The 54,941-nt window shown below is 73.4% G+C and carries 54 protein-coding genes and 1 tRNA gene (1 of these 55 running past the window's edge); 27 read left to right on the top strand and 28 right to left on the bottom strand.

Going from position 1 to position 54,941, the window contains the following annotated elements; genetic code table 11:
• On the bottom strand, positions 1–972 hold the 5' portion of the coding sequence (locus tag DN069_RS19575; RefSeq protein ID WP_111502531.1) for an MFS transporter. The gene continues 318 nt to the left of window position 1, outside the view; only the first 972 of its 1,290 coding nucleotides appear in the window; it begins with the start codon at positions 970–972; its stop codon lies beyond the left edge, outside the window.
• 144 nt (positions 973–1,116) lie between these two features.
• Between DN069_RS19575 and DN069_RS19570 the strand changes: the two genes are divergently transcribed.
• Both DN069_RS19570 and DN069_RS19565 read left to right on the top strand, forming a co-directional pair.
• Positions 1,117–1,947, top strand: coding sequence for a site-specific integrase (locus DN069_RS19570; protein WP_111502529.1), 831 nt, complete (start codon positions 1,117–1,119; stop codon positions 1,945–1,947).
• Between the two features lie 20 nt (positions 1,948–1,967).
• Complete coding sequence (locus DN069_RS19565; protein ID WP_243639449.1) at positions 1,968–2,483, top strand: PTS sugar transporter subunit IIA; 516 nt, start codon at positions 1,968–1,970, stop codon at positions 2,481–2,483.
• Between the two features lie 35 nt (positions 2,484–2,518).
• Here DN069_RS19565 and DN069_RS19560 read toward each other — a convergent pair whose 3' ends face one another.
• On the bottom strand, positions 2,519–2,980 hold the full coding sequence (locus tag DN069_RS19560; RefSeq protein WP_111502527.1) for a MarR family winged helix-turn-helix transcriptional regulator: 462 nt from the start codon (positions 2,978–2,980) through the stop codon (positions 2,519–2,521).
• 113 nt (positions 2,981–3,093) lie between these two features.
• On the opposite strand from DN069_RS19560, the gene DN069_RS19555 reads away from it, so the two are divergent.
• Positions 3,094–4,017, top strand: a complete 924-nt coding sequence (locus tag DN069_RS19555; RefSeq protein ID WP_111502605.1) for a quinone oxidoreductase family protein — start codon at positions 3,094–3,096, stop codon at positions 4,015–4,017.
• Positions 4,018–4,027: 10 nt separating this feature from the next.
• On the opposite strand, the gene DN069_RS19550 is transcribed toward DN069_RS19555, so the two are convergent.
• A complete protein-coding gene (locus DN069_RS19550; RefSeq protein WP_111502525.1) occupies positions 4,028–4,561 on the bottom strand; it encodes an NUDIX hydrolase in 534 nt (177 codons plus the stop codon).
• A 155-nt stretch (positions 4,562–4,716) separates the two neighbouring features.
• On the opposite strand from DN069_RS19550, the gene DN069_RS19540 reads away from it, so the two are divergent.
• The gene (locus DN069_RS19540) at positions 4,717–5,676 is read left to right on the top strand and encodes an O-antigen ligase family protein (RefSeq protein WP_133259977.1); all 960 of its coding nucleotides are present in this window, start codon (positions 4,717–4,719) and stop codon (positions 5,674–5,676) included.
• 88 nt (positions 5,677–5,764) lie between these two features.
• On the opposite strand, the gene DN069_RS19535 is transcribed toward DN069_RS19540, so the two are convergent.
• Positions 5,765–6,460: a TetR/AcrR family transcriptional regulator gene (locus DN069_RS19535; RefSeq protein ID WP_111502519.1), complete on the bottom strand. Its 696-nt coding sequence runs from the start codon at positions 6,458–6,460 to the stop codon at positions 5,765–5,767.
• 176 nt (positions 6,461–6,636) lie between these two features.
• Between DN069_RS19535 and DN069_RS19530 the strand changes: the two genes are divergently transcribed.
• Entirely contained in the window at positions 6,637–7,119 is a 483-nt protein-coding gene (locus DN069_RS19530; RefSeq protein WP_111502517.1) for a nitroreductase family deazaflavin-dependent oxidoreductase, read from the top strand.
• A 7-nt stretch (positions 7,120–7,126) separates the two neighbouring features.
• Here the strand turns inward: DN069_RS19530 and DN069_RS19525 are convergent, their stop codons facing one another.
• Positions 7,127–7,699: a nucleosidase gene (locus DN069_RS19525; protein WP_243639447.1), complete on the bottom strand. Its 573-nt coding sequence runs from the start codon at positions 7,697–7,699 to the stop codon at positions 7,127–7,129.
• Positions 7,700–7,765: 66 nt separating this feature from the next.
• On the opposite strand from DN069_RS19525, the gene DN069_RS19520 reads away from it, so the two are divergent.
• Positions 7,766–8,434 carry an O-methyltransferase gene (locus DN069_RS19520; RefSeq protein WP_111502513.1) on the top strand — a complete coding sequence of 223 codons (669 nt, stop codon included), beginning with the start codon at positions 7,766–7,768 and terminating at the stop codon, positions 8,432–8,434.
• 152 nt (positions 8,435–8,586) lie between these two features.
• On the opposite strand, the gene DN069_RS19515 is transcribed toward DN069_RS19520, so the two are convergent.
• Positions 8,587–9,384: a spermidine synthase gene (locus DN069_RS19515; protein ID WP_111502603.1), complete on the bottom strand. Its 798-nt coding sequence runs from the start codon at positions 9,382–9,384 to the stop codon at positions 8,587–8,589.
• A 334-nt stretch (positions 9,385–9,718) separates the two neighbouring features.
• Between DN069_RS19515 and DN069_RS19510 the strand changes: the two genes are divergently transcribed.
• Complete coding sequence (locus tag DN069_RS19510) at positions 9,719–10,627, top strand: polysaccharide deacetylase family protein (protein WP_165845550.1); 909 nt, start codon at positions 9,719–9,721, stop codon at positions 10,625–10,627.
• 171 nt (positions 10,628–10,798) lie between these two features.
• Here DN069_RS19510 and DN069_RS19505 read toward each other — a convergent pair whose 3' ends face one another.
• Positions 10,799–11,425 (bottom strand): TetR/AcrR family transcriptional regulator, encoded by a 627-nt coding sequence (locus tag DN069_RS19505; protein WP_111502509.1) that lies wholly within the window; start codon positions 11,423–11,425, stop codon positions 10,799–10,801.
• A gap of 98 nt (positions 11,426–11,523) precedes the next feature.
• On the opposite strand from DN069_RS19505, the gene DN069_RS19500 reads away from it, so the two are divergent.
• Positions 11,524–11,967 carry a DUF4345 domain-containing protein gene (locus DN069_RS19500; RefSeq protein ID WP_111502601.1) on the top strand — a complete coding sequence of 148 codons (444 nt, stop codon included), beginning with the start codon at positions 11,524–11,526 and terminating at the stop codon, positions 11,965–11,967.
• A gap of 25 nt (positions 11,968–11,992) precedes the next feature.
• On the opposite strand, the gene DN069_RS19495 is transcribed toward DN069_RS19500, so the two are convergent.
• Both DN069_RS19495 and DN069_RS19490 read right to left on the bottom strand, forming a co-directional pair.
• Positions 11,993–12,751 (bottom strand): glutamate racemase, encoded by a 759-nt coding sequence (locus DN069_RS19495; protein ID WP_165845549.1) that lies wholly within the window; start codon positions 12,749–12,751, stop codon positions 11,993–11,995.
• An 83-nt stretch (positions 12,752–12,834) separates the two neighbouring features.
• Entirely contained in the window at positions 12,835–13,701 is an 867-nt protein-coding gene (locus DN069_RS19490) for a GNAT family N-acetyltransferase (protein ID WP_111502507.1), read from the bottom strand.
• 117 nt (positions 13,702–13,818) lie between these two features.
• On the opposite strand from DN069_RS19490, the gene DN069_RS19485 reads away from it, so the two are divergent.
• Positions 13,819–15,009 (top strand): glycosyltransferase, encoded by a 1,191-nt coding sequence (locus DN069_RS19485; protein ID WP_111502505.1) that lies wholly within the window; start codon positions 13,819–13,821, stop codon positions 15,007–15,009.
• A 131-nt stretch (positions 15,010–15,140) separates the two neighbouring features.
• Here the strand turns inward: DN069_RS19485 and mshC are convergent, their stop codons facing one another.
• The gene (mshC, locus tag DN069_RS19480; RefSeq protein WP_111502503.1) at positions 15,141–16,367 is read right to left on the bottom strand and encodes a cysteine--1-D-myo-inosityl 2-amino-2-deoxy-alpha-D-glucopyranoside ligase; all 1,227 of its coding nucleotides are present in this window, start codon (positions 16,365–16,367) and stop codon (positions 15,141–15,143) included.
• A 142-nt stretch (positions 16,368–16,509) separates the two neighbouring features.
• Here mshC and DN069_RS19475 point away from each other — a divergent pair, with 142 nt between their 5' ends.
• Positions 16,510–17,502, top strand: coding sequence for an alpha/beta fold hydrolase (locus DN069_RS19475; protein ID WP_165845548.1), 993 nt, complete (start codon positions 16,510–16,512; stop codon positions 17,500–17,502).
• Positions 17,503–17,525: 23 nt separating this feature from the next.
• Here DN069_RS19475 and DN069_RS19470 read toward each other — a convergent pair whose 3' ends face one another.
• From DN069_RS19470 to DN069_RS19455, 4 genes are all read right to left on the bottom strand, one after another.
• Positions 17,526–18,269 carry a DUF6585 family protein gene (locus DN069_RS19470; protein ID WP_111502499.1) on the bottom strand — a complete coding sequence of 248 codons (744 nt, stop codon included), beginning with the start codon at positions 18,267–18,269 and terminating at the stop codon, positions 17,526–17,528.
• A gap of 136 nt (positions 18,270–18,405) precedes the next feature.
• Positions 18,406–19,185, bottom strand: a complete 780-nt coding sequence (locus DN069_RS19465) for an SCO1664 family protein (RefSeq protein ID WP_243639461.1) — start codon at positions 19,183–19,185, stop codon at positions 18,406–18,408.
• Positions 19,186–19,292: 107 nt separating this feature from the next.
• Entirely contained in the window at positions 19,293–19,859 is a 567-nt protein-coding gene (locus tag DN069_RS19460; protein ID WP_111502495.1) for a DUF3090 domain-containing protein, read from the bottom strand.
• 140 nt (positions 19,860–19,999) lie between these two features.
• Entirely contained in the window at positions 20,000–20,713 is a 714-nt protein-coding gene (locus tag DN069_RS19455) for a histidine phosphatase family protein (RefSeq protein ID WP_111502493.1), read from the bottom strand.
• Positions 20,714–20,769: 56 nt separating this feature from the next.
• Between DN069_RS19455 and DN069_RS19450 the strand changes: the two genes are divergently transcribed.
• Complete coding sequence (locus tag DN069_RS19450; protein WP_111502491.1) at positions 20,770–21,288, top strand: DinB family protein; 519 nt, start codon at positions 20,770–20,772, stop codon at positions 21,286–21,288.
• Between the two features lie 50 nt (positions 21,289–21,338).
• Here DN069_RS19450 and DN069_RS19445 read toward each other — a convergent pair whose 3' ends face one another.
• Positions 21,339–22,004 (bottom strand): TetR/AcrR family transcriptional regulator, encoded by a 666-nt coding sequence (locus tag DN069_RS19445; protein WP_111502489.1) that lies wholly within the window; start codon positions 22,002–22,004, stop codon positions 21,339–21,341.
• A 49-nt stretch (positions 22,005–22,053) separates the two neighbouring features.
• Between DN069_RS19445 and DN069_RS19440 the strand changes: the two genes are divergently transcribed.
• On the top strand, positions 22,054–23,580 hold the full coding sequence (locus DN069_RS19440) for an FAD-dependent monooxygenase (RefSeq protein WP_111502487.1): 1,527 nt from the start codon (positions 22,054–22,056) through the stop codon (positions 23,578–23,580).
• Positions 23,581–23,608: 28 nt separating this feature from the next.
• Here DN069_RS19440 and DN069_RS19435 read toward each other — a convergent pair whose 3' ends face one another.
• Entirely contained in the window at positions 23,609–23,944 is a 336-nt protein-coding gene (locus tag DN069_RS19435; protein WP_111502485.1) for a winged helix-turn-helix domain-containing protein, read from the bottom strand.
• 824 nt (positions 23,945–24,768) lie between these two features.
• Between DN069_RS19435 and DN069_RS40105 the strand changes: the two genes are divergently transcribed.
• On the top strand, positions 24,769–24,915 hold the full coding sequence (locus DN069_RS40105) for a hypothetical protein (protein ID WP_165845547.1): 147 nt from the start codon (positions 24,769–24,771) through the stop codon (positions 24,913–24,915).
• A gap of 11 nt (positions 24,916–24,926) precedes the next feature.
• On the opposite strand, the gene DN069_RS19425 is transcribed toward DN069_RS40105, so the two are convergent.
• Positions 24,927–25,679, bottom strand: a complete 753-nt coding sequence (locus DN069_RS19425) for a RodZ family helix-turn-helix domain-containing protein (RefSeq protein ID WP_133259976.1) — start codon at positions 25,677–25,679, stop codon at positions 24,927–24,929.
• A 206-nt stretch (positions 25,680–25,885) separates the two neighbouring features.
• Between DN069_RS19425 and DN069_RS19420 the strand changes: the two genes are divergently transcribed.
• The 3 genes from DN069_RS19420 to DN069_RS19410 are packed head-to-tail and all read left to right on the top strand — an operon-like array spanning position 25,886 to position 31,673.
• Complete coding sequence (locus tag DN069_RS19420; RefSeq protein ID WP_111502479.1) at positions 25,886–26,377, top strand: hypothetical protein; 492 nt, start codon at positions 25,886–25,888, stop codon at positions 26,375–26,377.
• A gap of 2 nt (positions 26,378–26,379) precedes the next feature.
• Positions 26,380–30,696, top strand: a complete 4,317-nt coding sequence (locus tag DN069_RS19415; protein WP_111502477.1) for a P-loop NTPase family protein — start codon at positions 26,380–26,382, stop codon at positions 30,694–30,696.
• The gene (locus DN069_RS19410; RefSeq protein ID WP_111502475.1) at positions 30,693–31,673 is read left to right on the top strand and encodes a tetratricopeptide repeat protein; all 981 of its coding nucleotides are present in this window, start codon (positions 30,693–30,695) and stop codon (positions 31,671–31,673) included. The genes DN069_RS19415 and DN069_RS19410 overlap by 4 nt, the downstream gene beginning before the upstream one ends.
• A gap of 26 nt (positions 31,674–31,699) precedes the next feature.
• On the opposite strand, the gene DN069_RS19405 is transcribed toward DN069_RS19410, so the two are convergent.
• On the bottom strand, positions 31,700–32,068 hold the full coding sequence (locus tag DN069_RS19405; protein ID WP_111502473.1) for a hypothetical protein: 369 nt from the start codon (positions 32,066–32,068) through the stop codon (positions 31,700–31,702).
• A 189-nt stretch (positions 32,069–32,257) separates the two neighbouring features.
• On the opposite strand from DN069_RS19405, the gene DN069_RS19400 reads away from it, so the two are divergent.
• A complete protein-coding gene (locus DN069_RS19400) occupies positions 32,258–33,328 on the top strand; it encodes a hypothetical protein (protein WP_111502471.1) in 1,071 nt (356 codons plus the stop codon).
• A gap of 15 nt (positions 33,329–33,343) precedes the next feature.
• Here the strand turns inward: DN069_RS19400 and DN069_RS19395 are convergent, their stop codons facing one another.
• Entirely contained in the window at positions 33,344–34,405 is a 1,062-nt protein-coding gene (locus DN069_RS19395) for an LLM class F420-dependent oxidoreductase (RefSeq protein WP_111502469.1), read from the bottom strand.
• 241 nt (positions 34,406–34,646) lie between these two features.
• Between DN069_RS19395 and DN069_RS19390 the strand changes: the two genes are divergently transcribed.
• Both DN069_RS19390 and DN069_RS19385 read left to right on the top strand, forming a co-directional pair.
• The gene (locus DN069_RS19390) at positions 34,647–35,630 is read left to right on the top strand and encodes an aldo/keto reductase (protein ID WP_111502467.1); all 984 of its coding nucleotides are present in this window, start codon (positions 34,647–34,649) and stop codon (positions 35,628–35,630) included.
• A 93-nt stretch (positions 35,631–35,723) separates the two neighbouring features.
• Positions 35,724–37,778, top strand: a complete 2,055-nt coding sequence (locus tag DN069_RS19385) for an ATP-binding domain-containing protein (RefSeq protein WP_111502465.1) — start codon at positions 35,724–35,726, stop codon at positions 37,776–37,778.
• A 115-nt stretch (positions 37,779–37,893) separates the two neighbouring features.
• Here DN069_RS19385 and DN069_RS19380 read toward each other — a convergent pair whose 3' ends face one another.
• Positions 37,894–38,481, bottom strand: coding sequence for a hypothetical protein (locus DN069_RS19380; RefSeq protein ID WP_111502463.1), 588 nt, complete (start codon positions 38,479–38,481; stop codon positions 37,894–37,896).
• Between the two features lie 188 nt (positions 38,482–38,669).
• Here DN069_RS19380 and DN069_RS19375 point away from each other — a divergent pair, with 188 nt between their 5' ends.
• Positions 38,670–38,906, top strand: coding sequence for a DUF5703 family protein (locus tag DN069_RS19375; RefSeq protein ID WP_111502597.1), 237 nt, complete (start codon positions 38,670–38,672; stop codon positions 38,904–38,906).
• A 20-nt stretch (positions 38,907–38,926) separates the two neighbouring features.
• On the opposite strand, the gene DN069_RS19370 is transcribed toward DN069_RS19375, so the two are convergent.
• The 3 genes from DN069_RS19370 to DN069_RS19360 all read right to left on the bottom strand — a co-directional run bounded on the left by DN069_RS19370 (position 38,927) and on the right by DN069_RS19360 (position 41,691).
• Entirely contained in the window at positions 38,927–39,736 is an 810-nt protein-coding gene (locus DN069_RS19370) for a chaplin (protein ID WP_243639444.1), read from the bottom strand.
• 249 nt (positions 39,737–39,985) lie between these two features.
• The gene (locus DN069_RS19365; protein ID WP_111502459.1) at positions 39,986–40,225 is read right to left on the bottom strand and encodes a chaplin; all 240 of its coding nucleotides are present in this window, start codon (positions 40,223–40,225) and stop codon (positions 39,986–39,988) included.
• Between the two features lie 131 nt (positions 40,226–40,356).
• Positions 40,357–41,691 (bottom strand): M20/M25/M40 family metallo-hydrolase, encoded by a 1,335-nt coding sequence (locus tag DN069_RS19360; protein WP_243639443.1) that lies wholly within the window; start codon positions 41,689–41,691, stop codon positions 40,357–40,359.
• Positions 41,692–41,906: 215 nt separating this feature from the next.
• Here DN069_RS19360 and DN069_RS19355 point away from each other — a divergent pair.
• Positions 41,907–41,989, top strand: a tRNA-Leu gene (locus tag DN069_RS19355).
• Positions 41,990–42,147: 158 nt separating this feature from the next.
• Positions 42,148–43,821: a SpoIIE family protein phosphatase gene (locus tag DN069_RS19350; RefSeq protein ID WP_111502455.1), complete on the top strand. Its 1,674-nt coding sequence runs from the start codon at positions 42,148–42,150 to the stop codon at positions 43,819–43,821.
• Here the strand turns inward: DN069_RS19350 and DN069_RS19345 are convergent.
• Positions 43,754–44,200: a hypothetical protein gene (locus DN069_RS19345; protein ID WP_341538490.1), complete on the bottom strand. Its 447-nt coding sequence runs from the start codon at positions 44,198–44,200 to the stop codon at positions 43,754–43,756. The two genes, DN069_RS19350 and DN069_RS19345, sit on opposite strands and share 68 nt — an antisense overlap.
• A 167-nt stretch (positions 44,201–44,367) precedes the next feature.
• Between DN069_RS19345 and DN069_RS19340 the strand changes: the two genes are divergently transcribed.
• Positions 44,368–45,045 carry a PhzF family phenazine biosynthesis protein gene (locus DN069_RS19340; protein ID WP_111502451.1) on the top strand — a complete coding sequence of 226 codons (678 nt, stop codon included), beginning with the start codon at positions 44,368–44,370 and terminating at the stop codon, positions 45,043–45,045.
• A gap of 175 nt (positions 45,046–45,220) precedes the next feature.
• Here the strand turns inward: DN069_RS19340 and DN069_RS19335 are convergent, their stop codons facing one another.
• Positions 45,221–46,048 (bottom strand): TIGR02452 family protein, encoded by an 828-nt coding sequence (locus tag DN069_RS19335; protein WP_111502449.1) that lies wholly within the window; start codon positions 46,046–46,048, stop codon positions 45,221–45,223.
• A gap of 94 nt (positions 46,049–46,142) precedes the next feature.
• Here DN069_RS19335 and DN069_RS19330 point away from each other — a divergent pair, with 94 nt between their 5' ends.
• The 3 genes from DN069_RS19330 to DN069_RS19320 all read left to right on the top strand — a co-directional run bounded on the left by DN069_RS19330 (position 46,143) and on the right by DN069_RS19320 (position 50,308).
• Positions 46,143–46,745, top strand: coding sequence for a histidine phosphatase family protein (locus DN069_RS19330; RefSeq protein WP_111502447.1), 603 nt, complete (start codon positions 46,143–46,145; stop codon positions 46,743–46,745).
• Positions 46,746–46,881: 136 nt separating this feature from the next.
• Positions 46,882–48,174, top strand: a complete 1,293-nt coding sequence (locus DN069_RS19325; RefSeq protein WP_111502445.1) for a glycoside hydrolase family 3 N-terminal domain-containing protein — start codon at positions 46,882–46,884, stop codon at positions 48,172–48,174.
• 70 nt (positions 48,175–48,244) lie between these two features.
• Positions 48,245–50,308 carry an FUSC family protein gene (locus DN069_RS19320; RefSeq protein ID WP_111502443.1) on the top strand — a complete coding sequence of 688 codons (2,064 nt, stop codon included), beginning with the start codon at positions 48,245–48,247 and terminating at the stop codon, positions 50,306–50,308.
• 137 nt (positions 50,309–50,445) lie between these two features.
• Here the strand turns inward: DN069_RS19320 and DN069_RS19315 are convergent, their stop codons facing one another.
• Positions 50,446–51,960 (bottom strand): methionine--tRNA ligase, encoded by a 1,515-nt coding sequence (locus DN069_RS19315; protein ID WP_111502441.1) that lies wholly within the window; start codon positions 51,958–51,960, stop codon positions 50,446–50,448.
• Between the two features lie 213 nt (positions 51,961–52,173).
• A complete protein-coding gene (locus DN069_RS19310; protein WP_111502439.1) occupies positions 52,174–52,407 on the bottom strand; it encodes a hypothetical protein in 234 nt (77 codons plus the stop codon).
• A gap of 104 nt (positions 52,408–52,511) precedes the next feature.
• Here DN069_RS19310 and DN069_RS19305 point away from each other — a divergent pair, with 104 nt between their 5' ends.
• Positions 52,512–53,465, top strand: a complete 954-nt coding sequence (locus tag DN069_RS19305) for an asparaginase (protein WP_111502437.1) — start codon at positions 52,512–52,514, stop codon at positions 53,463–53,465.
• A 20-nt stretch (positions 53,466–53,485) separates the two neighbouring features.
• On the opposite strand, the gene DN069_RS19300 is transcribed toward DN069_RS19305, so the two are convergent.
• Positions 53,486–54,941 (bottom strand): multicopper oxidase family protein (locus DN069_RS19300; RefSeq protein WP_243639441.1); only part of this gene is annotated, 1,456 nt, incomplete at its 5' end.

Here is a 54,941-nt window from a genome sequence, read left to right as displayed (position 1 = left end):
ACCGAGGGCCAGCGTCGCCGGCGCGGCGGCGAACAGCGTCGTCGTGAGCACGGCCGTGGGCAGCGGTCGGGCCGGACGGCGGGCGTGCACCACGACCGCGCCGAGCAGCGCGCCCGCGCCGTAGCAGCCCATGATCGCGCCCCAGGCTCCGGCTCCGCCCAGGTCCCGTGCGGCCAGCAGCGGGCCCAGCACCAGATACGGCGCCCAGACCAGCAGGTTGAACAGGGCCATGTGCAGCGTCGTGGTCCACAGCCAGTTCCGGGTGCGGAACTCACCCCAGCCGGCCCGCAGTTCGGCGAGGAACGTCTCCGTGCTCCCGGCCCGGACGGGCTCCGGCAACACGAGACGCCGCAGGGCGAGCGCGCTGAGCGCGAACGTGACCGCGTCCGTCAGCAGCACCGCCGCCGGGCCCACCCGGTCCGACCGGCCCGCCCAGGCCAGCACACCGCCGGCCAGCACCGGCCCGAGGACGGTCGCGGCGCTGCGCAGCATCGCCAGCGTGGCGTTGGCCCGCACCAGCAGGTCCGCGCGGACCAGCCCGGGGACAAGCGCCGACTGCCCGGGACCGAAGCCCGCCTCGCCGACCCCGGCGAGCGCGGCCAGCACGAGCATGGGTGCCAGGGCTCGCGATCCGGAGAGCACCAGCAGCCCGAAGGCCGCCTGGGCGACACAGCGCAGCAGGTCCGCGCCGAGCATCACCCGGCGGCTGCCGAAGCGGTCGGCGGCGGTGCCGCCGACGAGCAGCATCAGGACGAGCGGCACCATGCGCGCGGCCAGGACCATTCCGAGCCCGGCGCCTCCGCGTCCGGTGGCGAGCACCGCGAATGCGAGCGCGACGCCCGCCATCGCGGTACCGGTGAGCGAGGCGGCCTGGGCGCAGGCGAACCGACGGAATTCCCGGCCGAGACCGTCCGCGCCACGCCGTGGTACGGCGGCCGGGCGGCCTCGGCGCGGGTGCGCGACGAGGTCCATGAGATCGAGACTGCAGGGCCGTCGGACCGCACGGCAAGACTTTCCGTGGGAATTCCGCCGAGAATTGCGATATTCTTTTCCAAGAAAGAGCCAGCCGCAGTAAATCGGCTTGTTTACTGCGACAGAAAAGGAGACGACGCCGCATTGTGCCCCCCACCGGTCGAGTTCGCCGTCGCCGTCGAGCGCTACCTCGCCGCCGCGTCGCTGAGCGAGGGATCACGGCGCGTCTACGGGATCGCGTTGACCGCCTGGGCGTGGACGCTCGTCGGCGAGGACCCGCCCGCCGGGCGCGCCCGGCGCGGGGCCCGTCCCCCGGTCGTACCGCTCGCCGCACTGGAGGACGCGACGGTCGCGGCCCGGGTGCGCGCCGCGTTGGACGCGCGCGCACCGCGCACCCGGGAGCGGGAGCTGTCCACCTTGCGCAGCGCGGTGCGGTGGTGGCGGGCGCAGGGGTGGCTGCACACCGATCCCTTGCCGGACCTCGGCAGCACACCGGCTCCCGTCTCCCCCGTCGACGCCCAGCCGCTGACGGGAGCTCAGCTGCGAGCGGTCCTCGGGTTGCGGGCGGGTCTGCGCGAGCAGACGCTGTGGCATCTGCTGTACGACACCGGCGCCTCGGCTGCCGAGGTGCTCGCGCTCGACCTCGCCGACCTGGACCGCCCCCGCCGGCGCACCCACGTGCGCGCCCACCGACGCGGACTGCCGCGGCTGCACTGGGGCGACGCCACCGCCCGGCTGCTGACCCTGCTGCTCCAGGGCCGCACCTCCGGCCCGGTCTTCCTGACCGACCGCCGGGCCCCGGAGGGGACACCCACCGCGGACCGCTGCCGGCTGACGGGTCGCGGGCGGCTCTCGTACCGCCGCGCCGCGGAGCTGTTCTCCCAGGCCACGCGCCCGCTGGACCCCGCGGGTCGGGGCTGGACGCTGCACCGTCTCCGCGTGTTGCCACCGGCCGAGGACAGGGAGGATGCCTAGGCTGGGCGCGGAGGTTGCACGTGACCGAGGACGGAAAGGCCGACGTCGTACCGCTGCGTCCGCCGAACCGCGAGGACGAGACGGCGCGGACGCCGCTGCGGGTGTTGACGCTGCCCGAACGGGACCGGGTCGGGATCGTCCTGGTCTGCCGCAGCCGCGCGCTGGCGCAGGCCACGTTGGACGAGTGCATCGGCCTGCTGCCCGGCGCCGACCCCGCGCCGGTCGCGGCGGTGGGCTCCACGCCGACGGGCGTCGTGGCCGCCGCCCGGGCGGTCGACCAGGGCGTCGGCGTCGCGGTGCTGTGCGACCTGCCGGAGACGGCGCGCGTCGTGCTGGCACTGCTCGACCGGGCCGAGGAGCTGGCGCTGCCGTTCCCCATCCGCTTCTGCGACGCACCGCTGGTCGAGGGTGCGGCTCCGGCCCTCGCCACGGCGACGGCGGGCGGCGACCTGGCCGCGGTGGCGGAGGCCGCCGAGGAGGCCTACCGCGTCCGCAAGACCCCGCCGCACCACCCGCCGCACCTTCTCGGCAACTGACACAGACCTGCCGAGACAGGGCTACTGAGGCGCGGTCAGCCCTGCTGGACCCGGGCCAGCAGGGCGAGCAGCGTCCGGCGCTCCTCCGGATCGAGCGGCGCGAGCAGCCGCTCGTTGGCCTCGTCGGCGAGGCGGGCGCAGCGCTCCAGCGTGCGGCGGCCCGGCGGGGTGGCCGTGACGGCGTTCTTTCGCCGGTCGCGCGGGTCCGGCTCGCGCACGAGCAGGCCCTGGCCCTCCAGGTGATTGAGCATCAGCACGACGTCCTTGGCGTCGAAGCCGAGGCGGCGCACCAGATCGGCCTGGGCCAACGGCCCGTCGTCGGCGACGGCGGCCAGCAGGGCGTGGTGCTGGAGCTTCAACCCCTCCCCCGCGATCGCCTCCGCGACCAGGCTCCGCCCCCGCGCGGCGACGCGCCCGACGAGCCAACTCGGCAGGGTCTGGATGTGCGCGAGGGCGCCGACGGGGACGGGCTGGGGATCGGGCTGCGTCTGTGCCATGGCGGCAGCGTATCCGAAACCATTGGACCTCCCAATGAATCCCCGACTAGGGTAGAACTCATTGGGACTCCCAACGAGTTCCGTCCCTGTCCCCTGCCATGCTGGAGGTGCACGTGCGCCGCGTCCGTTGTGCGAAGAACGGCGGTCCCGAGGTTCTCTTCGTCGAGGACGCACCCGCGCCGCAGCCCGGCCCGGGCGAGCTGCTGGTGCGCAGCGAGGCGATCGGGGTGACCCTGCCGGTCGTCCGCAAGGTCCGCGAGGGCACCGAACCCAGCCCGCTCGGCGGGGAGGTGGCGGGTCGGGTCGTCGCCCTCGGGCCCGACGTCACCGGCTTCGCCGTCGGCGACCGGGTCACCGGGCTCGCCTTCACCGACGGCTACGCCGAACTGACGGTGCTGCACCAGGCCATGGCCTCCCACGTGTCCGAGGAGGCCACCGCGCTCGACGCCGTCGCCCTGGTCCGCAGCGGACTGGTGGCACGCGGCGCATACCAGGCGGGACGTCCAGAGCCCGGCGAATCCGTGCTGGTCACGGCCGCGGCCAGCGCCGTCGGCTCGCTGGCCCTGCAGTACGCGAGGAACGGCGGCGCCTCCCGGGTCGTCGCGGCCGTGAGCGACCTGACCAAGGCGGACTTCGTCCGCGCCCTCGGCGCCGACGAGGTCGTCGGGTACGACGACGCCTCCTGGGGCGAGCCGGTCGACGTGGTCCTCGACGGAGTCGGCGGCGACCTGCTCGGTCCGGCGGTGCGCGCGCTCGCACCGGGCGGCCGGCTCGTCGCCTTCAGCTCCGGCGGCGGCACCGTCGAGGCCTACGAACTGCTGGTGCGCAGCGCCTCCGTCGTCGGCTTCCAGATGGCGGCTGTCGCACGCAACAAGCCCGAGCTGTACGCACGTTGGCGCGACGAGCAGTGGGCCGCATTCCGCGCCGGCGCGCTGCGTACCTCCGTCCACGCCACGATCCCGCTCGCCGAGGCCGCCCGCGCCCACGAGTTGATCGAGCGCCGGGCCAACCTCGGCAAGGTGGTGCTGGTGCCGTAGCCGGTCGCCGTCAGGGCCCTGCCGGCGCGGCCTCGGGCTCGGGCTCGATTCCGGACTCGGGCTCGGGCTTGGAGAGCGCGAACCAGGTGGTCTCCGTGTCGCGCAACGCCACCCGCACCTTCTCCCGCTGATGCGACGTCACGTCGGCAGGCAGGTCGTCGAGGGCGAACCAGCGCACCTCCAGCGACTCGTCGTCGTTGACCCGCGCCTCCCCGTCCAGGTAGCGGCAGCGGAAGACCAGCGACAGGTAGGTCGCCTGGTCGCCGTTGGGGTAGACCACGGGCGGGTCGACCATCACGGCGGCAAGCCGCTCCGGCAGCACGCGCACCCCGGCCTCCTCGAAGGCCTCGCGCACCACGGCGTCGCCGGGCTGCTCACCCGGCTCCAGGATGCCCGCGAGCAGCGCCCAACGGCCGTTGTCGGAACGGCGGGTGAGCAGCACCCGGTCATGGTCGTCGAAAATCACGCCGGTGACGCCGCTCAACCACAGCGGATCGTGGCCGACATGGGTGCGCAGCTCGCGCAGGAACTCCGGTACAGGCATGGCCCCCACCCTAGAGGGGAGTCCGGCGCAGCGGTGATCACCACGCGATCTTCACACGGACTTCGATCAGGACCTCCAGGCCGATGACATCCGGCCAACTCCAGGTCTACCGTTGGTCGGCCGGTGCAGGACGGGCGCGAGCGGGGGGAACGCCGATGCCGGACACCGCGGTGCCGCTCGGGCTCGACGCGCCCGCGCGGGGCGACGCGATCTGTGACGTCGTGGGATTCCTGCTGCTCGCGGCATGCGCCGCGTGGGCGGACTACTGCGCCTCCGGCCACGAGGCCCACCCGGAGGGCGTCCTGCTCGGGCTCCTCGCCGTCGCCGCCGGCTACGCGACCGGCCGGATCGCCGGAGCGCTCACGCCGGTCGGCGGTCTGGTCGTGCCGGCCCTGGGGGCCGCCGTGTTCGCGCCCGCCTTCGGCGGCCGCGTCGTCGGCGACGACGCCGTCGCCGCCCTGCTCACGCTCGCGATCGGCGCGGCGTGCTGCGCCGGCTACGCGGCCCGCGAGCGCGGCGCGCGCTGGACGGCGCGGGGCTGCACCCTGCTCGCCTTCGTGCTGGCGGCCGAGTCGCTGCTGACCAGCGCCACGCTGGGCGCGCTCGCCTGCGGGGGGACGCTGGTGGTGGCCGGATCCGTGTACCGGACCCGCCGGCGGAACCGCGCACTCGTCCTGCTCGGCGGCTGCGCGCTGCTCGCCGTCGGCGGCGTGCTGCTGCTCGCGCACAGCGGCGGCACCGACCCGGCCGCCAACGGTCCGGCGACCCAGGTGTCCGCGCAACGCCTCGCGCTGTGGCGGGACGCCTGGCAGGCCCTGGGGCAGCACCCGTGGCGCGGCGTGGGCCCCGGCGACTTCGCCGACGGGAGCGCGTCCTCGGCGGCGCTGCAACAGGGGGCGGAACAGGGCTGGCCGGGGCTGGCACTGCTCGGCGGGGCGTTCGCCTGGTGCCTCTGGTCCCTGGCCCGCTCCCCCCGGCCGACCCCGGCCGCGCTCAGCGCGGCGGGCGCGATGACGGCGCTCGCCGTCCAGGCCGCGGCGGGCCCGGTCCTCAGCGTCCCGGCGGTCGTCGTCTGCGGCGGCCTGCTCCTCGGCCTCGCCGCCGCACGGCCGTGAGACGGGCGGGGTGGACGCAGCCCAGCCTCCCGCCGCACTTCCCGCACGATCCCGAGTGTCAGGACTGGCGTCGTTGGAGGCCCGGACCTCAGGGCAGGCCGACGAAGTCGGCCATCTCCTCGACGGTGTGGTCGAAGAACTCGTCCGCCGGCTCGAAGGTGCCGACGAAGTGACCGAAGAGCTCGAAGCTCAGCATGCCGACCAACTGCGACCAGGCGACCACCCCGCGCGTGAGCACGCCCGCGCCGACCTCCGGCGCGATCTGCTCCGCCACCGCGCTCGCCTGCTCGGCGAGGACGCCGCGCAGCGGACGGACCGGAGCGGCCGGTTCGAGCCGGCCGGCGGCCCCGCGCACGACGGAGATCAGGGCGAGCGGCACGCGGGCGGCCGGCGCGACGGTCTCCTGCGGCGCGGCGTAGCCGGGCACGGGCGTACCGAAGAGCAGCGCGTACTCGTGCGGATGCTCCTTGGCCCAGGCGCGGACACCGTGGCAGAGGGCGCGCCACTGAGCGCGCGGGTCGTCGGCGGGGCACTCCGCGACGGCGGTCTCGGCGCGCTCGCCGACGGCGTTGTAGGCGTCGATGATCAGGGCCGTGAGCAGGTCGTCGCGGCTCGGGAAGTAGCGGTAGAGCGCGGACGAGGCCATGCCGAGCTCGCGGGCGACGGCTCTCAGGGAGAGCCGCTGGGCGCCCTCGACGGCCAGCTGCCGTCGGGCCTCTCGCTTGATCTCGAGGGTGAGCTCCTCACGGGCGCGCTCGCGGGCAGTTCGGATCACTGGTGCCATGTCGGACAGTTTGCCACATCCGAGAGCGGTGCACCCATACAGATGCACCGATCAGAAACGAGAGCACTGCTCTTGACACGGCGCGCGGCAAGGGGGATAGTCGTAGCACGGAAGCGAGAGCACCGCTCTCGAAACGGATCCCCGATCTCGAACGAGATCACCCGAAGGAGCCCAGCATGAACGCCAGCGCCACGAACCCCGAGGCCCCCCGCCTGGTCAAGCCCGAGGGCGGCTTCATGATCACCCTCGATCGGATCACCAACAAGATGATGAAGTGGCTCACCTACCGCGGCATCAGCATCCTCGGCTCCCGGATCCTCGCCGTCCGCGGCCGCAAGAGCGGCGAGTGGCGCACCACCCCGGTCAACCTGCTGGTCGTCGACGGCGAGCGCTACCTCGTCGCGCCGCGCGGCCACACCCAGTGGGTCCGCAACATGCGCGCCGCCCACGGCGGCGAGCTGCGCCTGGGCAAGAAGGTCGAGGCCTTCACCGCCACCGAGTTGGACGACGCCGACAAGCCGCCGGTGCTGCGCGCCTACATGAAGAAGTGGGCCTGGGAGGTCGGTTACTTCTTCGGCGACATCAAGGCCGACTCCCCGGAGGAGGAGCTGAACCGGATCGCCCCCGGATTCCCGGTCTTCCGCATCACCGCCGCCTGACCGCGGCTCAGAGGTTCTCGGCCGCCCAGCGCGCGAGCTCCTTCGCGCAGTCGTCGACGGACTCCCGCCAGCTCTTGGCGGCACCCTCGCCCGCGTCGTCGCTCACATGCTTCACCAGCCGCACCGGGAGCCCCGTCTGACGCACCGCCTGCGCGACCGCGTAACCCTCCATGTCCACCAGGTCCGCCTCTTCCGCCAGTCGGGCCCGTGCCGCCTCGTCGGCGACGAAGAGGTCGCCGGTCGCGAGCACCGGCCCACGGCCCGTCAACCCGATGGGCCCGCCGTAGGTCACCCCGGTGAGGGACGCCAGCATCGCGGAGTCGAGGTCGTGCTGGATCACCGAGCTCACCTCGTGGGTCACGCCGGCGAAGCCGGGCTTGAGCGCCCCCGCCGTCCCGAGGTTGACCACCGCGGTCGGCCGCGGTCCACGCGCCAGCACCGTCGCCACCGCCGTCGCGGCGTTGACCTTGCCCATGCCGGTGAGCAGCACGGGAAGGCCGGACGTCAGATGCGCCGCCTCCTCGGCGACGGCCAGGACGAGCAGCGGACGGGTGGGGTCGATCTCTCCGATGAGGCGCATGACGCCCATGCTAACGAGCTGCGAAAAGCCCGCGGACCAGCCCGTCAAGCGGTTAGCGTGGCCGGTATGAGCACCCACGAGACCTGGACCGCAGTCGACGCCTATCTCAGCTCCACCCTCGGCCTGCAGGACCCGGCCCTGGAGAACGCGCTGAAGGCCAGCGAGGCCGCCGGCCTCCCCCGCATCGAGGTGTCCGCGCCCGCGGGTCGCCTGTTGCGGCTCCTCGCCCAGATCCAGGGCGCGCGCCGCGTCCTGGAGATCGGCACGCTCGGCGGCTACTCCACGATCAACCTCGCCCGCGGCCTCGCCGAGGGCGGCCGCGTGGTCACCCTCGAGTACGACCCCCGCCACGCGGAGGTCGCCGCCGCGAACATCGCTGCGGCGGGCCTGGCCGACCAGGTCGAGATCCGCGTCGGCAAGGCCCTGGACACGCTGCCGCAGCTGGAGTTGGAGGGCCTGGAGCCCTTCGATCTCTCGTTCATCGACGCGGACAAGGCCAACAACCCCCACTACATCCGCTGGGCCCTCCGCCTGTCGCGCCCCGGGGCGCTCATCGTGGTCGACAACGTCATCCGCAACGGCGGCGTCCTCGACGCGGACGGCGGCGCCGACATCCAGGGCACGCGCGCCGCGCTGGCCCTGATCGCGGAGGAGCCCCGCCTCGACGGCACGGCGATCCAGACCGTCGGCGCCAAGGGCTGGGACGGCTTCGCCCTCGCGCGCGTCCTGAGCTGAGCCTTCGGCACCCGAGCCGGCTGCACCGGCCAGGGGCGCGGGGCGCTGCCGACGTGCGGCTCTCCCCCGGCCGAAGGCTGGGGGATGGTCGCGCCCACGCGGCGGAGCCGCACATCAGCAGAGCCCCGCGCCCCTTGGGTAGCGCGGCGTCCTCACAGCTCGAAGGCCCCCGTCGGGGGCGGTGGGGAGGGGACGGCGTCGGTGTCCGTGACGGGGCGGGCGCCTGACGCGAAGTCAGCGAGGCGGTCGCCCGAGACGACGCGGGCCGGGAAGGGGTCGCCCGCGGCCCGGCGGGTGAGGGCGTCGACGGGGAGGGGGCGTCGGGACGCCGCCAGGACGAGATTGCCGTAGCGGCGCCCGCGCAGCACCGAGGCCTCGGCGACGAGGGCGAGTTCAGGGAAGACGGAGGCCGCCGTAGCGACCTGGCCGCGGACGAAGTGGAGCGGCGCGCCGTCGGCGAGGTTCGCGACGTAGACGCCGTCGGTGCGGAGCGCGGCCGCGGCGAGGCGGAGGAACTCGACGGAGGTGAGCGCGGCGGGGACGGTGTGGGCGCCGGCGCCGCCGAAGACGTCGGTGACGACGAGGTCCGCCGCGGCGGGCGGGGCGGTGGCGAGCCAGGCACGGGCGTCCGCCGCCTCGACGGTGAGGTCCGCGGCGGGGTCCCACGGCAGCGCGTCCCGCACCAGCGCGATCAGGCCTGCGTCCAACTCGGCCACCCGCTGGCGCGAGCCGGGGCGCGTCGCGGCGAGGTAGCGGGGGAGGGTGAACGCACCGCCGCCCAGGTGGAGGGCGGTGAGCGGCGCGCCCGGGTCCGCGCACAGGTCGACGACGTGGGCGAGGCGCTGGACGTACTCGAACTCAAGGTGCCGCGGGTCGTCGAGATCGACATAGGACTGCGGGGTGTCGTCCATGGTCAGGAGCCACGCGCGGCGACGGTCGAGATCGGGCATCAGTCGCGCGGTGCCGAAGTCCACCTCCCGCACGACGGGCAGGTCGTCGGGCTCCTCCTGCTCCTGGTGACGCTCGTCGTGTCGGACGTCTTCCCTGCGGGCCTGGTCGTTCATACGCTCATTCTCCGTGCTCCCTGCGCGGCCCGGAAAACCGGCCCCGAAAGCATTCGTTCGTCCACAGTGAAAGGTCATGGACACGACCGCACACGTGTCGATCACTTGCCGCACACCGACCTGCAACGAAATCGGCACGAAAAGTCGTCTCACCGCGTACAACCTTCGTCGGCCGACGGGTGTCTTCCATGTGTCCGACGCACTACCGGAAGGAATGCCCGTGCGACAGCCGACCCTCGCCTCACCGGTACCGCTGCTGCGCGCGCGTACCAGCCGGCGGCTCGCCGTGCTGACCTTCCGGGAGGTGCGCGACCGCTCGGTGTTCGCCGCGCAGCTGGACCGGGTGCTGCGGTCGCTGACCCCGGTGTCGGTGGGTCAGGTGCAGCGTGCCATGTCCGGCGAGACGCCGCTGCCGCCGCACAGCGTCCTGATCACCTTCGAACACGGGCACCGGGACGTGGTGACGCAGGCGCTGCCGGTGCTCGCCGCGCGCGCCGTGCCCGCGCTGGTCTTCGCGGTCGCCGGGCTGGTCGACACCGACACCCCGTACTGGTGGGACGAGGCGGAGTTCCTGGTCGGCGAGGGCGGTTGGGCCCGCTCGCTGTCCGGGCGGGCCGGCGGCCCGGTCGCGGCGGCGCTGGCCGCCATGCCGGACCCGGACCGCCGCCGCAGCCTCGCCGAGCTGCGGGTGACGGCCGGGCACCGCGCTCCGTCCGCGCCCCAGCTGACCACGGCCGACCTGCACGAGCTGCTGGACGCGGGGATGTGCGTGGGCAGCCAGGGGCTGGACCACGCCCGCCTGGACCGCTGTGACGACTACGCCCTGCGCGAGGAGATCGTCGGCGGCCACCAGCGCCTCACCAAGCTGACGGGCACCGAGATCACCTCGTTCGCCTACCCGGACGACGTGCACGACCTGCGCGCGGTCTCGCTGCTGCGCGAGCTCGGCTACACCACGGCGTTCCGCAACGACGGCCGGCTGGTGGACCCGTACAGCGGCCTGCCGGACTCGCTCTGCATCAGCCGCGTCCGCGCGGAGGCGCGCACCGCGCGCTCACGCCTGGACGCCGCGCTCTCCTCCTGGGCCCCCTCGGCGTCCCGCCGCCTGCGGGGGGCGGAAGCCGTCTGAAGAGGTCGACGTCGCGACGGGTGACGGGCGACGGAAGCCGCGCACCCTCGCGCCGTTGACGATTCGGCGCGGACCACGATCTCTCCACGCCCCGGGCTTCCGCCGGCCTGCCGGTGAGCGGGAGCGGCGGCCCGGACCGGGTGATCCGGCTGCGCCGTACCGAAGCTCGCCTCAGACCCCGGGGCCGGCGCCCGGCGGGAACGCGGCGGCCGGGAGCAGCGGGCGGAGCGCTCCGAGCGCGGAGCCGACGCAGACGTCACGGAGCTGGTCGCGGGTGCAGCTCGGCTCGGTCAGCCAGTCCACGACGAGGACCTGGACGAACACCAGCCAGCTGCGCAGCACGCTGGAGACCGCGTCGCGGGTGTGCTCGTCGGCCAGCGGGAGGACGGCGAGCAGGCGGGTGCGCAGCGCGTCCAGCTCGCCGGTCATGATCGCCTGGATGACGGGGTCCCCCGCGAGCACGCGGTTGGCGGCCAGCACGGCGTTGCGGTTGGCCACGAAGTAGTCGAGGTGCACCTCCATGCCCTGCACGATCTGCTCCAGCAGGGAGTCGGCCGGGTCGATCCGGGTCGCGGCGAGCAGCCGGTCCGCCGCGTCCTGGTAGACGGCGGCGAAGAGCGCGTGCTTGCTGGGAAAGTGACGGTAGAGCAGCGCGCGGGAGACACCGGCCTGCTGGGCGACCTCCTCCATCAGCACGTCCTCGTAGGGGCGCTCGGCGAAGAGCCGCGCCCCCACCGAGAGGAGCTGCGCGCGGCGGTCGGCCGGGCTGAGGCGCTGACGGGTGGTGGCGGCTGACACAGGCCCCACGTTACTTGACACGCGTCTACTAAGCGGGCCTACCCTGGAAGCAGCGCTAGTAGACACATGTCAACTTAAGCGATCACGGGGTGATGGGCATGGCCAGAGCTCTCCGCTTCCTCGTCCGGCTCATGGGGTGGTCCTGCGTGGCCATCGGGCTGTTCCACGTCCTGCTCGGCAACGCGGCCATCCCGGGCGCCGCGCACGCGGGCACGACGGTCGACAGCTGGGGGCGCTTCATGGGCGCGAGCTTCACCGGCTACGGACTCGCCTGGATCTGGGCGGCGCGTCAACGGCCGATCCCGGCCACGGCGGTGCGCTGGCTCGCGGCCGTCTTCCTGCTCGGCGGCGTCGGCCGCGTCCTCTCGCTCGCGCTGCACGGCTGGCCGCAGTGGTTCCAGATCGCGCTCTCGGTGATCGAGCTCGGCCTGCCGCCGGTCTACTTCTGGCTGGCCGACGCGGACGAGCGCGCCACGCGCGCGGCGCACACCGCCAACGCCGCAGAGCCGGCCGCAGGGGCCGCGCACGACATCCCGGCCTGAGAGAACCGTCCCCGGGCCTGCCCGGCTACGCCAGCAGCGAGCGGCCCGCCGGGTAGGCGAGGGCGGCGGCCGGCAGGGCCTCCTCGCGGCCGCTGCGCAGCACGGTGAGCGTGCCGTCGCCGGACTCGCGGAGCGGACGGGCGCGGCGCAGGGCCTGCTCGACGACGGCACGGGCGGAACCGAAGAGCGTGATCCCCGGGCAGGTCTCGGCGAGCGCGGCGCTGATCTCGTCGGCGAGCAGCTCGTAGTGGGTGCAGCCGAGGACGAGGGCGCGGGTGCCGGCCGGGGTCTGCTGCGCCGCGACGGCGACGATCGACGCGATCTCGTCGAGGCGGGCGTACTCGACGGCGTCGGCGAGCCCGGGGCAGGGGATCTCGGCCACCTCCGCGCCGGAGGCGAAGTCGCGGATCAGACCGCGCTGGTAGGCGCTGCCGGTGGTGGCGGGGGTGGCCCAGATCGCGACGGGACCGCCGCCCGCCGCGGCGGGCTTGATCGCAGGCACGGTGCCGATCACCGGGATGTCCGGCTCCAGCTCGGCGCGGATCGCCTCCAACGCGTGCACGGACGCCGTGTTGCAGGCCACCACGAGCGCGTCCGGCTTCTGCTCGGCGGCGGCACGCGCGACGGCGAGCGCGTGCTCGGTCACACCCTGCGGCCCCCGCACGCCCCAGGGCATCCCGTCGGGGTCCTGTGACAGCACCAGGTCGACGTCGGGCCGCAGCGCGCGCAGCGCGGCAGCCGCGGGAAGCAGGCCGATTCCGGAGTCCATCAGTGCGATCTTCACAGCGTCCGACCTTAGCCGATCCGCGCCCGCGACGACCCCCGCGAACGCCCCCGACCCGCTCCACCAGCCTTGGGGCGTCGGTGTCAGGCCTTCCGGATCCGGTCGCCAATCTCCGGCCTCGCCTCGAAGCCGGCCGCCCTGTACGTGGCCACGCCACCGACGTTGGAGCTCAGCGTGCACACGCGCACGCTGGACGAGCCCATCTCCCGCAGTGCGGCCGCCCCCGCGAGGGTGATCGCCCGGCCGTAGCCGCGACCACGGTGGTCGGCGTGGACCCCCATCGGCTCGACCAGGCCGGGCTTGCCCGGGCCGGCCGACCACACCGTCACCACCGCCGCCACGTTGCCCTGGTCGTCGCAGGCGCCCAGACAGCGGGCGTCCGCGGAGAACGGTCCGGCGGTCATCGCGTGCCAGTAGTCGCGGGTGGGCCGCGAGGTGTTGAACGCCGACCGCAGGACGTCGGCGAAGTCCTGGGCCTGCTCGGCGCCCATCCTCTCGATCCTCGCTCCGGGGTCCTCCACCGCCTCCGCGAGGTCGCGGAAGAGCGGCGTCCACGGCTCGTCGAGGCCCCAGCCCTCCTCGGTCAGCAGATCGTGGAGCAGCAGGCCCAGCGGCGCCTCGACGGACACGGCTCCGGCCGGCAGCACGCCGCGCTCGGGCAGCGAGAGGTCCTCGACCAGCCGCCGCGCCAGGTCCTCGTCCCGGAAGGCGTCGGGAGCGACCGTGATCCGCAGCACCGTCGGCGAGTCCAGCATCCCGACGGCGAGGAGCCGTCCGTCCCGGCTCCAGGTCCGGACCACGGCGGCCGTCTCGGCCGTCCCGAACCGGTAGTTCCAGCCGATGTCCCCCGGATGCAGCTGCATCGGCGCTCCGTCGTACTGCCACTCCCGCAGCACGCCCCTTGCCTCGCGCATCCCGTCGGCATTCGGCGTACCCAGCACAATCGTCATGCCCGGGAGCTCACACCCCGTCACGGGATGTCTGCAACCGATTAATCGGCTCACCGGTGGCCCGCCGGCCGCGGTGTCGGGGCGCGGGCGGTGGGGATCTGCGGCATACTCGCGCGCGTGACGGTGCTGACCTTGATCGCGTGCCTGTCCCTGCTCGCCTGGCTCTGGCTGACGTTCTGCCAGGGCGGCTTCTGGCGCACCGACGTGCGCCTGCCGCCCCGCGCCGCGGACAGCCCCCGGCCCTCCGTGGCGATCGTGGTCCCGGCGCGGGACGAGGCGGAGGTGCTGCCGCTCAGCCTGCCGTCGCTGCTGGCGCAGCGGTACGGCGGCGAGGCGCGGGTGATCCTCGTCGACGACGGGAGCACCGACGGCACCGGCGAGCTGGCCCGCCGGCTCGGGTCCGCGCCGGGCGCCGCCCTGCCGTTGACGGTCACCTCGCCCGGCGAGCCGCCAGCCGGCTGGACCGGCAAGCTGTGGGCGCTGCGGCACGGCGTCGAGCTGGCCGGGGACGTCGAGTACCTGCTGCTGACCGACGCGGACATCGCACACGAGCCGGACTCGCTGGAGAACCTCGTCTCCTCGGCCGAGGGCGCGGAGGGCGCGGACGCCGGCCATGGCTACGACCTGGTCTCGCAGATGGCCCGGCTGAGCGTGCGCACCCGCTGGGAGCAGCTCATCGTGCCGGCCTTCGTCTACTTCTTCGCCCAGCTCTACCCGTTCCGCTGGAGCAACGAGCCCGGCTCGCGGACCGCCGCGGCGGCGGGCGGCTGCACGCTGGTGCGCCGCGAGGCGCTGGCCCGCGCGGGCGGGGTCGCCGCGATCCGCGGCGCGGTGATCGACGACGTGAACCTCGCCCGACTGGTCAAGCGCGGCGGCGGACGCACCTGGCTCGGCCTCGCCGACTCCGTCGACAGCGTCCGCCCCTACCCGGAGCTGGGCCAGCTGTGGCGGATGGTCTCCCGCAGCGCGTACGCGCAGCTGCGGCACAACGTCTTCCTGCTGGCCGGGACCGTGCTGGGGCTGACCCTGGTCTACCTGGTCCCGCCGGTGCTGACCCTCGTCGGGGCGGTGACGCTCGCGCCGCCGGTCGCGCTGCCGGCGCTGGCCGCGTGGGCGCTGATGACCTTCACCTACCGCCCGATGCTCGCCTACTACGGCCGCCCGGCACGCGAGGCGCTGCTGCTGCCGTTCACGGCGGGCCTGTACCTGCTGATGACCGTCGACTCGGCGATCCAGCACTGGCGCGGCCGAGGCGCCGCGTGGAAGGGCCGGACGTATCCGGCCCCCGAGAAGGAACCGGCCCGCTGAGGGACGTTGCAGAACGCCAGGGGCGCGGGGAACTGCGCGACAAGCCACCGTGTGTGGTGACTCGCCGAACGAGCAGCGCCATCCGCACAGGGTGGTTGCTCGCGCAGTTCCCCGCGCCCCTGATGGTGCAGCTACAGCGCGACGCCCAGCAGTGCGTCGACGAGGCGGGAGACGAGGCCCGGCGCGCCGGTGTTCTCGCCGCCGTCGGCGGACTGGCGGGCTGCCCAGGCGTCGACCGCCGCGAGGGCGCGGGGCGCGTCGAGGTCCTCGGCGAGGGCGGCGCGGACCTCCGTGAGGAGGGAGCTCGCGTCCGGGCCGTCCGGACGGGAGACCGCCGCGCGCCAGCGGGCCAGCCGCTCCTGCGCGCCGCTGAGGTCGGCGTCGGTCCACTCCCAGTCGCTGCGGTAGTGGTGGTTCAGCAGCGCGAGCCGGATCGCCGCCGGGTCGACGCCGTCACGCCGCAGCTTGGAGACGAAGACCAGGTTGCCGCGCGACTTCGACATCTTCTCGCCGTCGAGGGCGACCATGCCCGCGTGCACGTAGTGCCGGGCGTAGGGGTGGGTGTCGGTGTGCACCTGGGCGTGCGAGGCGCCCATCTCGTGGTGCGGGAAGACCAGGTCGCTCCCGCCGCCCTGGATGTCGAAGCCCATCCCGAGGTGCTGGAGTGCGATCGCCACGCACTCGATGTGCCAGCCAGGTCGGCCGTGGCCGAGCGAGGTGTCCCAGGCGGGCTCACCGGGGCGCTGGGAGAGCCACAGCAGCGGGTCGAGGCGGTGCTTCTTGCCCGGACGGTCCGGGTCGCCGCCGCGCTCGCCGAAGTAGCGCAGCATGGTCTCGGCGTCGTAGCCGGAGACCTCGCCGAAGCGCTTGTCGGAGGCGATGGAGAAGTAGATGTCGCCGTCGACCTCGTAGGCGGCGCCCTTGTCCAGCAGGTCCTGGATCAACGGCACTATCAGCGGGATCGACTCGACCGCGCCGACGTAGTGCGCGGGCGGCAGCATCCGAAGCGCCGTCATGTCCTCGCGGAAGAGCGCGGTCTCACGCTCCGCCAAGGCCACCCAGTCCTCGCCGGTGGCGACGGCCCGCTCCAGCAGCGGGTCGTCGATGTCGGTGACGTTCTGTACATAGACGACCTGGTGGCCCGCGTCCAACCAGATGCGCTGCACCAGGTCGAAAGCGTTGTAGGTGGCCGCGTGGCCAAGGTGGGTGGCGTCGTAGGGGGTGATGCCGCAGACGTAGAGCCGGGCGGTCTGCCCGGGCGTCGTCGTCTGCAGCTCGCCCGACGCGGTGTCGTGGATGCGCAGAGGCTGCCCCTTGCCTGGTAGCAGGGGCACCTCGGAAGCGGGCCAGGCATGCATAGCCTTGACTCTAACCGGCTGATCATTCGATCCGCTAACGACCTTCTCGGCCATTTGCCGAAACGGCAACGACACGAAGGGGTCGAACCGGACGGATCGGTCGACGGCAGTCGAAAGTCGAATGACACGGGAGGAGGACCCCATGTCACGCCACGCCGCCGAGGCCGCGCACCGGCTGATCACGAACGGAGCCGGCCGGATCCATCTGGTCGAACAGGGGCGCGGACCGATGGTCCTGCTGCTGCACGGCTTCCCGGAGTCCTGGTACGCGTGGCGCCGGCAGCTGCCCGCCCTGGCCTCGGCCGGCTACCGGGCCGTGGCGATCGACGTACGCGGCTACGGCCGCTCCGCCCACCCGGCGGACGTCTCCGCATACCGGATGCGGGAGCTGGTCGAGGACAACCTCGCCGTGGTGCGCGGGCTGGGCGAGCGGCACACGGTGGTGGTCGGGCACGACTGGGGCGCGGGGATCGCCGCGAACAGCGCGCTGCTCCATCCGGAGGTGTTCCGCGCCGTGGGCCTGCTGAGCGTCCCGTACGCGCCGCGCGGCGGCCCACGGCCGAGCGAGGTGTTCGCCGCGACGGGCGGGCCGGGGGAGGAGTTCTACGTCTCGTACTTCCAGCAGCCCGGCCGGGCGGAGGCGGAGATCGAGCCGGACGTGCGCGGCTGGCTGGCGGGCTTCTACGCGGCGCTGTCGGGCGACACGATGCCCGGCCCGGACGACCCCGACCCGCACTTCGTCGCACCCGGCGCCACCCTGCGCGAGCGCTTCCCGGCCCGTGCGGCCGACGCCCGGCCGCGCTGGCTGAGCGAGGACGACCTCGACGTCTACGCCGCCGAGTTCGAGCGGACCGGCCTGACCGGGGCGCTGAACCGGTACCGGAACATGGACCGCGACTGGGCGGACCTCGCCGACCTCGACGGCGCCCCGCTCACCCAGCCGTCCCTCTTCCTCGGCGGCGCGAGGGACCCGTCCACGACGTGGCTGGCGGACGCCGTCGCCGCCTTCCCGACCACGCTGCCGCGCCTGCTCTCGTTCCACCTGCTGAAGGGCTGCGGGCACTGGATCCAGCAGGAACGGCCGGCCGAGGTGAACCGGCTCCTGCTGGAGTGGCTCGCGCTGCTGCCGGGATGAACCGCGGGACCGCCGCCGGGCGCTCAGCTCTGCGCGCGCACGTTGCTGACCAGGGTCAGGAACAGCCCGTAGTTCGGGATCCTGAAGATGCCCTTCGCCGCCTGCGGCGTGCGTCGCCCGTGGACCATGATCCGGACCACGCCCTGGCGCACCACGATGCGGTCCAGCAGCGGCCAGGTGACCGTGGTCTTGGCGTCGCAGATCAGGCCCTGCTGGGTGACCGAGAAGGGCCCGAAGGGCACCGGGTAGCCGGCCTGGACGGTGGCCAGGGCGCGCGGCAGCTGGGCCTCGACGACGCCCTGCTGGACCGTCTGCATCAGGTGCGGGATGTTCTCGTAGAACTGGGTGAGCTTGGAGCTCCTGCCGTCCGGTCCGGTCAGCGTGAGCAGGTAGTGGGTGCCGGTCTTGACGCCGTTGTAGTAGTTCTCGGTGATCTTCTGGTGGACCGTCAGGTCGGTGAAGCGGTAGACGGCCACCGGGCCCTCGGCGCCGTGGACGACGACCCCGCGCTGGTGCAGGTCGACGCGCTTGGCGCGGGCCTTCTTCGAGTAGGTGGGGCTGCGCAGGGCCACCACCATGAACCAGATCCCGAACGGGCTCATGATCACCGTGCAGATGAAGAACACGATCGTGAACCAGAGGGCGATCTGCCGCCACTTGGGCCAGCGCGCGCCCCAGTAGCTGAAGACGCCGGGGCCGAGCTCGGCCTCGTCGACGACGAGCTCCTGCGGAGCGGTGGGCTGGGCGGCGGCGTACGGAGCGGTCATGGGCAGTCCTCGGGCAGAGCGCGGCCGTTGCGGGCGGCGACACTATGCCCGAGCCCACCCCGCGCCCGCCACCGGGTCGAGGGGTTTGCCCCCGATCCTCCCCTCACCGGTCTGCCGGGCGCCCCCCGTCGGGGCGTCAGATGGGCGGCCACGGGACGGACGGCCAGTCCCGGGACGGGTAGGGGTGGTGACCGTCCTTCAGCAGCGTGTCCACCCGGACGGCCGTCGCGGCGATCTCGTCCGGGGTCAGCAGCGGTGCCAGCGCGGCGCCCAGGGCACCCTCCAGCTCGGCGCGCAGCCGGCCCAGCGCCTCCGTCGCGTCAGCGGTCAGTGGCTCCCCCGCCCAACCCCACAGCAGCGTACGCAGCTTGCCGGGCACGGCGAAGGTGACCCCGTGGTCGATGCCGTAGAGCCGGCCGTCGGCCGCGGTCAACAGGTGGCCGCCCTTGCGGTCGCCGTTGTTGAGGACGGCGTCCAGAACCGCGAGCCGGCGCAGCCGCTCGTCGTCGGCGTGGACGAACAGCGCGGTGCGGCCGGGTTCGACCTCGGCGAGGCCGATGGCGTGCCAACCCGGCTGCGGTTCCTCGCCCGGCTGCAGGCTGAGCAGTTCCGGCGCCTGCGGGTCGGGCTCGATCCATATCTGGCACATGCCCTCGCCGAACGGCCCCTCCCGCAGCGCCGTCGGCGGCACCAGGCCCCAGCCGGTCGCCGCGGAGACGAGGTAGGCGGCGGTCTCCCGGCCGGCGAGCGTGCCGTCGGGGAAGTCCCACAGCGGGCGCTCGCCGCGCACCGGCTTGTAGACGCAGATCGCGCTGTCGCCGTCGTCCCCACCCTTGACGGTGCAGTAGAAGGCGGCGTTGGACGCGTCGGTGATCCGTCCGTGGACCGTCAGTTCGCCGTCGCGCAGCAGGGCCAGGGCGCGGTCCGGGTCGGCGGCGAGGGCCGCGCAGGCGGCCGGGTCCGCCTCCGGTACCGCGAGCGGCTGCGAACCGGGCTGGGAGCTGGGCGCGGGGCCCTGGGCGCTCAGCGCCGGTAACCGTTCTGACGCGGGCACACATGGCCCTCCGGGTCCAGCGGCAGGCTGCAGAAGGGGCACGGCGGCCGTCCGGCCGAGACCAGCTCCAGGGCCCGCTTGGCGAAGACGCGGGCCATCGCGCCGTTGAGGCGCACCCGCAGCAGCGAGGGGCCCTCCTCCTCGTCCTCGAAGAGGGTCGGCTCGTCGGCCTCCTCCTCGCCCTCGACGACCTCCTGCGCCTCGACAACCAGCAGCTGAACCGTGTCGTCCCAGGCCAGCGCCATGGTGCCGACCCGGAACTCCTCGTCGATGGGGCTGTCCAGCGGGGCGGAGTCCATCATCTCCGGCGGGGCGAGGGCGGGCACCGAGGTGCTGCCGCCCGCACGCCGGACGACCTCGTCGAGCAGCTCGTCGACGCGCTCGGCCAGCGCGGCGACCTGCCCCTTCTCCAGCAGCACGGTGGTGATCCGACCGCGGGCGCTGGCCTGCAGGTAGAAGGCGCGGTGGCCCGGCTCGCCGACCGTTCCGGCCACGAAGCGCTCGGGGGGGTCGTAGAAGAACACCTGGCGGGGCACGATGTCTGCTCCACGGAATCGGAGGGCGAGGGGACGGGCCGGGTCGGGTCGTGCGGAGGCCCTGACATGACCCGGGTGGGACGGGACGGATCTCGAGGGCGCCGAAACGATCTCGCGATCCATTCCACCCTACCCACTGGTCACCGGGTTCCGGTGTCGCCGCCGACCACGGCGTCGTCCCGCCCCTGCTCGCCGTCGCTCGAAGCCGGGCGCGGACGCGGCGCGAGGCCGCCGAGGTCTCCGGTGTCCCCGAGGCGGAGCAGGTACGGGCGGACCGAGGTGTAGCGGATCGCGGTGATCGAGGCGGGTTCGATCGAGATGCGCTGGAACAGGTCCAGGTGCAGGCCGAGGGCGTCCGCGACGATCGCCTTGATCACGTCGCCGTGGCTGCAGGCCAGCCAGACCGCGTCCGGTCCGTGCTCGCGCTCGACCTCGGCGTCCCACTCGCGCACGCTCTCCACCGCCCGGTGGCTCATCTCGCGCAGGGACTCGCCCTCCGGTCCGGGGAAGGTCGCGGCGGACGGCTGGGTCTGCACGGTGGCCCACAGCGGCTCCTTGGCCAGCTCGGCCAGGCCGCGGCCGGTCCAGTCGCCGTAGCGGCACTCCCCCAGGCGCTCGTCCAACCGCAGGGTGAGTTCCGGCCGGGTCGCGAGCAGCGGCCCGAGGGTCTGCCGGCAGCGGTCCAGCGGGCTGCTGACCACCGTCTGCAGCGGCAGCGCGGCGAGCCGCTCGGCCAGAGTCTTGGCCTGCTGCTCCCCGTGTTCGTCCAGCGCGACGCCGGGGCTCCACCCGGCCAGGATCCCTGAGGAGTTCGCGGTGGAACGGCCATGGCGGACCAGCAGCAACGTCGGCATGCTGCCCAGCCTAAATCAGCCGCGTGCTGTCAGTGCCCGCTGCTACGTTCGCGAGCATGACGACGATGAGGTCGCCCCACACGGGGACCGAGAAGGAGATCCTGCTCCACAGCATGGAGCGCCACCGCGCCGCCATCCGCTGGAAGCTGGAGGGCCTGGACGACGAGCAGCTGCGCACCTCCCCGGTGTCCTCGGGCACCACGCTCCTCGGCCTGGTCAAGCACCTGGGCGCGTGCGAGTACGGCTGGTTCTGCCAGACCTTCGGGGTCGCGACGGAGCCGCTCCCCTTCGACGAGGAGGACGAGGACGCCGACCTGCGCGTCGAGCCCGGCGAGAAGACGGCCGACCTCCTCGCCTTCTACGAGCGGGCCTGCGCGGCGGCCAACGCCGTCATCGAGGCGAGCGACCTGGACGCCACCGGCACCTCATGGGCCGGTGCGCAGGTCTCGATGCGCTGGGTGCTGGTCCACATGATCGAGGAGACCGCGCGCCACGCGGGCCACGTGGACATCCTCCGCGAGCTCCTCGACGGCACCACGGGCGACCACAACCGCGCCCCGGCCGCGGACGCCTAGGCGAGGGACTTCTGGGCCCGGGGCTCCTCGGCGGCTTCGCTGACGCGGGGTCACTCCCCCAGGCCGTGCGCCAGCAGTGCGAAGCCGTGCTGGGCGTCGGCCACCGCGCCCGGGTAGCGGCCGTCGGCCGTCTCCCCGGCCGCCATGCGGTGGGCGTTGTCCTGCGACAGCGCCCACTGGACCGCGACGATCTGGACCGCCCCCAACCGCGCCGTGAGCTCGGGCAGGTCCGCGGTCTCGTGCAGGGCGGCGGCGAGCGCCCGTTCCGCGCCGGATTTGAAGCCCTCCATCCGGGCCACCAGCGAGGGCGCGTCGAGGATCATCCGGGTCAGCCGCAGGACCTGGGGGTGGTCGTTCAGCCCCGTGATCGGGTCCCGCTCGCTCAGCCCCGCAAGGAAGTGCGCGCGCACCGCCGCGAGCGGTGACGCGTCGTTCCCGCGCGCCCTGACGACCCGCGCGAGCTCCGTCTCGTGGTCGGCCAGGCGGTGCACCACCAGGTCTTCCTTGGACGGGAAGTAGGCGAAGAGCGTCCGCTTGGACACCTCCGCCGCCTCGGCCACCTGGGCCACCGAGACCTGGCTGAATCCGTGCTCCAGGAAGAGCCCGATCGCCGCGTCGGAGATCGCCGCGCGGGTCCGCTGCTTCTTCCGCTCCCGCAGTCCCAGCTTGGCTTCGTCCACGTCACTCACCGTAGCAGCACGCTCCCCCCAGGGCATTTCTGCACCAGGTATACTTTTGCCCTGAGGCGATGAATGCGGAGGAGAGGTGACTGCCGTGGTCGACACCGAGGTCGTCGTCGTGGGCGCCGGACCGACCGGGCTGCTGCTGGCCTGCGAACTGGCCCTGGCCGGGGTCGGGACGGTCGTGCTGGAGCAGGCGGAACGACGCGTCGAACAGGTCAAGGGCGGCGGCATCCAGCCCCGCACCGCCGAACTGCTGGAGCTCCGCGGCCTACTGGAGCCCCTGCTCACCCGGGCCACGTCGCGCGAGCCGGTCGGCGGCCACTTCGCCGCGCTTCCGGTCCCCCTGGACTGCACGCCCTGGCACACGCGGCACCCGTACCCGATCGCCGTCCCCCAGTGGGAGATCGAGGAGGTACTGGAGGCCCGCGCAATCGCCCACGGCGCGCAGGTGCGGCGCGGCGCCGCCGTCACCGGGGTCGCCTCGGACGACGACGGTGTCGTGGTGACGGCGACCGACGGGCTCCGGATCCGCGCCCGGTACGCCGTGGCGTGCGACGGCGGGCACAGCACGGTGCGCAAGCTGCTCGGGCTGCCGTTCCCGGGCCGGCCCGGGACGCACGAGGCGGTGCTCGCCGACGTCCGACTCTCGGCCGTCTCACCGCTGGTGCCGCAGCAGTTGGGGCACATGAGCACGCTGACCCGGCAGGCGGGCGGCTACTGGTCCATGCTGGCCCCGCTCGACGAGGACCGCTACCGGCTCACCTTCGGACGGACGGAGTCCGCGCCCCGGCCGGCGGACCAGGACGGCCTCGACCGCGACACACCCGTCACGCACGAGGAGATCGCCGCGGGCCTGCGCGCGGTCTACGGACCGGAGACCGTGCTGGCCGCCGTCGAGAACGCCTCCCGGTTCGGTGACGCCACCCGGCAGTTGGAGCAGTACCGCACCGGCCGCGTGCTCTTCGCCGGCGACGCCGCCCACATCCACCCGCCGTTGGGCGGGCAGGGCCTCAACCTCGGCCTCCAGGACGCCTTCAACCTCGGCTGGAAGCTGGCCGCCACGCTCCAGGGCCGGGCGCCCAAGGGCCTCCTGGACAGCTACCACGCCGAACGCCACCCCGTGGCGGCCGCGGTGCTGCACCACACCTCGGCCCAACGCGTCCTGGCGGACCCCCGCCCGAGCGAGGACGTGGCCGCCCTGCGCGACATCGTCATCGACCTGCTGCGCCTGCCCGACGCCAACCGCCATGTCGCGGGCCTGATGTCCGGCCTCTCGCTGAGCTACCCCCTGCCCGGCGCCCACCCGCTCACCGGCCACCGCGTCCCGGACGTGGACCTGACCACGGACACCGGCCCCACCCGCCTCTCCGCCCTGTTCCGCGCGGGCCACGCCGTCCTGCTCGACCTCTCCGACACCGCCCCGACCGACCTCCCGCTCCCACCCGGCGTCGACCTCGTCCACGCCACCACCGCGGACCACCTGGGCGCCACCACCCTGCTGCTCCGCCCGGACAGCTACGTCGCCTGGGCGGCGGACGGCTCCCCCGTCGACACCGACGCCCTGCACGCGGTGATCGCGAACAGCCTCGCGAGGCCGACGACTCCCTGAGGCTGCCGGCTGTCGTCGGGGCGCCTGGTCAGCCGCCCTCGTCCACGCGGCGGATCAGTTCCTTCAAGTGGGCGATCTCGGCGAGGAAAGCGGTACAGCCCGGCTTGGTGATGCGGACCCAGGTGCGGGCGCGGCGGCCCTCGTAGCCCTTGTCCACGGTGACCAGGCCGGCCTCTTCCAGGACCTGGAGGTGGCGGGAGAGGTTTCCGGCGGTCAGGTCGAGGGCCTGGCGCAGGAAGGTGAACTCCACCTTCGCCGACTCGTGCAGGACCGCGAGGATCCCGAGGCGGGCGCGCTGGTGGACGGTGTCGTCGAGGGCCTGGGTCGGATGGGCCGGCGCGTCCGGGGTCGGGGTGTCGCTCATGCCAACTGCCCCTGCGGGAACCGGGCCCGGTCGCGCAGCAGCCGGACCAGACCGAAGCCGAGACCGCCGAGCAGCAGGGTGAACCCCGCCAGCCAGAGGTTCGGCAGCCGCACCCACTCCGCCGACGGCGTCCAACCGATCCGCGGGGACTGGTTCTCCCTCCCCCTACGGCCTGCTGCCCTCCTCCGAGGTCGTGCAGGTCGACGACCACCAGGGCCTGTGGATCGTCGACGGCCGGGTGAAGAAGGTCGATCTGCGGACCGACGCCGTCCTCGCCGACCTCGGCGCGGCCGCCACGGGCGCGACCTCAGCCGACCCGTACCGCCACGCGGCGAGCCTCCGGGCCCGTACGCGCGTGCCCGCCGTCCAGAGCAGCACCACGCTCGGCGGTCACTGCCCCACGGACTACGACGTGCAGCACATCCAGTCGTTCAGCACGACATGGACGGTGCCGCCGAAGCCGAAGGACTCCACCAGCACGACGACCTACTTCATCTGGAACGGGCTCTCCGGCGGCGCGCTCCAGCCGGTCCTGCAGTCGGGGCAACGGGTCGGCCTCGTACAAGATCGCCAACTGGTACTACGTCGGCGGGAAGTACGCCCACGGCGCCTACCTGAACGTCTCCCCCGGCACGAAACTGACCGGGCGGATCGACTACCTCTCCCACAGCAACGGCACGTACAACTACCACGAGTCCTTCGTCGGCTACCCGGCCGCGAACGTCACGGAGCACCGGACCACTCCCGCCGACGGCGTCATCGAGTGCTTCGAGCCCTACACCGACGGCGTCGCCGCGAAGAACCCCAACGCGCCCTACGTGGCGATGACGAACATCCACCTGACCGAGCAGCCCGGACACACCGCGCCGAAAACCCTCGCCTGGAGCGGCAACAGCTCGTCCGGCAGCACCGCCGTCGTCAGCGACAGCAGCACCAACGGCAGGCTCAACCTCTACTTCAACGGCCGCTGAGCGAGGGAGCGTCAGTTGACGCAGACGAGTCCCAGCACGCAGATGATGGGCTGGTGCGTGGCGCTGCCGGTGGGCGAACTCGCACTGGAACTCGGCTGCGTGCTCGTGCCGGTCGTGCTGGTCGTGGGGCTCGTGTTGGTGCTGGTGGGCACCGAGGTCGGGCTACCGGCGGCGGCGGTCGGCGCCGCGGCCTGAGGGGTGCGCGGCGCGCGCGACGCGGCGGAGCGGACCGAGACCTGACCGGTGCCGGCCTGAGTACCCGCCGGAGTGACGACCTGCGTGCTCGGGGCCGCCGTGGACCGCGTCGGCGCGGCCGACTGCGTGCCGGGGGTGGCCTGCGTGGACGCGGGCGCCGACGGCTGCTGCGTCGGGGTGGCCGTGGTCGGCTCCGGCCTGGGGTTGTTGCCGAGACCGCTCGGGGTGCCGACCGGGTCCACCGTCTGCGGGGCCGCGGCCGCGCTCGCGTGCTTGGCGGCCGCGCTGTCGGGCAGCGCCGCAAGCGTCAGACCTCCGCCGAAGAGGGCGAACACCGTGGCGGTGGCAGCCCTGCGCTTGTGCTTCTTCAGCTGCGCCAGGCGCCGTCGCCGCGCGGCGCGTCCCCCGATGGCCACGGCGACCGGCGCCGACTCGTCGGGTATCGCGTTCGCCGGTGCGACGGTCTCGGCGACGGGGGCCTCGGTCAGGAAGTAGGTGCCACAACCCGGACACGACAGGGCCCCGTTGACGTGCCGACGGCACGAGGCGCAGTAATCCACGAGTGGCATCCAGGGTTCTCGAACGAAATCTTGTCCTGGCCAACCGTAAGCATCTCCAACGGAGAGGGCGTGGGGAGCTCGTGAGGCTCTTGGAAAGATTCCGGGGCTGATTCGTCGGCCGCGGGTGGTCCGGCTCCCGGCCGGGCCGCGCCCCAGCGAAACGGGCCCCCGATCGTCACCGTCCCAGTATCGTGGGCCGGGGGAGGGAGCTGAACATGGACCCGACAGGCCTGGCCGGACTGTCCACCGTCGCTGCGGGCGAGGGGATCAAATTCCTCTACCAGCAGGTCGATGAGCTGCTGCAGCGCCATCGCGCCAAGAAGGACCGCGAGCGCCGGCCGACCCCGCCGATCGTCGCCGAACCGAGCGTGCTGCCCCCGCCCGATCCCGCGATGGTGAAGGTCTGCGAGCCCGCGCTGAGGGAACTGGCGGAAATCCTCCGCAAGCCGGACATCCTGCGCAGCCCGCACGCGCTGGAGGCGGCCGAGGAGCTACGGAGGCTCCTCGCTGCCGTCTACGGGACGCCGATCGCCTTCCGGGACGAGCCGTCGGCGCCGGTGCGGGTCGTCATGACCGTGGACGAGGTGGCCGGTCTCGTGACCGGGGTCCGGACGCGAATCGCCGCCGGACGGTTCGACATCGACATGAAGGTGAAACGGGTCAAAAGGACGGGCACGGTCATCGGCTACGACGATTCCGCGAGTTGACCATGGCCGTCGGATCGTTCGAGGGCGTCATTCGTGAATTCACCGGCGCTGGACATGTGGAGCGCCGCTGGCTGTTGGACGGGGTCACCGCCGCTCTTGCGGACGCGTCGCAGCGGTTCGTGCTCGTCACCGGGGTGCCGGGAACGGGGAAGACGAGCCTGGCAAGCAAACTGATCGACGAGAACGACGACTGGCTGCGGTATTTCGTGGGGCGGGACGACGGCGGCGTGCACGCGCACCCGAACGTCACGGAGTTCCTCAAGTCGATCGGGCACCAATTCGCCAGGCGCTACCCACAGGCCTTCGACGTGCAGCGTCTCGACGTCATCGTCAGGCAGTGGTTCGGCACGGTGGAGCCCGACGCCTCCGTGGTCGCGGCGAAGATCGGCAAGCTGGTCGTCTCACCGTTCGTCAGCACCGCTGCGAAGGTGGTGGAGCAGCGCCTGGTCGTGGAACAGCACGTGGACCAGGTGGCGGGGTCGGTGACCGGCGTCGAGATCGGCTCGATGGAACTCGACCCGGACCTCATGGACGCGGAGACGCTCGCACAGGTGGCGCTGATCGCCCCGGCCCGGATCCTGCTGGAGCGCGACCCGTCGGCCAGGATCGTGATCGTGCTCGACGGACTCGACATCGCGGCCAGGGCGCGTGTTCAGGCCGGCGAGGACGACACCGTCGGCCGCCTGCACGCCTGGCTCGGCGGAGTCAGCCTCCCGCCCAACGTCCAACTGGTCCTGACGTCCCGCCCCGACCCGGCGCTCGACCTGATCCGCACGGTCCAGCGTGAGCGGCTCACCGTGATCACGCTGGACGCCGAGGACGTCCGCACCGCCGCCGACCTGGCCGCGTACGCGGCGAGCGCCATCCCCTCGGAGCGCGTGGAGGCGTCCGGCATGCTGGCCGACGACTTCTACCACCGACTCGCCCGGCACGCGCACGGCAACTTCCAGTACCTGGCCACCTTCGCCCGCGCGCTCGACGACGCGGCCAGGACGACCGGCGAGGCCAGCAGGGAACTCACCGCACGGCTGCTGCGGTTGGACGGCTTCCCCTCGGACCTCCGCGGGATCTACGCCGAGCTGGCCGTCTGGGCGCAGGCGGAGATCGAGCGGCTCGGGGATCAGCAGGTGCGCGGCCCGCGGGGCGCTCCACGGCGGTCGGTCCCGGCGTGGGAGGGCGTGGGGCGACCGATCCTCGGCGTCCTGACGGTCGCCCGGGAGCCGCTGACCATCGATCAGCTCGTCGCGTTCGCCGAGTTGCAGGTGTACGAGCAGTCGGTGACGGACGTGCTCAGCCGGTTGCGGTTCCTGCTGGAGCCGGACCACCTCGCGTTCTTCCACGAGTCGGTGGGAGAGTTCTTCGCGGCCGAGCGCCTCTCGGAACTCCAGTGGCACGACCGGATCGCGGACCACTACTACGGTCAGGCGACCAGCTGGGCGGAGGTCGACTGGGCGCGGGTCGACCGGTACGGCCTGGAACATCTCCCGTACCACGTCGAGCGATCGGGCGACGCCGACGAGCTGGTGAGCATGGTGTGCCCGGCGCTGCTGCGCGCGATCCGGGCCAGGTTCGGCACCGATCAGCGGTTCCTCGAACTCGCCGACCGCGCCGCCGAGCAGGTCGCCCGAAGCGGCGACGTCGACGCCGGCCTGGCCCAGGTCATGTTTCTGGGCGTGGTCCGCAACCTGGGCTCACGGGCGAGCATCGCGCTGCCGCCCCGGGCACTCGGGCTGCTCGCCCGACGCGGCCGGCTCCGCGAGGCGCTCGACCGGGTGACCGCGATGCCGCCGTCGGTCCAGCAGTTCGCCGGTGTGCGGGAGATCCGGGCGACCGCGCCGCCCGGGGAGGACGTGACGGACCTCCTGGTCGAGACGGCGGTGGCCGCGGTCTCCGGGGCCGCCGTCAGGCTCGCCGCGCAGGAGGTCGCCGCGCGCGACCTGGAACGGGCGCTGCGCCTGTGGCGGCACGCCACCAGCCTGGACGGCAGGGACGGGGAAGCACCGGACCCGCTCTACCGCGCCGCCGCGCGGGCCGCAACCGGCATCGAAGCGGCGCGTGCCCTCCTCGACAAGGTTCAGGGAGACAAGATCGACGGCTACGTCGAGCTGGCGGCCCGGGCCACCCCCGAGCAGGCCCGCTCGATCCTGGAGACGGCGCAGGCGGGTCTCGGCGACCTGCCACCGCACCGGCGGCTCGTCTCTCTCGCCCGGCTCGCCGCCGCGTGGCACCCCCACGTACCGGAGCGGGCATCGGCGCTCCTCGCCGAGCTGCGCGCCACGGCGTTCGAAGCCGTCGGTCACAACGAGTTCGAGGGGAACGCCGCCGAGGCGGCCGAACTGATCGCGGACACGGACCGGGAGACGGCACGTCTGCTCCTCTCCCCGCTCGACCTCACCATGATCAACGGCCATACGGACCGGGGCCTGCTGCGCGCGTTCGAGCTGTGGACGCGGTGGGGTGAGCCGGACCGGGCGCGGCCGCTCGCCGACCGGCTGGACTGGTGGGGCGACCGCGGCACCGGAACCACCCGCATGCTGCGGGCCATGAACGCCTACACCGTCGACGTCGTGGAGGAGAGGTACGCGCGGATCCCGCGGGCGAACGAGATCCACGGGTTCATGGAGGCGAACGACCGGGACCGGAGCCTCGCGTCGGTGGCGGAGGACATGGCCGAGTTCGACGCGGCCCGGGCGGCCGAGGTGGCGCGGGAGATCTCCGACGTCACCTGGTCCTCGACGTCGCTGGATCACCCGACCATCAACCCCGACCGCTACACCTCGCTCGCAGAGATCGCGCATCGCTGCCTGGACGACGGGGACATCGCGACGGCGGACCGGCTGCTCGAGGAGATCCTGCGCGAGACCGAGGCGGATCAGTCCCTGGCCGCGCGGAAGGGCTGGTCCTGCTACGCGCCGGAGTCCTTCGCCGACACCCCGAGCCCCCGGGTCAAGCGGATGACCCCCGTCCATCCCATCGGAGAGCCGCGGTCGATCCGGCACTCCGAGATGGAGGGCATCATGCTGGTCTTCAATCTCAGCAACGACTGGGCCGGGCGCGCGCGAAGGCAGTTCTTCCGGGACCCGGCCGACCTGGTGCGCAACGTGTCCTCCGGGCCCTACCGCCTGGCCCGCGTCCTGCGCCTGCTCGCCGAGTCCGAGGTCTCCGGTGACCTGGGGCGCGCCGCCGGCCTGGCGGACTCGATCACGGACCCCGGCGAGCGTGCGATCGCCTTCGCCGGCCTGAACCGGGCGGCTCACGACAACGGCTACTGCCCGCGGGACGACTCCTTCGCGGTGGAGCTCGACGACGCGCTCGCGGACACCGAGGCCTACCGCTGGAGCTTCGACGGTGCGGACACGGACACGAAGGCCTGGGCCTACGAGCGGCCCGACCACCGGATCCGGTTCGAGGTGGGCGTCCGCGCGCTGGGCTGCCGCAGCGAGGACATGGAGGCGCTGGCAGGAAAGGACTTCCTGCTGCGCGCGATGGGCATGTCGATGTTCGCCTGGGGCTCCCGCCAGTGCGTCACCGTGCTGAACGCGGGAGGCACCCCCAACCGGGGGTTCCTGCAGATGCACCAGCAACTGCTCGGCGCGCCCGACGGGGACCCGATCACGGACATCGCGAAGGCCCAGGCCGTCCACCACGAGTACCTCATCCAGGCCGCGACTCCCGGTCACCGCTCCAGGGTGCCCGGCGTCGTGATCAGCGATCCACGGTACGCCGCGGTGGTGGACCTGTTCAGCCCCGCACCCGGGATGCCACTGAGCGCCGCGTTCACGGCACGGATCGACGGGCTGCTGACGGACGGCAAGGTCGAGGCGGCGGCGGCCCTGGTGGCCTTCGCGGCCCAGGCACGGCCGGAGTACGAGGCAGGCCTCCGTCCACTCGCCGCCCGGGTCCGCACCGCGGCCGAGGCCGAGAACACCAGCCCGCAGGACAGGATCGACGCGCTCTCCCATCTGGCGGAGCTGGACGAGGAGATCGATCCCGTCCGGCTGCTGCACGACGCGCGGACCTGCAAGCCCCAGCCGTACCACCTGACGTGGGCGATCGGCGAAGTGCAAGGTCGGTTGTTCCCCGTACTGACGCGGACGCGCCCCGGGGCGGCGCTCCGTCAGTTCTACCAGGCGGTCTCCGACGATTGGGAGTTGGCGATGCGCCTGCTGGAGCATGCCGTCACGGCGGGCACCCCGGGCCTGGTGCCGGCGGAGATCGGCGACGCCATCGGGCGCGGCATCGCGTGCGTCGCACGCGGCGGAACCGTCCCCGAGATCGTCGACGGCGTGGACCTCGAGCTTCTGGCCGAGCTGTCATGACCGACGAGACGACGGCCGGCCTCAGTCGCGACATCCAGGAGGCGTTCCGGCGCAACACCGGCGGCCTATCAGCGGCCTGTGAACAGGCCCGTGACCTGGTCGCCTCGTTCCCCGTGCCCGACCCGGAAGTCCCGGAGCACTGGGCCGAGTTCGCGCTCCTCACCGGGCAACTCCGGGTCCTGCTGGGTTACCTGGCGGAAGCCGGCGTGCCCAGCTCGGCACCTGGGGCGTTCCGGTCCGTCGTGCTGGCGGACCTGAGCTACCTGAACGCAGCAGACACGGGTCTGCCCGGACGTACCCTGGCCGGCTGGATCTGCCGCCGGTGGACCGTGGAACTCGGGGTGGAACACCCGGACCGCATCTCCGCCCACGAACGCTACGCGGCGCTGTGCCTGGCGGTCGGGGCCGGCGACGAGGCGGTCGGACTGCTGAGATCGTTGCACAGGCTGTGCGCGAAGCTGTCCGGACCGCGGTCTCCGGCGGCGCTCAGCGTGGCGGCCGACCTCTGCGGCGCGCTGAGCCGGACCGGCGACCATCAGTCCGCCCTGCGGCTCGGCCAGGACCTCGTCCCGGTCTGCACCGAGGTGCTCGGCGGCGACTCCGACACCGCCCTGCGCGCGGTCAGCGGCCTGGCAGGTGCCCTGCGCGGCTTGGGCGGGCTGCCCGCCGCGTTCGGTGCGTACCGCGAGGTCCACGAGAAGTCCGTCCGTACCCGGGGCCAGGACCACCTCTCGACCCTGCGGGCCGCCGACGACCTGGCGATCGCGGCGCAGGACCTGGAGAACCACGAACTCGCCCTGACGCTGAACCAGGATCTCCTGCAGCGGTACAAGCGTCTGCTCGGCGGGAACGCGACGTCGTCCTTCGACGAGGACAAGCGGATCCGCCGCACTCGCGACCGGCTGAGCTCCAGCTTGCGGGCTCTCGGCCGAGATGACGAGGCCGAGGCCTTGTACGGGCCCCGGCCCGACTTCTGACACGACGTCCGCATGTCACGCTCCGGCTACCCGCCGGGCGCGGCATCCGGGGGAGCCTGGTCCGGGTGGACCTCGAAGCTGACGCGTGCCCCCTCGTGGCTGGCCTTGAGCTCGTCCGAGCGGAAGACCTGGGCCATCCAGGTTGCCAGGAGACGCACACCGTCGACGTCGCCGCTCAGTTTGACCTGAACGGCGCCGGCGCCGACGGGGGCCCGGTCGGGGGGCGCCTGGTCGGGTCGCGGCGACGTGGCGTCGACGTCGTAGATGCGCGTGTGCAGCATCCCAGGGGCTCGGGGAACCTGGCGCTCGGTGGTCGGGTACGTGCCGGCGACAGCGGCTGCGACAGCATGAACCGCCCCCACGTTGCCGGTGAGCGCCATGTGGATTCTGTCCATCCCAAGCTCCTCTCGCCCCCACGGCAAGCCTGCTCGGTCTTCGACCACCGCGCGACCGCTTGTCCGGTGACGGAGAGCGGGATGTTCCCTCGGACGGGGTCTGTCAGGTGGCGGACAACACAGTGGGTCACAGGCTGGTACCAGACGTGCCGCACACGTGTGCGCACGCTTGGTCAGGAGGAATATGCCATGGCCCTCACCACCCAGCAGGAGCTCCCCGATCCCGACCCGGGGGGATTCCCACCGGAGGCGCAGGCACCGGATACCCCCGCGTCCGCGGGCCACCCGGACGGGGGAGACCCGGACGGGGTGTGCGACGAGTGGGCCCGGGCGCTGGTCGCGGAGGCCGTCACGTGCCGGCCGGTGGGAGAGGTGAGTGACCTGCTGGCGTTGCTGCGCACCGATCAGCGGGGAGCGGTGGTGTCGGCGCTGGGTGTGCTGGCCGCGGGCCGCCCGGTGGAAGACCTGGTCGAGCTGGTGGTCGCCTTGCGGTCCACGCAACCCAGCCTGGCCGATGAACTGGTCCGGGCCGTGGTGGTCAGCCGACCGGTCGAGGAGGTGGCCCGGCTGCTCGCCCTGGTGGCGGTGCCCGGAAGCGACGACGCCAAGGTGGCGCTGCGGACCGCAGCCCTGGGGCGACCCGTCTGGGATGTGGCACGGCTCGCGGGAATCCTGCACATGCCTGACCCGCCCGACAGTGCGGCCCCGCTCGAGGACGAAGGGGAACAGGCCCCGACGCCGACGACGGAAGGACCGTCGGCCACCGGGAACGGCGGCAGCAGTCGCGCGGTGCGCCGTGCGTCGCGGCGCCGCGCCGACAGACCGGTCCGTACCGCGCTGGGCTGGCTCGCCGCGGGCGTGCTGCTCCTCGGGGGCGCACTGCACGTACCCGCCGTCAGGACCGGCTGGGGACAGTGGCCCGTGGCCAACACCCTCCTGACGTTGCTGGTCTGCCTGTGCGTCTGCTACGCGATCCTGGTCCTGCGCCGGGGCGACAGCCGCGCGGCCTGGGCAGGCTACGCGGTTGTCGCCGCCCTGATGATCAGCGTGGACGTCGCCAACCGCCAGGCCCAGCTCGCGCTCGGCCCCGACGCCGCCCACTGGCTGGACCGGGTCAGCACGACCGCGCTGGTCACCGGGGCCATCGCGCTTCTGCTGGCCACCGTACGGCTGGTCCTCGGGCCGGCACGCCAGGGCTCCGACGCGAGCCTGCCCGGCGCGAGCGCCCCACCACGGCCCGGGGCCTACGAAGCACTCTGAACCGAGCGCGGGAGCTCAGGCCAGGCCGGCCAGCTCCACCGCCTCCGCCGCCGTACGCAGCGCAGTGATCCGCTCGTCCAGCGAGAACCCGCCCGGGGAGAGGTTGAGCGTGGTCACGCCCGCGTCCGCGTAGGAGCGGAGGCGGTCGGCGATGCGCTCGCGGGTGCCGACGAGGGTGGTGGAGTCGATCAGCTGCTGCGGGACGGCCGCGGCGGCGGCGGCCTTGTCGCCGGAGAGGTAGAGCTTCTGGATCTCCTCCGCGGCCTCCTCGTAGCCCATGCGGCAGGCGATGCGGTTGTAGAAGTTCTGCTCCTTGCTGCCCATGCCGCCCACGTAGAGCGCGGTGTAGTGGCGGAAGATGTCCGCGGCCGCGGCCAGGTCCGCCTCGCCGTCGCTCGCCGCGACCGCGATCGGGACGTTGGGGGCCACGTCGAAGCCCTCCATCGTCCTGCCCGCCTTCTCGCGCCCCGCGCGCACGGATGCGAGGGAGAGCTCGGCCTGCTCCGGGGCGAAGAAGATGCCGAGCCAGCCGTCGGCGATCTCGCCGGTGAGCTCCAGGTTCTTCGGGCCGATCGCGGCGATGTAGAGCGGGATGTGCTCGCGGACCGGGTGGATCGTCAGCTTCAGCGGCTTGCCGGGGCCGCCGGGCAGCGGGAGGGTCCAGTTGGCGCCGTCGTGGGAGACGCGCTCGCGGGCCATGGCCTTGCGGATGATCTCCACGTACTCGCGGGTGCGGGCCAGCGGCTTGTCGAACTTGACGCCGTACCAGCCCTCGGAGACCTGCGGGCCGGAGACGCCGAGGCCGAGGCGGAAGCGGCCGCCGGAGAGGGTGTCCAGGGTGGCGGCGGTCATCGCCGTCATGGTGGGCGTGCGGGCCGGGATCTGGAAGATCGCCGAGCCGACGTCGATGCGCTCGGTCTTGGCCGCCACGTAGGCCAGCACGGTCGCCGCGTCGGAGCCGTAGGCCTCCGCCGCCCAGCAGACCGCGAAGCCGAGGCGGTCCGCCTCCTGCGCGACGGCGATGTTGTCGGCGTCGTTGCCGAGCCCCCAGTAACCGAGGTTGATCCCGAGTCGCACGCTGTTGCCTCCTGACGGGCGGGCTGACGGCACCGGTCGTGGTGCCGCCTGGGCCGACTCTAGTCCGCGGGTCGCCACCCGGCTACTGGCCGGTAGCAAACCCCTCCGACAGGGGGCTCAGGGACACGCCGCCAAGCGGGTGATCGCCGATGCCCCCGGGGGCACGCCGATCCGCGTAGGCTCGCCCCGCATCCACGCATCCCTCTCCCCGCTCGCCTCGACGGAAGGACGGCAGCCACCCGTGCAACAGCGTCATCTGGGCCGCACCGGCCTACGCGTGTCCCGCCTCGGACTGGGCACCATGACCTGGGGCCGGGACGTGGACGAACACGAGGCCGCCGACCAGCTCAAGGCCTTCGTCGACGCGGGCGGCACGCTGATCGACACCGCCGACGTCTACGCCGACGGGGGCGCGGAGTACCTGCTCGGGCAGCTCACCGAGAGCCTGGTCCCGCGCGGCGAGCTGGTCATCGCGACCAAGGCGGGCAGCGTGCCGGACCGCGACCGGCGCTTCGACGGCTCGCGCGGCCACCTGCTCCAGGCGCTCGACGCCTCGCTCAACCGCCTCGGCACCGACTACGTCGACCTGTGGCAGGTGCACGCCTTCGACGAGGACACCCCGATGGAGGAGACCCTCCAGGCCCTCGACCTCGCCGTCTCCAGCGGCCGGGCGCGCTACGCCGGCGTCAGCAACTACTGCGGCTGGCAGCTCGCCAAGGCCGCGACCTGGCAGCACGCGGTCCCCGGCCGCACGGCCCTGGCCGGGACGCAGATGGAGTACTCGCTGCTGCAGCGCGGGATAGAGCGCGAGGTGCTGCCCGCCGCGCTGGACGCCGGCATCGGCGTGCTCGCCTCCTCCCCGCTCGGGCGCGGCGTGCTGACCGGCAAGTACCGCCACGGCACTCCGCCGGACTCCCGCGGCGCCTCCCCCTCCTTCGGCGCGTTCGTCCAGCCCTACCTGGACGAGCGCGGACGCCGCATCGTCGACGCGGTGACCACGGCCGCGGACGGCCTGGCGACCACGCCGATGCAGGTCGCACTGGCCTGGGTGCGGGACCGGCCCGGGGTGACCGCGCCGGTCCTCGGCGCGCGCACGGCCGCGCAGCTGCAGGCCGCGCTGCAGGTCGAGCGGCTGGTGCTGCCCGCGGAGATCCGCGCGGCGCTGGACGACATCTCCGCGCCCGTGCACGTCTACCCCGACCAGCACTGGACGGCGCTGTACTGAGGCATCCCGGGCCTGGTGGCTGCGCGGACGTGTCAGTGGGGACCGATAGCGTTCTCACGTAAGGAACAGTCCTGAGGTGAGGGGTCACCAGCGATGACCGACAGCGCAGCCATGGTCACCGAGCAGCTCGCCGAGGCGATCCGCACGGCGGACGGCCGTGCGCAGGACGTCGATGCGCAGGCGCGCGACGCGCTGGCCGACACGACGGCCGTCCTCAGCGAGGGCGGCGCCCCCGCGCAGCTCGCGGGCGCGGCGGTCGCCGCACTGGGCGAGCGCGCGGCGGAGCTGCTGCGGGAGGACCCCTGGTCCGTGCTCGGCGTGCCCGGCGTCCAGCCCTCCAACGCCGACGCCTTCGCCCGCGGTCTCCTCGGCCCCGACGCCGGGCCGGGCGACGCCCGCCGCGCGAACGCCCTGGTCCAGTGGCTCCTCGAGCGCGCCGCGCTGCACGGCCACACGGCCGTCGAGCTCCCCGACCTCCGCGCGGGCCTCGCCCGCGAGGGCGTGCCGGACCCGGACGACGCCCTGCTGGCCGTCGTCACGGACGGCCACGTGATGACCTTCCAGGAGGAGGGCGACGACGAGGACGAGTCCGAGGACGGCCCGGTGGGCCGCGTCCTCCTCGCCCTCGACCGCCTCGCCCTCGCCGAGGAAAGCCTGGCGGACGGCCTCGTCCGCCTCACCTCGACCTTCCCGGGCCGCGACACGGCGGCGGGCGGCCCGGAGTGGACCCCGGATGGCCGGGGCGGCGCGGACGAGTCGGCCGACGCGGGCGCGGACGGCGGGCCGGACGGGGACCACGGCGCGGAGCGCGGGAGTCTGGCCGGGCCTGGCGTCGGTGGCGCGGCCCAGGACAGCGAGCCCGGCGGGGAGTCCGGGCCGAACGACGGTGGGGCGGGCGGCGAGCCTGCCGGAGACACCGGCTCGGGCACCTCGGCCACCACGGAACTCGGCGCGGGCGGCGGGCCCGAGCGAGCGGCGGTCCAGGGCGGCGAGGACGCCGCGGTGGAGCGCCCCGGTTGGGAGGAGGTCGCTGCAGGCGCGCCCAACTCCTCGGCGGCCGCGCTGGTTCGGGCCGTGGCCGACGCGCCGGTGGTGCTGCACACCGGCGGGGAGACCGCGCGGAGTGAGCCGGTCGCGCTGCTGCGCGCCGCGCGTGAGCTCGGGCTGCGCGCCGCGCTCGTCGCCGCGCACGCCGACAGTGCGCGGCGGCTCGGTGGAGACGCCGTCCCGCTGGGGCAGCTGCTCGCGACCACGGCGCGGGACGCGGACGGCGCGCTCGCGCTCGATCTGCTGATCGTCTGCGACGCGTCCTCCGTCGACGTCGAGCTCGCCGCGACGGTCGTCGAGTCGCTCGGTGACGGCGCGCGGCTGGTGTTCAGCGGGGATCCCGGCGACCTGTGGTCGCCGGGCCCGGGGCGGGTCTTCGCCGATCTGCTGGCGGCCAAGCCCGGGCCGGTCGTGGCCTCGCGACAGCCCGACTTCGGGCCGATCGGCGAGCTGGTCTCCGGCATCGGCATCGGCGAGTTCGAGCCCGTGGCCTCCCCCGACAAGGAGGTCGTGCTGGTCCAGGCCCGGGACGCGGCCGAGGCCGTGCACCGCGCCGTGCAGTTGGTGGGCGACTCGATCCCGCGCGCGCTCGGCATCCCCGCCGAGGAGGTGCGCGTCCTGACGCCGGTCCACCCCGGCCCGGCGGGCACGCGGGCGCTCAACGCCGCGCTGAAGGCCCGGCTGAACCCGGGGCCGGGGCAGTTCGGGGGCTTCGACGCCGGCGACGCGGTCGTCCACGCGCCGACGCCGAGCGCGCTGCGCGAGGGCGTGGTCCGGCGCGCGGTCCCGGAGGGCCTGGAGATCGCGTTCGGCACCGAGACGGCGGTCGTCCCGCGCGAACACATCGGTGAGCTGCGCCATGGCTGGGCGCTGACCGCCCATCAGGCGGCCGGCCGGCGCTGGCCCGGCGTGGTCGTCGTGGCCACCGCGGACGCCGGCCCGGAACTGACCCGCCAGTGGCTCTACACCGCCTGCGGGCGCGCGGAGCGCCACCTCTCCCTGGTGAGCGGCTTGGCTCCGGCCGCACTGCAGCAGAACGTGGCCACCCAGGTGGCCCGCCCCCGCACGACGCGCCTGCGCGCGATCCTGGCCGGGGAGTAGACCGGGGGCCGCGGCCGCCTCGGCGGCCGTGCTGCGGCGGTCCCGCACCGCGCGCACCTCGGGCGTGGGGGCCGAGCCCGAGCTCGCGCAGCGTGGCCACAGGCAGCTGTGAGCGTCAGCTGGGGTCGGCGGGCTCCAGTTCGTCGTCGTAGTCCTCGATGACGTCGAAGCGGCAGATCAGCAGGTCCTCGTCGGCGATGTCGAACGGCTCGGAGAGCCACTCCCCCGGCTCCGACGCGGGCTCGCCGGCGACGACCCAGAGGGTGGAGTCGCCCTCCTCCAGGCCCAGCTCGGACGCGTGGTGGGCGACGCGGTCCGGCTCGTTGTCGGAGAACAGGGCCCGCAGCGACGCCGCGACGGTCGTGCCGCCGACCGCCTCGCGCAGGCGGCGCGGGTCGGTGACGGTGTAGTCGCGGCGGATCAGGACCGAGACCGCCTCGGGCTCGATGCGGTCGGGGAGGCCGCCGACGTCCTGGCGGGGGACCTCGAAGGGGGTGAACTCGTCGTAGACGCGGTCCAGGAGGTCGTCGTAGACCTCCGCCGCGTCGGCCAGCGCCTCGTAGGTGCCGGCGACCCGCGGGTCCCCCGCGCCCGCTCTCTCCTCCACCGAGGCGAGGTGCGCGTCGATCGCGGCCTTGACCGCCTCCGCGGCAGTGCGTACCTGGGCGATCTGAGCTTCCGTGGGACGCGCGACATCAGACATGGGACGCACGCTAGTCGGTCGCGGGTGTCCCGCGCACGGGTGTTATCCGGGTCGTAGTAATCCGATCACCGTGAGGCAGGGCGCAGGTTGCCGTGCCGCCGCCCTGGGAAGCCTTCTGGAGCCGGTTTGGTTACCGACGTAGGCTTACCCTCTGTTCGTCCGCGGGAGGAAGTGACTTGACCCCACCCCTGAGCAAGCCGCCGGGCAAGACCGTCCGGCAGCCCGAGTACGAGTTCCGCTCGTTGCTGCTGCCGCGCACCGTCTCCCGCAACGAGGCGCGCGCGCTGCTGACCGAGCAGGCGGAGTACGGTCACTGGGAGCTCGACCGACTCCGCCTCTACCCGGACGGGCGACGCAAGATCACGCTGAAGCGACGGATCATCCGCCAGGTGCGCAGCCCGCTCAGCAGCTTTCTCGACGACTAGACGACTGAACGACCCGACGACTAGGCGCGGCGTCGCGTGCGACGGACCAGGAGCGCGCCGCCCGCGGTGACCAGGACGCCCGCGGAGCCCAGGAGCAGAGCGTCGTCGCCACCGCCGGTCTCGGCCAGGTGGCTGCCCGAGGTGCCGGAACCGCTGTGCGGCGTGGGGCTGCTGCCGCTCTGCGGCGGCGGGGGCTGCTGGCCGCCCGTCGAACCGCCCGTGCCGCAGCCGCCGCCCATCCCACCGGACCCGCCGTTGTCGCCCATCGGGCCGGTGCAGCTGGGGGTCGGCGTGGGGCTGGGAGTACCGGCGTGGCCGCGGGCAGCGTTGCCGCAGGAGTTGCCGAAGGCGGGGTTGGCCGCGCCCGGCGCGTTCACCGTGTTGCCGCAGACGTTGACCGGCACGTCGACCGGGACCTGCACCGAGTTGCCCGAACCCACGCCCGGGGAGCCGTGCGCGCCGCCCTGGGCGGTGCCGCCCGAACCGCCGTTGCGGCCGCCGTTCCCGGCGTCGCTCCCGTTGCCGGCTCTGCCGCCGTTGTCGGAACCGCTAGAACCCGCCGAATCACCGGACCCCGCCGAACCGCTGCGCGTCGAACCGCCTTCGTTGCCGCACTTGTTGCCGTAAGCCGGGTTCAGTGCGCCGATCACGTTGACGGTGTTGCCGCAGGCGTTCACGGGAACGGAGATCGGCACCTGGACCGCGTTGCCGGAACCGACGCCCGGCGAGTCGCTCGCCACGCCGTTCGCGCCCGAGTCGGCGAAGGCCGAACCCGTGGCGAACCCTGCCGTGATGCCCGCGGTGGAGGCCAGCACGCTCCCGGTCGCCATGACCGTGAGCAAACCGCGTTTGGCCACTTGTCGCATGTGTTGCCCTGCTCTCAGTCGTGCTCGTGCTTCTGCCAGGCCCCGTGCCCCCGTACCACTCCCAACGAGAGTGAGCCCCCCAAGGCACGGTTGACTCCACATCAACTCCACAATTCGCCAGGGGTGAGCGGGGTATGCAAAAGGGCACGGCCCTGGGAGAAGTGGCGCCTCCCAGAGCCGTGCCCGGTCACACAGACCTCAGTTGCTCTGACCTCAGTTGTTCTCGCAGTGGTTGCCGAACGCCGGGTTCAGCAGACCGATGACGGAGATGGTGTTGCCGCAGACGTTCACCGGGACGTGGACCGGAACCTGGATCAGGTTGCCGGACAGCACGCCCGGGGAGCCCCACGCCGCACCCTGGGCCTGAGCACCGTCCGCGCTGGCAATGCCGGCACCGGCCAGGCCGATGGCACCCGCGGTGGCGACGACGGCGGCGATCTTCTTGACCTGCATGGGTCTCCTCCTTCAGATGGGACAGCCCGTTCGGTGAGCTGCATATGGGTGAACGACGCTGCGGCAAATGGGGTACGTCACCCCTGCAACCTTCACCCACCAGAGGGAGAAGTCCGAAAGTCAGACCGAAATCAGCACGCGTCGATGAAGCGGTCGAGCACCCGCACGCCGAACTTCAGGGCGTCCACCGGAACCCGCTCGTCCACGCCGTGGAACATGCCGGCGAAGTCGAGCTCCGGCGGCAGCTGCAGCGGCGCGAAGCCGAAGCAGCGGATGCCGAGGTCGGAGAAGGCCTTGGCGTCGGTCCCGCCCGAGAGGGTGTAGGGGACGGCGCGCGCGATCGGGTCCTCGGCGCGCAGCGCCTTCTGCATCGCGTCGACCAGCGGCCCGTCGAAGTCCGTCTCCACGGCCTTGTCGCTGTGCACGTCCTCGCGCTTGACGCGCGGGCCGAGGACGGCGTCGAGCTGGGTGAGGAACTCCTCCTCGTAGCCGGGCAGGAAGCGCCCGTCCACGTGCGCGGTGGCCTGGCCGGGGATGACGTTGACCTTGTAGCCGGCCCCGAGCATGGTCGGCTGCGCGGTGTTGCGCAGCGTCGCGCCGATCAGCTTGGCGATGCCGCCGAGACGCTCGAGCGTGGTGTCCATGTCCTCCGGGTCGAGCTCGACGCCGAGGGCGTCGGAGAGCTCGTCGAGGAAGTGGCGGACGGTCTTGGTGACCCGCACCGGGAACTGGTGCCGCCCGAGCCGGGCGACGGCCTCGCACAGCTCGGTGATGGCGTTGTCCTTGTTGGTCATCGAGCCGTGTCCGGCGGTGCCGTCGACGGTCAGGCGCATCCAGTGCATGCCCTTCTCCGCCGTCTCGACCAGGTAGAGCCGCAGCTGCTCGTTGACGGTGAAGGAGAAGCCGCCGACCTCGCCGATCGCCTCGGTGACGCCCTCGAACAGGCCGGGGTGCTTGTCGACGAGGTGGTGCGCGCCGTAGACGCCACCGGCCTCCTCGTCGGCGAGGAAGGCGAGCACGATGTCGCGCGGGGGCTTGCGCCCGCTGCGCAGCCGCTCGCGGACGACCGCGAGGGTCATCGCGTCCATGTCCTTCATGTCGACGGCGCCGCGGCCCCAGACCATGCCGTCGGCGATCTCGCCCGCGAAGGGGTGGTGCGTCCAGTCGTCCGCGTTGGCGGGCACGACGTCCGTGTGGCCGTGGATGAGCAGGCCCGGGCGGGACCGGTCCTCGCCCTCGATGCGCGCGATGGTGCTGGCGCGGCCCTTGGTCGACTCGATGATCTGCGGCTCGAGACCGAACTCGGCCAGCTTCTCGGCGACGTACTCGGCGGCGGCGCGCTCCCCCGGACCGGAGTTGTCACCGTAGTTGCTGGTGTCGATCCGGATCAGGTCCCGGCACAGCTCGGCGACCTCGGCCTCGCCGAAGCCCTCCCCCTGACGGCTGGCACCCACTGTCTCGCTCACGCTGCTCCGCCTCTCTGTGTCGTTCACTTCGTGCCCCATCCTCCACCGGCCCCGCGCGCGACCCAAGTGCGCCACCCGCGCGGGCCGCACATCGGCGCAGGTCCACGGCATGATCACGTCCAGGAATCGCGTTTCGGAACCACCGCTGATCTTTGCTATGGTTAACCCCGTCAGCGAGCGAGGCCGCAAGGCCGGAGCGAGCGGACAGCTCCGATGCGCGGGTGGCGGAATGGCAGACGCGCTAGCTTGAGGTGCTAGTGCCCTTCGGGGCGTGGGGGTTCAAGTCCCCCCTCGCGCACGCATCGGATCGGCCCTCCCGGCTTCGGCCGGGAGGGCCGATCGCTTTTCTGCGCCGACGCGGGCGGTGCGGCCTCGCGTCGGCCCGCGCCCTGGAGATCCCCTGACAAATCCCCGAGCGAGCGGCGGCCCGGGGCAGCTGATGGGAAGATCGGCTCCATGGGTCCGGCGGACGGTCGGCACGCCCACGATCCGGGGCTGCCGCGGAAGGTGATGGACGGTGCCGTCTTCGGCATCGCCCTGCTCGACACGGAGCTGCGCTACACCTACGTCAACGAGGCACTCGCCCAGCTCAACGGCCTGCCGGTGGAGGCCCACCTGGGGCGCGGGCTGGGCGAGGTCGTGCCCGGGATCGACGTGGCCGCGGCCGAGGCGGAGCTGCGCGCGGTGCTCGCGGACGGCAGGCCGCGCCACCACACCGTGGAGGGCACCACAGCCGCGGACGCCTCCGGCGAACTGCGCTGGTGGCACAACGCCTACAGCCGCCTGGAGGACGCCGAGGGCACCGTCCTCGGCGTGATCGGCATGGTCCTGGAGATCACCGAGGACCGCCGGATCCGGCAGGCGCTGGACCGGGCCCGCACCCGGCTCACCCTGCTGGACGAGGCCGCGACCTCCATCGGCACCACCCTGGACGTCCAGCTGACCTGCAAGGAGCTGACCCGGCTGCTGGTGCCGCGGATCACCGACATCGCCGTGGTGGACGTGATCGAGCAGGACGAGCGGCCCGGCCAGGAGCTGCGGCTGCGCCGCCTGGCGATGAGCACCACGCCCGCGCTGGTGAAGGCCGGGCGCTGGTTCGGCGCGCCGGGCGCGACGCACAGCCCGCAGCCCAGCTCGGCCGCCGCGCGCTGTGTGGCCGAGGAGCGGCCGGTCGTCTCCAACTCCCCCGCGGACGAGCAGATGGCGCTGGAGGCGCCGGACGCGGACCGGGTCGCCCGCTACCGGCGGCTCGGCATCCACTCGGCGCTGGTGGTGCCGCTGCGGGCGCGCGGGCGGGTGATCGGCGTGGTCAATCTCTGCCGGGCCGGGGACTCGCCGCCGTTCACCGCGGAGGACGTGGAGCTGGTGGGCGAGTTGGCGCGCCGGGCGGCCAACAGCATCAGCAACGCGCAGCGCTTCGCCCACGAGCACGAGACGGCGCTGGTGCTGCAGCGGGCGCTGCTGTCGGAGCGGACCCGCCCGCACGGCGACGTCGAGTGCGCGGGCCGCTACCTCCCGGCCGGCAAGACGGCCGAGGTGGGCGGCGACTGGTTCGACTCGATGGCGCTGCCGGGGGGCCGGACGCTGCTGGTGGTCGGCGACGTGATGGGCCACGGCCTGGAGGCGGCCGCGACGATGGGCGAGTACCGCTCGCTGATGCGCGCGCTGGCCTTCCAGGGCTGGGGCCCGGAGAAGATCCTCAGCGAGGCGCAGCGCACGGTCGAGGCCCTGGGCCTGGACCGGGTGGCGACCTGCCTGGTCGCGGAGATCGATCCGGAGGCGGGCACGGTCACCCTGGCCGGCGCCGGGCATCTGCCGCCGCTGCTGCTGCGGCGGGGTCTCGGCACGCAGTTCGCGGAGCTGCCCGGCGATCCGCCGCTGGGCGCCGGCGTCCGCCACTACGGCAGCACCACGCTGCGCCTGCCGCCCGGTTCGGTGCTGCTGCTGTTCACGGACGGGCTGGTGGAGCGACGCGGCGAGGACATCGAGGACTCCCTCGAGGCCCTGGCCGCGCTGGACCTGGATCCGGACGCCCCGCTGGAGCGCCTGCTGGACACGGCGCTCAGCCGGCTCTCCGCCGCCCCGGCCGAGGACGACGTCGCGCTGCTGGCCGCGCGGCTGCGCGGCTGAGCGCCCGCGGGGGTCTACCGGGTCCGGCCGAAGAGCCGGGCAGTTCCTTCGGCGAGGCGGATCGGATCTCCGGCTTGATCACCACCTCCAGCGTCGGCGCGGCGGCTCCCTCCTCCGCCCGGATGGTGAGGGTCATGACGTCGATCTCGTAGACGCCGGCGGCCGGGGCCACCTCGGCCGGCACGTAGGGGACGGGCTCCGGGTCGCGGTCGACGACGCCGAGGTAGTGCTCCAGCGCGAACCGCACGACCTCCAGGTTGAGCGCGACCCCGCCGGGGCCGCCGTTGGACATGACCGAAACGGCGAAGCCGCGCTCCGGCACCAGCAGCAGCTCGGCGAACTGCCCGTTGCCGGCGCCGCCGTGACCGACCGTCCGCAAGCCGTCGACGTCCCTCAGGAACCAGCACAGGCCAAAGGCGTCGCCGATGGTGCTGCCGCGCAGCGGGGCGGTGGGGTCTGCATCTGCCGCAACGTCTGGGCGGCCTCGCTGACGAACTCCGCCTCTTGAACCAAGTACAAGAGACGGGGGCTGCTTGGATGGGGTCCATGAACGATCTTCATGTGCTGCGCGTCTTCTGCGGCCCCGGCGGCACCGCCGGCAACGCGCTGGGGGTGGTCCTGGACGGCGGCGCCTACCCCGCGCGCGAGCAGCGCCAGGAACTGGCCCGCGAACTCGGCTTCTCCGAGACGGTGTTCGTCGACGACGCGGCCGGCGGCCGGGTCGACATCTACACTCCGAGCGCTCGCCTGCTCTTCGCCGGCCACCCCCTGGTCGGCACCTCCTGGCTGCTGCGCGAGCACGGGTACCCGGTGGAGCTGCTGCGCCCCGAGGCCGGCGACGTCCCGGCCTGGCAGGACGGCGAGTTCCACTGGATCCGCGGCCGCGCGGACTGGGCCTCGGGCCGCAGGACGCAGCACCACGGCAGCGTCGCCGAGGTGGACGCGCTGGAGGTCCCGCCGCCGGGCACCGGCTGGCTCTACGCCTGGGCCTGGTCCGACGAGCCGTCAGGCTCCGTCCGCACCCGGGGCTTCCCCGGCCGCGGCGACGGCATCGACGAGGACGAGGCGACGGGCGCGGCGGCGGTCGTGCTGACCGCGGAGCTGGGCCGGCCGCTGGACATCCGGCAGGGCGTCGGCTCGCAGATCCTGACGCGCCCGGGCGCGGACGGCACGGTGGAGGTCGGCGGCCGCGTCGCGCCGGTCGAGGTCCGCCGGATCGGGTAGCGGAACCTCCGGATCGACGTCACGGCTGCGCCTTCACCAAGGACCAGCTCCACGCGCTGTGCTCGCTGGGCGGCTTCCAGCAAGGAGTTCGTCGGCGTCTTCACCACGGGGGTGGAGGACCCCGACGCCGACTTCGGCCTCGCCAAGCTCTACCTCAGCGCCCGCCGGGCCTGAGCTACCGCAGCGCCGAGCCGCCGAACGTCCGCTCGAAGGCAGAACGGTTCGCGGACGGCTCGCTGCGGTCCCACACCGCGAAGACCACACGCTCGAACGCCCCGTGGTAGGCGCCGCCCGGGGCGAGCCACGCACGGAACGCCCCCGCGACCTCGCGGGGGTCGTTCCGGAAGACGCCGCACCCCCACGCGCCCAGCACCAGCTGCCGCGCACCCTCCTGCGCCGCGACGCCGAGCACCCGGCCGGACCGCCGGGCCAGCGCCTCGCGGATCCGGGGGCCGGCGTCCGGCTCGCGCCGCAGCAGCGCGCCGGCGTTGGGCGCGGGGCTGGTGAGGAAGGACGCCGCGAAGGGCGCGGCGAGGAGGTCGCCCCGCTCGCCGCGGTGGACGGGGACGGCCGGGGACCAGATGACGCGGTCGCTGTAGCCGAGGTCGTCGGAGGCACGGTGCGCCTCGTAGTACTCGGGTGCTTCCAGCAGACAGGGATAGAGGAGGGCCTGCCGGCACAGGTCCTCCTCCTGCGCACGGGCGCCGCCGACGTAGCCGCCGCCGACGTTGCGCGCGGAGGCGAAGTTCAGCACCGCGACCGGGCCGTCGGCCACGACGCGGCGCGCGGCGCCGAGGCTGCCCTCCGCCGTCACCTCGACCACCGTCGCGAAGCTTCCCGTCGGCACGCTCAGCGGCTCGTCCGGGCCGACGCACCGGGTGCCGGCGACGGCGGCGGCGAGCGCGGGGCCGATCTCGACCTCGGTGCCGTCGGCCGCGAGGTAGCGGCCGGTCTCGGCGATGGCCTGGTTCTGTGCCGCGACGGCGCGCAGTCGACTGCTCATGTCCCCGCAGGCTAGGGGTAAGGGCCCGGAGGCGGCGACCGAATTCGGGCCGACGCCGGGGCGGTCGGCCGCGTCGGCCGGTAGCGTGGCGGGCATGAGCGACCTGATCCTGGTGCGGCACGGCGAGACCGAGTGGAGCCTGTCCGGCCAGCACACCAGCTGGACCGACAAGCCGCTGACCGCGAACGGCGAGGCGCAGGCGCGGGCGCTCGCTCCGCTGCTGGCCGAACACAAGATCTGCCTGGCGCTGGTCAGCCCGATGCAGCGGGCCCAGGACACGGCGAAGCTCGCGGGCCTGGACAGCGCGGTGGTCGAGCCGGACCTGGTGGAGTGGGACTACGGCGCGTACGAGGGCGTGACCACGCGCGAGATCCACCGCACCCGGCCCGCCTGGAACCTGTGGACCGACGGCGTCGCGGCGGGACCGCAGGACCACCCGGGCGAGACGCCGGAGGAGGTCGGGATCCGCGCGGACCGGGTGATCGCCAAAGCGGAGGCCGCGCTGCAGAACGGTCGCGGCGGGGACGTGGTGCTGGTCGCGCACGCGCACTTCCTGCGGGTGCTCGCGGCCCGGCGCCTCGGGCTGCCCCCGGCCGACGGAGCACTGTTCCAGCTGGCCACGGGCACGATCAGCCGGCTCAGCACCGAGCACGGCCGACCCGTCATCGCGAGCTGGAACGAGCAGCCCAGGGGCTGATCGACGGCGGTCCGCGGCGGTCGCGGTTCCGGGTTCCACGAGGGAGTGATGCTTCTCTCGGTTCCTTGGATAAATCGGATCGAACCCGGACAGTGGGAGAGGAAACGTCTCTGCCCCCTGCCCGGAAGCCCCCACCATGACCGACCGCCGCACCCGCTCCGCCGCGCTTGGCGTGGCCGCGCTCGCCGCCGTCACCGTGGTGCCGCTCGCCGCCTGCGGCGGGTCGGCCCCGACCGCCAAGGCGTCCGCCGCCGGTTCCTCCGCCTCGACCGGGACGGGCTCCGCCTCCGCGTCCGCCCCCGGCGGCGCGAACAGCCCGGCCAAGAACGTGGCGCCCAGCCGGCAGCCCTCCCAGCACAGCACCACCACGTCCGGCTCCCAGGACGTCGCGACGCCGAGCTGCACCAACACCTCCAAGCTGGCGGGCTGGTCCAACCAGCGCCTGGCGATGCTGACGATTGCCGTCCCCGTCTCCGAGACCAGCGTCTCCGACGCCACGGCGGAGGTCGCCGCGGGCGCCGGCGGCGTGCTGCTCTTCGGCAACTCGGCGCCGGCGGACCTCGGCCAGCAGATGGCCACGCTGAAGTCACACGTTCCCGGCAACCTCGGCCTGCTGGTGATGACGGACGAGGAGGGCGGCGACATCCAGCGGATGGCCAACCTCGTCGGCTCGCTGCCGTGGCCCGCGTACATGGCCGCGAACTACAGCGAGGCGCAGATCCAGCAGGCCACCGCCCAGGTCGCCCAGAAGATGGCGGCGGCGGGCGTGAACATGGACCTCGGCCCGGTCATCGACGTCGACGGCACCAACGCGGCCCCGAGCGCGCAGAACCCCGACGGGTGGCGCGCCTTCAGTGGCGACCCGTCCGTGGTGTCCCGCGACGGCGTCGCCTACATGAAGGGCATGCAGGCCGGCGGCGTGATCCCGGTGGTCAAGCACTTCCCGGGGATCGGCGGCTCCAGCTACAACTCCGACCTCGGCCCCGCGTACACGGTGCCGTGGTCTTCGGAGCAGCAGAGCGGCATGGCGCCGTTCAAGGCGGCCATCGCCGCCGGGGCGCCGGCGGTCATGGTCTCCAACGACACGGTGCCCGGCCTGACCACGCTCCCCTCCGGGCTCTCCTCGGCCGTCATCGACGGCGAGCTGAAGGGCAAGCTCGGCTTCAAGGGTCTGGTGATCACGGACGCCCTCGACGCGAAAGCCATCTCCGCCGCGGGCTACTCCGTCCCCCAGGCCACCGTCCAGGCCCTGCGGGCGGGCGCGGACATGGTGATGTTCAGCCTCGAGCCGGACGTCCCCGGCCTCACCACCGCGTCGGCGAACGCGGTCGCGGCCGCGGTCAGCAACGGCTCTCTCTCGCGCGACCGCCTGATCGACGCGGCGAACGCGGTGCTCAACGTCCGCCACGTCGACCTCTGCCACGGCTAGTCCGACCGACGCCGTGAACGCAGCCGGGAACTGACGGTCCGACCCTCCGGTTCAACTAAGCTGACCGGCGATGTCCACCTCCACGCCCGGGTCTGCCTGGTACCGCTCGCTCAAGACCGCGACCCGTTCGGGGCTCAGGGTGGAGCGGGCGACGAACCAGCCGCTGGCGGCGTTGCGCGGGGCGGTCGGTGTCGCCATCGCGCTGTTCGGCGCGCTCGCGCTGGGCGGGCCCGCAATGGCGACGTCCGCCGCGCTCGGGGCGCAGCTCGCGGGGATGGCGACGTTCCAGCGCAGCTACCGGCCGCGCCCGTGGCTGGCGCTGGCCACCGCGCTGGCGCTGTCCGTCAGCACCTTCGTCGGCTATCTCGTCTCGCCGTGGCGGCCGCTGTTCCTCCTGGTGCTGGCGGTGTGGGCGTTCTCGGCGGGCATGGCCTGGGTGGCCGGGCAGACGGCCGGGATCCTGGCGTCGATGGCGGTCACGGTCATGCTCGTCGTGGTGACGCTGCCCGAGAGCGTGCCGGAGGCCGCGCAGCATACGGGGGTGATCGCGGCGGGCGGGGTGATCCAGGCGCTGCTGGTGCAGTTGTGGCCGGTGGACCGGTGGAGCGCACACCGCGAGGCGCTCGCCGAGGCCTGCGCCTCGATGGCCGACTACGCCCGGCGGCTACGGCACGACCCGTTCGCGCCGTTCGACCCCGACCCCCTGATGGCCGCGCGCGAGGCCGCGCGCGTGACACCCGGTCAGGCACGCAGCCGTCCCTCGGAGCTCACTGGCGTCCGGTCCCTCGTCGAGCGGCTGCGCCCCGCGCTCGCCGCGCTCGCGGACCCGAGGGTCGGCGCCGCCGAGGAGGGCCGGGAGCGCGATCGGGCGCGCGAACTGCTCGCGGCCGCCGCCGAGATCCTGGACGCCGCCGCCCGCTCGATCCGCAGCGGCGAGGGCGCGCAGGTGCCCGAACGCGCCTACCGTGCGCTGGCCCTGCCACCCGACGGCCCCGTCCTGCACGGCATCGCCCGGCACACCGCGCTGCGCCTGATCGGCCTGCTCGCCGAGGTCACCGACGCGCTCGACGCCCCCGCCGAGGACGACCAGCCGCGCTACCTGCGCCGCCCGGGCCTGCGCGGCCTGCTGCCGCTCTTCGCCGCGGCGGTGCAGCGGCACTGGACCCGCCGTTCACCGGTCATGCGGCACGCGGTCCGCGTCGCGGTGGTGGTGACGCTCGCTGAGGGCCTGGGCTTCCTGTTGCCCTTCGGGCACGGCTACTGGGCCGCGATGACGGTCATGATGATCATGCGGCCGGAGTTCTCCCACACCTACACCCGCGGGGTCGCCCGCCTGGCCGGCACCGTCGTCGGCGTCGGCCTCGCCTCCGGCGTCATGGTGCTGGCCAAGCCCGCGCCCTGGGTCTGCGGGCTGCTGGCCGTCGTGGCGGTCGGCTGCGCGTACCTGACGATGCGGGCCGGCTACATGGCGCTGAGCGCGCTGGTCTCCGTCTACGTCGTCTTCCTGCTCTCCATGGACGGGCTCGTGGTCCGCTACACGGCGCTGGAGCGCGTCGGCATGACGCTGCTCGGCGGGCTGCTCGCGTTCGCCGCGTACGCGGTCTGGCCCACCTGGCAGACGGTCCGGCTGCCCCAGCGGCTCGCCGACTACATCGCCGCCGCCGGCCAGTACGCCGCGGCGGGCCTGGAGGCCTACGGCGAGCCGTCCCAGCAGAACCGTCGCGCCCTGCGCGACGCCCTGCTCGACCACCGCGGCGCCCGCGCCGCGCTGACCGCGACGGAGGCCTCCGCCGCGGCCGAACCCGTCCGCGAGCGGGGCCTGCGCCCGTCCCAGCTCTCCGACGCGCGTGCGGCGATCGCCGCGATCGGCCGCACCACGATGCTGATCGAGGCCCACATCCCCGCCGCGGAGGGCGAGTCACCCGGCGCGACGGCCTTCGCCACCGTCGTCCGCGCCCAACTCACCCTCGCCGCCGACGCGATCCGCGCGGGCGCCCCCGTCGACCTCACCCCGGTCCGCGAGGCCTTCCAGACCTGGTCCCAGTCGGACGACGGCACCCCGCCGGACATCATCACCGACGCCTCCATCCTGACGGAGGCCGTGACGGGCCTCCAGGACGCCCTGGCGTCCTGAGAAGGGGCGCGTCGCACCATCCCAGGGGCGCGAGGAACTGCGCGACAAGCCACCCAAGGCGGTGAGTCGCCGAACGCGCAGGGCCATCCGCACACGGTGGTTGCCCGCGCAGTTCCTCCGCCCCTGGATGGTGCAGGTCATTCACCCAGCTTCAGGAACAGCGGCGTCGACGCCGGCAGGCGGCCGTCCACCGGAGTGCACCTCTCCACGATGCGTTCCGCGGCTTCCGGCAGAAAAGGCCGGAGCTGCGCGCCCAGCTCGCGGCAGGCCGCGACCAGCGCGGCCAGCGCGGCGTCGAGGGGGGCCGAACGCAGGCCGCCGCGTTCGGACTTGGCCAGTTCCCAGGGGCGGGTGCGGTCGATGCAGCGGTTCGCCTCCTCCACCAGGGTCCAGACCGCGGCAGCGGCCGCGCGGTAGTCGAAGGCGTCCAGCGCCGCGTCCACCCGGCCCGCCGCGCGTTCGCAGACGGCGCGCAGCTCGGAGGTGGCGGTGGTCGGGGCCGAGGGTTCCGGGACGACGCCGTCCCGGTAGCGGTGGACCATGGTGACCACCCGGTGGACGAGGTTGCCGAAGCCGTCGGCGAGGTCCGCGTCCGCGCGGGCGACCAGGCGCTCCTCGGTGAAGTCCGCGTCGCCGACCCGCGGCACCTCACGCAGCAGCCACCAGCGCACCGCGTCGGTGCCGTAGCGGGCGACCAGCTCGGCGGGGTCGACCACGTCGCCCGCGGACTTGCTGATCTTCCGCCCGGACACCGTCAGGTAGTCGTGGACGAGGATCCGGGTCGGCAGCGGCAGGCCCGCCGAGAGCAGCATGGCCGGCCAGTAGACGGCGTGGAACCGCAGCACGCCCTTGCCGACCAGGTGCACCCGCTCGCCGTCGCCCGCCCACCAGCGCTCGAACTCCTCCCCCGGTGCGTCGCCGCCCAGGCCGAGGCTGGTGACGTAGTTGCCGAGCGCGTCCCACCAGACGTAGACGACCTGGTCCTCGTCGCCGGGCACCGGGATGCCCCAACCCCGGGCGCGGGCGCGGCTGCGGGAGACGGAGAAGTCGTGCAGGCCGGAGTCGATCAGGCCCAGCACCTCGTTGCGCCGCGAGGCCGGCTCGATGCGCAGCTCGCCGCTGGTGATCAGCTCGCGCAACTGGTCCTCATAGCGCGAGAGCCGGAAGAACCAGTTCTCCTCGCTGACGGTCTGCGGCTCCGTGCCGTGGTCCGGACAGCGGCCCTCGACGAGCTCGTCCTCGGCGTAGAAGGCCTCGCAGCCCACGCAGTAGCGGCCGGTGTAGGCCTTGCGGTAGAAGTCGCCGGCCTCGGCACAGCGCTGCCAGAGGTGGGCGACGCCCTCGCGGTGGCGCGGGTCGCGGCTGGTACGGATGAAGTCGTCGAAGGAGAGCGCCAGCGGCGCGGCCAGCTCGGCGAAGGCCTCGGCGTTGCGGTCGACGAGGTCCTGCACGGCGACGCCCTCGGCCTCCGCGGCGAGCACGTTCTTCAGCGAGTTCTCGTCCGTGCCGCTGAGGAAGCGGACCGCGCCGCCGCGCGAACGCCGGTGCCGGGCGAGCACGTCGGCCTGCACCAGTTCCAGTGCGAAGCCCAGGTGCGGCCGGGCGTTGACGTACGGGATGGTGGTGGTGACGTAGTAGCTCAACGGGCTCATCTCCTGCGTCGTGGCTGCGGGAGGGGCCTGCGCCGAGATGCGAAAAGGCCCCTGGTGGGGGCCTTCAGGACGCGCGCGTGCGTCGTTCAGCAGCCCCGGGAGGGGCGCATCATTCGACGGGTCGGCGCGCAGATCATGGACGCAGGTTAGCAGAGCCCGCGCCCGGCGGGCTCTGCCGTTCGTGCCGCTTGCCGGTGTGCTGCGGGTCCTCGGTCAAAGGTGGCCGCGGATGTAGGCGCCCACCTCGGCGGCCCAGTGGGCGTAGTCGCCGCGCATCGACGCGTCGCCGCCGCAGAGCTGGGCGACCTGCGGGTCGGTGAGCCGGTCCGCGTCGTCCGCGGCCAGCAGCGTGGCGAGGCGGGCCATGGTCTCGGCGAGTCGCTCGGCGTCGTGATGGCTGAGCATGACCAGCCGCTCGGAGCGGCCGATGGTGGTGGAACCGGGCATGGGTGCCTCCTGGGTGGGGCGGCCTCGGATCGTTCCCCACCACCGTAGATCCGCTCGGTGGGGCGTGCACGCCGCGGCGTGGCGGCCTGGCAGCATGTCGGGGCATGGGCGTCACGCTGTACGCGATGGGCGGCACGATCTCGATGGCCGGGGCCGACCGGCTGGACGGAGCCGCGCTGGCCGCGGCCGTCCCCGGCCTGGAGACGCTCGGCGCGCCGCTGGAGATCCGCGACCGTGAGCCGGTCGGCGGCGGCAGCCTGACCTTCGAGCGAGTGCTGGAAGTGGCCGCGTCCGCCGCCGAGGCGGTCGACGCGGGCGCGCCCGGGATCGTGATCACCCAGGGCACGGACACCCTGGAGGAGACCGCCTACCTGCTCGACCTGGTCTGGCGGCACGGGGCGCCGCTGGTGCTGACGGGCGCGATGCGCAACCCGACCCTGGCCGGGCACGACGGGGCGGCCAACCTGCTCGCGGCCGCCCGCGTCGCCGAGTCCCCGGCCGCGCGCGGGCTCGGCGTGCTGGTGGCGTTCAACGACGAGATCCACGCCGCCCGCTTCGTCCGGAAGAGACACAGCACCTCGACGGCCGCCTTCGTCTCCCCCGACACCGGGCCGATCGGCCACCTGGTCGAAGGCCGGGTGCGGATCCTCACCCGCCCGCAGCGGCCGGAGCCGCTGCCCGCGCCGGGCGCCACCGCGCGCGTCGGGCTGTACACGGTGACCCTCGACGACGACCCGGCGCTGCTGACCGCGTTCGCGGCCGGCCTGGACGGGCTGGTCGTGGCCGGGTTCGGGGTGGGGCATGTCCCGGCCGTGCTGGTCGAACCGCTGGGCGCGCTGGCGGCGCGGATGCCGGTGGTGCTGACCTCCCGCACGGGCGCGGGCTCGGTGCACCGTGACACCTACCGCGCGCCCGGCTCGGAGACGGACCTGCTGGGCCGGGGCCTGATCGACGGCGGCTACCTCCACCCCTACCAGGCCCGGGTGCTGCTCAAGGCGCTGCTCGGCGGCGGCGCCTCCCGCCCGGCGGTGGCGGCCGCCTTCGCCGAGCGGGGCTGAGCAGGGAGAGCGTCCGCGGCTCAGGCCACGACGTTGATGAAGCTCATCATGCCGTGGTCCTCGTGCGCCGCTATGTGGCAGTGGAACATGTAGCGGCCGGTGAAGTCCGAGAACGCGACCCGGATCACCACCACACCCGGCTTGCCGTTCTGCTCGAACGGCACCGGGACGATGTCCTGCCGGTTCGTGTAGGGCTGCGGGACCCCGTTGACCGACATCACCTGGAAGTCCGAGGTGTGCAGGTGGAAGGGGTGCACCTCACCGGCGGTGTTGACGATGGTCCACTCCTCGACCGTCCCCAGCTTGGCGGGGGTGGAGAAGACGGAGCCGTCGTTCATCATGAACTGCTTGCCGTTGATGTAGAAGCTGTTGCCGTCGGCGCTCTCCGAGAGCACGAGCCGCCGGTGCTGCGCGATCGCCGCGTGGGACAGGTCCGGCTCGGCGCTGGGGACGGCGCCGCTGACGCCGGGCAGGCGGGTGGTGGTGCCGCCGTGCACGTCCAGGCGGAGCAGCCGGGTGTCCGGATAGCTGTCGCCCTGCGGGCCGTTGGAGTAGGCGAGGGTGCGCAGCCAGGCCCCGCCGGGGTGCGCGCCGGCCGTCACCAGCACGTCGTAGCGCTTGCCGGGCGGCAGCAGCAGCTCGGACGCGGTACGCGTCTTCGCGACCGGGGTGCCGTCCTCGCCGATCACGGTGAACCGGTAACCGTCGAGGTGGAGGCGGTAGAAGATGTCGGCGCCCGCGTTCGCGAGCCGCCACAGCTGCGTCTCGTTGGGGCGCATCGACAGCACCGGCCGCAGCTGGCCGTTGACCAGGCGCACGGTCGGCGCACCGGAGTCGATCGACGACGCGCCCTGGTTCTGCACGATCGAGCCGCCGGTGTCGATCTGCGCGTCCTTGAACACCAGGGTGTGGGCGGTGATATGACGCAGCTTCGGCGGCAGCAGGGTGCGGTCGTCGCCGACGATCAGCGCGCCGGACAGGCCCGCGAAGATCTGGTTCTCCACGTCGCCCGGCATGAACATGGGCGCCGGCCCCATGGAGTCGTCGACCATCGCGCCGGGCTTGGGGCAGGTCGTGCCCATGGCGTGGCTGTGGTACCAGAAGGTGCCCTGCGGGTGGTTGCGCGGGATCGCCAGCCGGTAGGTCAGCTCCTTGCCGGGGGCGACGCACAGGAACGGGTCGTCCGAGACGCCGGTCGGCGACACGTGCAGTCCGTGGAAGTGCAGGTTGGTGGCCACCTTCAGGTGGTTGACCAGATGGATCGTCACGGCGGAGCCCGGGGCGACGCGGATCGTCGGGGCCGTGAAGGCACCGTTGTAGGACTCGCCCCAGACCTTGCGGCCGCCGAGGTCGAAGCGCGTCCGGTGCGCGTCGAGCGTGATCGTGATCCGCTGCGTGGCCGAGGTGTCGGCGTTCGCCGGATCGTGGAAGGGACGGCCGGCGACCATGCCCTTCTCCTGCGCGGCCGTCGACGGC

The sequence above is a fragment of the Streptacidiphilus pinicola genome (assembly GCF_003258295.1).
Classification (GTDB): domain Bacteria; phylum Actinomycetota; class Actinomycetes; order Streptomycetales; family Streptomycetaceae; genus Streptacidiphilus; species Streptacidiphilus pinicola.
This window is presented reverse-complemented; position numbering and strand designations above follow the sequence as displayed.

Excerpts from the sequence above, each read along its gene's own strand:
- DN069_RS19560 (WP_111502527.1), bottom strand. The coding sequence starts at position 2,980 with ATGGCACAGACGCAGCCCGATCCCCAGCCCGTCCCCGTCGGCGCCCTC.
- DN069_RS19550 (WP_111502525.1), bottom strand. The coding sequence starts at position 4,561 with ATGCCTGTACCGGAGTTCCTGCGCGAGCTGCGCACCCATGTCGGCCAC.
- DN069_RS19540 (WP_133259977.1), top strand. The coding sequence starts at position 4,717 with ATGCCGGACACCGCGGTGCCGCTCGGGCTCGACGCGCCCGCGCGGGGC.
- DN069_RS19535 (WP_111502519.1), bottom strand. The coding sequence starts at position 6,460 with ATGGCACCAGTGATCCGAACTGCCCGCGAGCGCGCCCGTGAGGAGCTC.
- DN069_RS19530 (WP_111502517.1), top strand. The coding sequence starts at position 6,637 with ATGAACGCCAGCGCCACGAACCCCGAGGCCCCCCGCCTGGTCAAGCCC.
- DN069_RS19525 (WP_243639447.1), bottom strand. The coding sequence starts at position 7,699 with ATGCGCCTCATCGGAGAGATCGACCCCACCCGTCCGCTGCTCGTCCTG.
- DN069_RS19520 (WP_111502513.1), top strand. The coding sequence starts at position 7,766 with ATGAGCACCCACGAGACCTGGACCGCAGTCGACGCCTATCTCAGCTCC.
- DN069_RS19515 (WP_111502603.1), bottom strand. The coding sequence starts at position 9,384 with ATGCCCGATCTCGACCGTCGCCGCGCGTGGCTCCTGACCATGGACGAC.
- DN069_RS19500 (WP_111502601.1), top strand. The coding sequence starts at position 11,524 with ATGGCCAGAGCTCTCCGCTTCCTCGTCCGGCTCATGGGGTGGTCCTGC.
- DN069_RS19490 (WP_111502507.1), bottom strand. The coding sequence starts at position 13,701 with ATGACGATTGTGCTGGGTACGCCGAATGCCGACGGGATGCGCGAGGCA.
- mshC (WP_111502503.1), bottom strand. The coding sequence starts at position 16,367 with ATGCATGCCTGGCCCGCTTCCGAGGTGCCCCTGCTACCAGGCAAGGGG.
- DN069_RS19475 (WP_165845548.1), top strand. The coding sequence starts at position 16,510 with ATGTCACGCCACGCCGCCGAGGCCGCGCACCGGCTGATCACGAACGGA.
- DN069_RS19470 (WP_111502499.1), bottom strand. The coding sequence starts at position 18,269 with ATGACCGCTCCGTACGCCGCCGCCCAGCCCACCGCTCCGCAGGAGCTC.
- DN069_RS19455 (WP_111502493.1), bottom strand. The coding sequence starts at position 20,713 with ATGCCGACGTTGCTGCTGGTCCGCCATGGCCGTTCCACCGCGAACTCC.
- DN069_RS19450 (WP_111502491.1), top strand. The coding sequence starts at position 20,770 with ATGACGACGATGAGGTCGCCCCACACGGGGACCGAGAAGGAGATCCTG.
- DN069_RS19445 (WP_111502489.1), bottom strand. The coding sequence starts at position 22,004 with ATGCCCTGGGGGGAGCGTGCTGCTACGGTGAGTGACGTGGACGAAGCC.
- DN069_RS19435 (WP_111502485.1), bottom strand. The coding sequence starts at position 23,944 with ATGAGCGACACCCCGACCCCGGACGCGCCGGCCCATCCGACCCAGGCC.
- DN069_RS40105 (WP_165845547.1), top strand. The coding sequence starts at position 24,769 with ATGACGAACATCCACCTGACCGAGCAGCCCGGACACACCGCGCCGAAA.
- DN069_RS19425 (WP_133259976.1), bottom strand. The coding sequence starts at position 25,679 with ATGCCACTCGTGGATTACTGCGCCTCGTGCCGTCGGCACGTCAACGGG.
- DN069_RS19420 (WP_111502479.1), top strand. The coding sequence starts at position 25,886 with ATGGACCCGACAGGCCTGGCCGGACTGTCCACCGTCGCTGCGGGCGAG.
- DN069_RS19415 (WP_111502477.1), top strand. The coding sequence starts at position 26,380 with ATGGCCGTCGGATCGTTCGAGGGCGTCATTCGTGAATTCACCGGCGCT.
- DN069_RS19410 (WP_111502475.1), top strand. The coding sequence starts at position 30,693 with ATGACCGACGAGACGACGGCCGGCCTCAGTCGCGACATCCAGGAGGCG.
- DN069_RS19405 (WP_111502473.1), bottom strand. The coding sequence starts at position 32,068 with ATGGACAGAATCCACATGGCGCTCACCGGCAACGTGGGGGCGGTTCAT.
- DN069_RS19400 (WP_111502471.1), top strand. The coding sequence starts at position 32,258 with ATGGCCCTCACCACCCAGCAGGAGCTCCCCGATCCCGACCCGGGGGGA.
- DN069_RS19385 (WP_111502465.1), top strand. The coding sequence starts at position 35,724 with ATGACCGACAGCGCAGCCATGGTCACCGAGCAGCTCGCCGAGGCGATC.
- DN069_RS19380 (WP_111502463.1), bottom strand. The coding sequence starts at position 38,481 with ATGTCTGATGTCGCGCGTCCCACGGAAGCTCAGATCGCCCAGGTACGC.
- DN069_RS19370 (WP_243639444.1), bottom strand. The coding sequence starts at position 39,736 with ATGGCGACCGGGAGCGTGCTGGCCTCCACCGCGGGCATCACGGCAGGG.
- DN069_RS19365 (WP_111502459.1), bottom strand. The coding sequence starts at position 40,225 with ATGCAGGTCAAGAAGATCGCCGCCGTCGTCGCCACCGCGGGTGCCATC.
- DN069_RS19350 (WP_111502455.1), top strand. The coding sequence starts at position 42,148 with ATGGGTCCGGCGGACGGTCGGCACGCCCACGATCCGGGGCTGCCGCGG.
- DN069_RS19340 (WP_111502451.1), top strand. The coding sequence starts at position 44,368 with ATGAACGATCTTCATGTGCTGCGCGTCTTCTGCGGCCCCGGCGGCACC.
- DN069_RS19335 (WP_111502449.1), bottom strand. The coding sequence starts at position 46,048 with ATGAGCAGTCGACTGCGCGCCGTCGCGGCACAGAACCAGGCCATCGCC.
- DN069_RS19330 (WP_111502447.1), top strand. The coding sequence starts at position 46,143 with ATGAGCGACCTGATCCTGGTGCGGCACGGCGAGACCGAGTGGAGCCTG.
- DN069_RS19325 (WP_111502445.1), top strand. The coding sequence starts at position 46,882 with ATGACCGACCGCCGCACCCGCTCCGCCGCGCTTGGCGTGGCCGCGCTC.
- DN069_RS19320 (WP_111502443.1), top strand. The coding sequence starts at position 48,245 with ATGTCCACCTCCACGCCCGGGTCTGCCTGGTACCGCTCGCTCAAGACC.
- DN069_RS19315 (WP_111502441.1), bottom strand. The coding sequence starts at position 51,960 with ATGAGCCCGTTGAGCTACTACGTCACCACCACCATCCCGTACGTCAAC.
- DN069_RS19310 (WP_111502439.1), bottom strand. The coding sequence starts at position 52,407 with ATGCCCGGTTCCACCACCATCGGCCGCTCCGAGCGGCTGGTCATGCTC.
- DN069_RS19305 (WP_111502437.1), top strand. The coding sequence starts at position 52,512 with ATGGGCGTCACGCTGTACGCGATGGGCGGCACGATCTCGATGGCCGGG.